43 protein-coding genes are annotated in these 47,059 nt (G+C 60.6%); 21 read left to right on the forward strand and 22 right to left on the reverse strand.

What is annotated here, in order from left to right; all coding sequences use genetic code 11:
- The 11 genes from L8K08_RS29545 to L8K08_RS29595 form a co-directional block, all read right to left on the reverse strand.
- Nucleotides 1-1,228: multifunctional CCA addition/repair protein (locus L8K08_RS29545; RefSeq protein ID WP_242201924.1), on the reverse strand; the 1,228-nt coding region annotated here is incomplete at its 3' end.
- A gap of 63 nt (nt 1,229-1,291) precedes the next feature.
- A complete protein-coding gene (locus L8K08_RS29550) occupies nt 1,292-2,857 on the reverse strand; it encodes a SpoVR family protein (RefSeq protein WP_106575525.1) in 1,566 nt (521 codons plus the stop codon).
- Nucleotides 2,854-4,125, reverse strand: a complete 1,272-nt coding sequence (locus tag L8K08_RS29555; RefSeq protein WP_106575524.1) for a YeaH/YhbH family protein — start codon at nt 4,123-4,125, stop codon at nt 2,854-2,856. The genes L8K08_RS29550 and L8K08_RS29555 overlap by 4 nt, the downstream gene beginning before the upstream one ends.
- 113 nt (nt 4,126-4,238) lie before the next feature.
- Nucleotides 4,239-6,161: a PrkA family serine protein kinase gene (locus tag L8K08_RS29560; RefSeq protein ID WP_003194732.1), complete on the reverse strand. Its 1,923-nt coding sequence runs from the start codon at nt 6,159-6,161 to the stop codon at nt 4,239-4,241.
- Nucleotides 6,162-6,446: 285 nt separating this feature from the next.
- Nucleotides 6,447-6,776: a thiosulfate sulfurtransferase GlpE gene (gene glpE, locus L8K08_RS29565; protein ID WP_106575523.1), complete on the reverse strand. Its 330-nt coding sequence runs from the start codon at nt 6,774-6,776 to the stop codon at nt 6,447-6,449.
- Between the two features lie 9 nt (nt 6,777-6,785).
- A complete protein-coding gene (locus L8K08_RS29570) occupies nt 6,786-7,634 on the reverse strand; it encodes a symmetrical bis(5'-nucleosyl)-tetraphosphatase (protein WP_145157460.1) in 849 nt (282 codons plus the stop codon).
- The gene (gene apaG, locus L8K08_RS29575; RefSeq protein WP_106575521.1) at nt 7,634-8,014 is read right to left on the reverse strand and encodes a Co2+/Mg2+ efflux protein ApaG; all 381 of its coding nucleotides are present in this window, start codon (nt 8,012-8,014) and stop codon (nt 7,634-7,636) included. Before apaG ends, L8K08_RS29570 begins: the two co-directional genes overlap by 1 nt.
- Before the next feature lie 231 nt (nt 8,015-8,245).
- Nucleotides 8,246-9,058: a 16S rRNA (adenine(1518)-N(6)/adenine(1519)-N(6))-dimethyltransferase RsmA gene (gene rsmA / locus L8K08_RS29580; protein WP_197626593.1), complete on the reverse strand. Its 813-nt coding sequence runs from the start codon at nt 9,056-9,058 to the stop codon at nt 8,246-8,248.
- Nucleotides 9,055-10,044 carry a 4-hydroxythreonine-4-phosphate dehydrogenase PdxA gene (pdxA, locus tag L8K08_RS29585; protein WP_242201925.1) on the reverse strand — a complete coding sequence of 330 codons (990 nt, stop codon included), beginning with the start codon at nt 10,042-10,044 and terminating at the stop codon, nt 9,055-9,057. Before pdxA ends, rsmA begins: the two co-directional genes overlap by 4 nt.
- Nucleotides 10,041-11,381, reverse strand: coding sequence for a peptidylprolyl isomerase (locus tag L8K08_RS29590; RefSeq protein WP_119737679.1), 1,341 nt, complete (start codon nt 11,379-11,381; stop codon nt 10,041-10,043). Before L8K08_RS29590 ends, pdxA begins: the two co-directional genes overlap by 4 nt.
- Nucleotides 11,356-14,166: an LPS-assembly protein LptD gene (locus tag L8K08_RS29595; RefSeq protein ID WP_242201926.1), complete on the reverse strand. Its 2,811-nt coding sequence runs from the start codon at nt 14,164-14,166 to the stop codon at nt 11,356-11,358. Before L8K08_RS29595 ends, L8K08_RS29590 begins: the two co-directional genes overlap by 26 nt.
- Before the next feature lie 130 nt (nt 14,167-14,296).
- On the opposite strand from L8K08_RS29595, the gene L8K08_RS29600 reads away from it, so the two are divergent.
- From L8K08_RS29600 to L8K08_RS29610, 3 genes are read left to right on the forward strand one after another with little or no spacing between them, the layout of a single operon-like run.
- Nucleotides 14,297-15,322, forward strand: a complete 1,026-nt coding sequence (locus tag L8K08_RS29600; protein WP_242201927.1) for a phosphotransferase — start codon at nt 14,297-14,299, stop codon at nt 15,320-15,322.
- Entirely contained in the window at nt 15,319-15,993 is a 675-nt protein-coding gene (murU, locus tag L8K08_RS29605; protein ID WP_242201928.1) for an N-acetylmuramate alpha-1-phosphate uridylyltransferase MurU, read from the forward strand. The genes L8K08_RS29600 and murU overlap by 4 nt, the downstream gene beginning before the upstream one ends.
- Before the next feature lies 1 nt (nt 15,994).
- Nucleotides 15,995-16,762, forward strand: a complete 768-nt coding sequence (locus L8K08_RS29610) for a TerB family tellurite resistance protein (protein WP_242201929.1) — start codon at nt 15,995-15,997, stop codon at nt 16,760-16,762.
- A 56-nt stretch (nt 16,763-16,818) separates the two neighbouring features.
- Here the strand turns inward: L8K08_RS29610 and L8K08_RS29615 are convergent, their stop codons facing one another.
- Entirely contained in the window at nt 16,819-17,793 is a 975-nt protein-coding gene (locus L8K08_RS29615) for an alpha/beta hydrolase family protein (protein ID WP_242201930.1), read from the reverse strand.
- A gap of 77 nt (nt 17,794-17,870) precedes the next feature.
- Between L8K08_RS29615 and L8K08_RS29620 the strand changes: the two genes are divergently transcribed.
- The 10 genes from L8K08_RS29620 (at nt 17,871) to trpE (ending at nt 29,706) form a co-directional block, all read left to right on the forward strand.
- The gene (locus tag L8K08_RS29620) at nt 17,871-19,865 is read left to right on the forward strand and encodes a transporter substrate-binding domain-containing protein (protein ID WP_242201931.1); all 1,995 of its coding nucleotides are present in this window, start codon (nt 17,871-17,873) and stop codon (nt 19,863-19,865) included.
- Nucleotides 19,866-19,883: 18 nt separating this feature from the next.
- The gene (locus tag L8K08_RS29625) at nt 19,884-20,513 is read left to right on the forward strand and encodes a response regulator transcription factor (RefSeq protein WP_106575511.1); all 630 of its coding nucleotides are present in this window, start codon (nt 19,884-19,886) and stop codon (nt 20,511-20,513) included.
- Nucleotides 20,514-20,743: 230 nt separating this feature from the next.
- Nucleotides 20,744-21,856, forward strand: coding sequence for an ABC transporter ATP-binding protein (locus L8K08_RS29630; RefSeq protein ID WP_242201932.1), 1,113 nt, complete (start codon nt 20,744-20,746; stop codon nt 21,854-21,856).
- A 43-nt stretch (nt 21,857-21,899) separates the two neighbouring features.
- The gene (locus L8K08_RS29635) at nt 21,900-22,940 is read left to right on the forward strand and encodes an ABC transporter substrate-binding protein (protein ID WP_106575509.1); all 1,041 of its coding nucleotides are present in this window, start codon (nt 21,900-21,902) and stop codon (nt 22,938-22,940) included.
- A gap of 213 nt (nt 22,941-23,153) precedes the next feature.
- Complete coding sequence (locus tag L8K08_RS29640; RefSeq protein ID WP_242201933.1) at nt 23,154-24,401, forward strand: ABC transporter permease; 1,248 nt, start codon at nt 23,154-23,156, stop codon at nt 24,399-24,401.
- 12 nt (nt 24,402-24,413) lie between these two features.
- Complete coding sequence (locus L8K08_RS29645; RefSeq protein ID WP_028618151.1) at nt 24,414-25,238, forward strand: ABC transporter permease; 825 nt, start codon at nt 24,414-24,416, stop codon at nt 25,236-25,238.
- 195 nt (nt 25,239-25,433) lie between these two features.
- Nucleotides 25,434-26,582: an iron-containing alcohol dehydrogenase gene (locus L8K08_RS29650; RefSeq protein WP_242201934.1), complete on the forward strand. Its 1,149-nt coding sequence runs from the start codon at nt 25,434-25,436 to the stop codon at nt 26,580-26,582.
- Nucleotides 26,583-26,666: 84 nt separating this feature from the next.
- Nucleotides 26,667-27,341 carry a ribulose-phosphate 3-epimerase gene (gene rpe, locus L8K08_RS29655; protein ID WP_032895049.1) on the forward strand — a complete coding sequence of 225 codons (675 nt, stop codon included), beginning with the start codon at nt 26,667-26,669 and terminating at the stop codon, nt 27,339-27,341.
- A complete protein-coding gene (locus L8K08_RS29660; RefSeq protein WP_145157430.1) occupies nt 27,338-28,156 on the forward strand; it encodes a phosphoglycolate phosphatase in 819 nt (272 codons plus the stop codon). Before rpe ends, L8K08_RS29660 begins: the two co-directional genes overlap by 4 nt.
- Before the next feature lie 68 nt (nt 28,157-28,224).
- Complete coding sequence (trpE, locus tag L8K08_RS29665) at nt 28,225-29,706, forward strand: anthranilate synthase component I (RefSeq protein ID WP_145157428.1); 1,482 nt, start codon at nt 28,225-28,227, stop codon at nt 29,704-29,706.
- 134 nt (nt 29,707-29,840) lie between these two features.
- Here the strand turns inward: trpE and estP are convergent, their stop codons facing one another.
- On the reverse strand, nt 29,841-31,763 hold the full coding sequence (estP, locus tag L8K08_RS29670; RefSeq protein ID WP_242201935.1) for an esterase EstP: 1,923 nt from the start codon (nt 31,761-31,763) through the stop codon (nt 29,841-29,843).
- A gap of 421 nt (nt 31,764-32,184) precedes the next feature.
- On the opposite strand from estP, the gene L8K08_RS29675 reads away from it, so the two are divergent.
- From L8K08_RS29675 to L8K08_RS29690, 4 genes are all read left to right on the forward strand, one after another.
- Nucleotides 32,185-32,778 (forward strand): aminodeoxychorismate/anthranilate synthase component II, encoded by a 594-nt coding sequence (locus L8K08_RS29675; protein ID WP_145157424.1) that lies wholly within the window; start codon nt 32,185-32,187, stop codon nt 32,776-32,778.
- Nucleotides 32,779-32,787: 9 nt separating this feature from the next.
- Nucleotides 32,788-33,837, forward strand: a complete 1,050-nt coding sequence (gene trpD, locus L8K08_RS29680) for an anthranilate phosphoribosyltransferase (protein WP_242201936.1) — start codon at nt 32,788-32,790, stop codon at nt 33,835-33,837.
- Nucleotides 33,834-34,670, forward strand: coding sequence for an indole-3-glycerol phosphate synthase TrpC (trpC, locus tag L8K08_RS29685; protein WP_145157423.1), 837 nt, complete (start codon nt 33,834-33,836; stop codon nt 34,668-34,670). Before trpD ends, trpC begins: the two co-directional genes overlap by 4 nt.
- 157 nt (nt 34,671-34,827) lie before the next feature.
- Entirely contained in the window at nt 34,828-35,523 is a 696-nt protein-coding gene (locus L8K08_RS29690; protein WP_242201937.1) for a lipoate--protein ligase family protein, read from the forward strand.
- Here L8K08_RS29690 and crp read toward each other — a convergent pair.
- Complete coding sequence (gene crp / locus L8K08_RS29695) at nt 35,520-36,164, reverse strand: cAMP-activated global transcriptional regulator CRP (protein WP_106575498.1); 645 nt, start codon at nt 36,162-36,164, stop codon at nt 35,520-35,522. The two genes, L8K08_RS29690 and crp, sit on opposite strands and share 4 nt — an antisense overlap.
- A gap of 250 nt (nt 36,165-36,414) precedes the next feature.
- Here crp and L8K08_RS29700 point away from each other — a divergent pair, with 250 nt between their 5' ends.
- Nucleotides 36,415-36,837, forward strand: a complete 423-nt coding sequence (locus L8K08_RS29700) for an OsmC family protein (RefSeq protein WP_005792019.1) — start codon at nt 36,415-36,417, stop codon at nt 36,835-36,837.
- A gap of 66 nt (nt 36,838-36,903) precedes the next feature.
- Here the strand turns inward: L8K08_RS29700 and coq7 are convergent, their stop codons facing one another.
- From coq7 to hemJ, 6 genes are all read right to left on the reverse strand, one after another.
- The gene (coq7, locus tag L8K08_RS29705; RefSeq protein ID WP_145157417.1) at nt 36,904-37,551 is read right to left on the reverse strand and encodes a 2-polyprenyl-3-methyl-6-methoxy-1,4-benzoquinone monooxygenase; all 648 of its coding nucleotides are present in this window, start codon (nt 37,549-37,551) and stop codon (nt 36,904-36,906) included.
- 117 nt (nt 37,552-37,668) lie between these two features.
- The gene (locus L8K08_RS29710) at nt 37,669-38,007 is read right to left on the reverse strand and encodes a histidine triad nucleotide-binding protein (protein ID WP_106575496.1); all 339 of its coding nucleotides are present in this window, start codon (nt 38,005-38,007) and stop codon (nt 37,669-37,671) included.
- Between the two features lie 45 nt (nt 38,008-38,052).
- Nucleotides 38,053-38,841, reverse strand: a complete 789-nt coding sequence (locus L8K08_RS29715; protein WP_242201938.1) for an SDR family oxidoreductase — start codon at nt 38,839-38,841, stop codon at nt 38,053-38,055.
- A 62-nt stretch (nt 38,842-38,903) separates the two neighbouring features.
- Nucleotides 38,904-39,869 carry a DUF805 domain-containing protein gene (locus L8K08_RS29720; protein WP_242201939.1) on the reverse strand — a complete coding sequence of 322 codons (966 nt, stop codon included), beginning with the start codon at nt 39,867-39,869 and terminating at the stop codon, nt 38,904-38,906.
- Nucleotides 39,870-39,940: 71 nt separating this feature from the next.
- The gene (locus tag L8K08_RS29725; protein WP_169367715.1) at nt 39,941-40,903 is read right to left on the reverse strand and encodes a nitronate monooxygenase family protein; all 963 of its coding nucleotides are present in this window, start codon (nt 40,901-40,903) and stop codon (nt 39,941-39,943) included.
- Between the two features lie 24 nt (nt 40,904-40,927).
- The gene (gene hemJ, locus L8K08_RS29730) at nt 40,928-41,356 is read right to left on the reverse strand and encodes a protoporphyrinogen oxidase HemJ (RefSeq protein ID WP_242201940.1); all 429 of its coding nucleotides are present in this window, start codon (nt 41,354-41,356) and stop codon (nt 40,928-40,930) included.
- Nucleotides 41,357-41,492: 136 nt separating this feature from the next.
- On the opposite strand from hemJ, the gene argC reads away from it, so the two are divergent.
- Nucleotides 41,493-42,527, forward strand: coding sequence for an N-acetyl-gamma-glutamyl-phosphate reductase (gene argC / locus L8K08_RS29735; protein ID WP_145157408.1), 1,035 nt, complete (start codon nt 41,493-41,495; stop codon nt 42,525-42,527).
- Between the two features lie 165 nt (nt 42,528-42,692).
- Nucleotides 42,693-43,043: an iron-sulfur cluster insertion protein ErpA gene (gene erpA / locus L8K08_RS29740; RefSeq protein WP_003176443.1), complete on the forward strand. Its 351-nt coding sequence runs from the start codon at nt 42,693-42,695 to the stop codon at nt 43,041-43,043.
- A 65-nt stretch (nt 43,044-43,108) separates the two neighbouring features.
- On the opposite strand, the gene L8K08_RS29745 is transcribed toward erpA, so the two are convergent.
- Together L8K08_RS29745 and L8K08_RS29750 are read right to left on the reverse strand one after the other, a co-directional pair.
- Nucleotides 43,109-44,200: an anhydro-N-acetylmuramic acid kinase gene (locus tag L8K08_RS29745; RefSeq protein WP_242201941.1), complete on the reverse strand. Its 1,092-nt coding sequence runs from the start codon at nt 44,198-44,200 to the stop codon at nt 43,109-43,111.
- 3 nt (nt 44,201-44,203) lie between these two features.
- A complete protein-coding gene (locus L8K08_RS29750; RefSeq protein ID WP_242201942.1) occupies nt 44,204-45,616 on the reverse strand; it encodes a peptidoglycan DD-metalloendopeptidase family protein in 1,413 nt (470 codons plus the stop codon).
- Nucleotides 45,617-45,825: 209 nt separating this feature from the next.
- Between L8K08_RS29750 and tyrS the strand changes: the two genes are divergently transcribed.
- Complete coding sequence (gene tyrS, locus L8K08_RS29755; protein ID WP_242201943.1) at nt 45,826-47,025, forward strand: tyrosine--tRNA ligase; 1,200 nt, start codon at nt 45,826-45,828, stop codon at nt 47,023-47,025.
- Nucleotides 47,026-47,059: the final 34 nt, after the last annotated feature.

Here is a 47,059-nt window from a genome sequence, read left to right on the forward strand (position 1 = left end):
AAGCGTTGTGGTGTTCCTTGTAGGCTTTCAGCGCCTTGAGCCGCTCGCGCTTGAGCGCCTCGCCCAGCTCGGGGCCTTTGAAGCCTTTCTCCAGCAACGGCGCCACCGCTACTTCGCGCGCAACCTTGGCCGCGCCGCGTAAATAATCCGCCTGTGGATAACTTCGTTGCTCAAGGCCTTTGCGGCCGCGTGCATCCATTTCACAGCTCACCACAAATTCCTCAAAGCGCTGCGGCCGGCGATACACATCAAAACTCTGCAGCAGCTCCAGCAATGTCGAGGCTTTCAGTTCCAGGGCGCGGTGGCCATGGGTGTGATATTGGCCCACCAGCAGCGCCAGCTCCTGGCAATCCCTTGACACCTTGAAGCGTTCGTTGACCGCCTTGATCAGCGTCAAGCCTGTCTTTTCATGAGCAATATGCTGCGGCAACTTATCCACAGCCGTCATTCCCTTGCCCACGTCATGCAGCAGGCAGGCCCAGCGTACGGTGAGGGGTTGTTTGTGCAGGGCGGCCTGTTGCAGCACGCTCAAGGTGTGCAGGCCGGTGTCGATCTCGGGGTGATGGGCCTCCGGCTGCGGCACGCCGAACAGCGCGTCCACTTCCGGCATCAAGGTTTTCAGCGCATGGCAGTCGCGCAGCACCTGGATGAACACCTGAGGTTGATCTTCCATCAAGGCCCGGGAGATTTCCTTCCAGCTTCGCTCGGGCGTCAGGGCTTCCAACTCGCCGGACTCACTGAGTTGGCGCATCAGTCCGAGCGTCTCGGGCGCTACCGTGAAACCCAGGGAGGCATAACGCGCGGCGAAGCGCGCAACACGCAGTACACGCAAGGGATCTTCGGCGAACGCCGGGGAAACATGACGCAGAATGCGCGCCTGCAGGTCGCGCTGGCCGTGGTAAGGATCGGTCAGGTTGCCGTCGCCGTCCTCGGCCATCGCGTTGATGGTCAGGTCGCGACGCATCAGGTCTTCTTCCAGCGTGACCTCGGGGCTGGCATGAAACACAAAGCCACCATAACCCCGGCCGCTCTTGCGCTCGGTGCGGGCCAGGGCGTACTCGTCGCCGTTTTTAGGGTCCAGGAACACCGGGAAGTCAGCACCCACCGGCTTGTAGCCCTTGGCGAGCATTTCTTCAGTGGTTGCGCCGACGACCACGCGGTCGATGTCGGTGACCTCGATGCCGAGCAAACGATCACGCACCGCGCCGCCAACTGTGTAGATTTTCATGAAAAAGCCTCCATTAGCGGCACAGGATACCGCCTGTGCCTGACCAATGGAGGCTTTGCTGTGTCAGAGATGAACGACGGCGAGGTCCAGGCGGCCGTAGTCGTTGTCGCTGTGATCACTGCGCGGTGGCACATGGTGAGTCTTCATCACCTGGTCGCCCTGCAGGGTTTCCAGATGAATATCGAAGCCCCACAACCGATGCAGGTGCTTGAGCACTTCCTCAGTGGATTCGCCCAAGGGTTTGCGGTCGTGCTGCTGGTGACGCAGGGTCAACGAGCGGTCGCCGCGCACATCGATGCTGTAGATCTGCACGTTAGGCTCGCGGTTGCCCAGGTTGTATTGCGCCGCCAATGTCTCGCGGATGGTGCGGTAGCCGGGCTCGTCGTGAATTGCCGGCACCAGCAGGTCGTCCTTGAGGTCGTCATCCATGATGCTGAACAGTTTGAGGTCGCGAATCACCTGGGGTGAAAGGTACTGCAGGATGAAGCTCTCGTCCTTGAAGCTGCTCATGGCGAATTTGATGGTCGACAACCAATCGCTGCCGGCGATTTCCGGGAACCAGCGGCGATCCTCTTCGGTGGGGTGTTCGCACATGCGCCGGATGTCGCGGTACATGGCAAAGCCCAGCGCGTAGGGGTTGATGCCGCTGTAGTACGGGCTGTCGAAGCCGGGTTGGAACACCACGCTGGTATGGGAAGTGAGGAACTCCATCATAAAGCCGTCGGTGACCAGGCCTTCGTCGTACAGGTCATTCATCAAGGTGTAGTGCCAGAACGTCGCCCAGCCTTCGTTCATCACTTGGGTTTGGCGCTGTGGATAAAAATACTGGGCGATCTTGCGCACGATACGTACGATTTCGCGCTGCCATGGCTCCAGCAGTGGCGCGTGTTTTTCCAGGAAATACAGGATGTTTTCCTGAGGTTCGGCGGGGAAGCGTGCATTGTCTTTATCGCTGTTTTTCCCGGTTTTCTTCGGAATGGTGCGCCACAGGTCGTTGATCTGCTTCTGCAGGTGCTCCTCGCGCTCCTTCTGGCGCAGGCGCTCTTCCTCGGCGGAAATCGGGTACGGGCGTTTGTAGCGGTCAACGCCGTAGTTCATCAGCGCATGGCAGGAGTCGAGCAGGTCCTCAACCGCGTCGATGCCGTGGCGTTCCTCGCATTGCATGATGTACTGCTTGGCGAACACCAGGTAATCGATGATCGAACTGGCATCGGTCCAGGTGCGGAACAGGTAGTTGCCCTTGAAAAAGCTGTTGTGCCCGTAGCACGCGTGGGCGACCACCAACGCCTGCATGCAGATGGTGTTTTCTTCCATCAGGTAGGCGATGCACGGGTCGGAGTTGATGACGATCTCGTAGGCCAGGCCCATCTGGCCGCGTGTGTAGGACTTCTCCGTACTCAGGAAGTGTTTGCCATAGGACCAATGGTGATAACCCAACGGCATGCCGACCGAGGCGTAGGCATCCATCATCTGTTCGGCGGTGATCACTTCGATCTGGTTGGGGTAGGTGTCCAGGGCATAACCTGCCGCGATGCGGCTGATTTCCCGGTCATAGGCCTGGATCAGTTCAAAGGTCCACTCGGAGCCGGTGGAAATGGGTTGGCGCTTATGCTCTTTTTTGGCGGTCATGTCACTAACCTGCGCTGGAAGAGTTCACGGAAGACCGGGTAGATATCGCCGGCCGAGACCAGTTGCTGTTGGGCGAAAGTGTCGGCAAAGGCTTCACCGATACGCTCATATTCGAACCACAGGGCCTGGTGCTCACGGGGGGTAATTTCGACGTACGTGTAGTACTGCACAAACGGCATGATCTGGTTGATCAGGATATCGCGGCAGATCGGCGAGTCGTCGTTCCAGTTGTCGCCGTCGGACGCCTGAGCTGCGTAGATATTCCATTCATTGGCCGGGTAACGCTCGGCCATGATCTCCTGCATCAGTTTCAACGCACTGGATACGATGGTGCCGCCGGTCTCCCGCGAGTAGAAAAACTCCTCTTCGTCGACTTCCCGGGCGCTGGTGTGATGGCGGATGAACACCACGTCGATCTTGTCGTAGTTCCGCTTCAGAAACAGATACAGCAGGATGAAAAAGCGCTTGGCGATGTCTTTGGTCGCCTGGGTCATCGAGCCGGACACGTCCATCAGGCAAAACATCACGGCCTTGGAGCTGGGGTTGGGTTGTTTGACCAGCAGGTTGTATTTCAAGTCGAAGGTGTCGAGAAACGGCACGCGGTGAATCCGCGCACTGAGCTTCTCGATTTCGGCCTCGATTGCCTGGATATCGCCGAAGTTGTCTGGCTCTTCGCGTTTTAAGCGCGCCAACTCTTCCTTCGCCTGTTTCAATTTGGCGCGGCTGCTGCCTGACAGCGCGATACGCCGAGCGTGGGCCGAGCGTAGCGTGCGGATGATGTTGATCCTGGATGGGTTGCCTTCGTTGCTGATGCCGGCGCGAACGGTCTTGAAGGTGTCGGTGCCGGTCAGGTTGCGTTTGACCAGATTGGGCAGCTCCAGGTCTTCGAACATGAACTCCAGGAATTCCTCCTGGGTGATCTGGAACACAAACTCGTCCATGCCTTCGCCGGAGTTGCCCGCTTTACCTGGGCCTTTACCGCCGCCGCCACCTTGGGGGCGCTGGATATGTTCGCCGGTGGTGAACTCCTTGTTGCCCGGGTGCACGACGGTCTGTTTGCCGCCGCGACCGTGGTGCAGCACCGGTTCGTCAATGTCGCGTCCAGGAATACTGATTTGCTCGCCATGCTCCATGTCGGTGATGGAGCGGCGGCTGACGGCCTCTTCAACGGCCTTTTTGATGTGGTCACGGTAACGCCGCAGGAAACGCTGGCGGTTTACCGTGCTCTTGTTCTTGCCATTGAGGCGTCGGTCGATCACATAGCTCATGGGGAGCCCTCCGGGCAGCTTCACGTTACAAGCTTCAAGCCGCGAGCTGGAAGCTTAGAGACAAGCGGTCAGCTGCCAGGCCAAAGGCCCGGCAGTACACGCCCGTCGCTGCCTTACTGTGATTTACGAACCCGCAGGTACCACTCGGAGAGCAGCCGTACCTGTTTGTCGGTGTAGCCACGCTCGACCATTCGAGTGACGAAGTCGTTGTGTTTTTGCTGGTCCTCCTTGCTGGCCTTGGCGTTGAAGCTGATGACCGGCAGCAGATCCTCGGTGTTCGAGAACATTTTCTTCTCGATGACCACCCGCAGCTTCTCGTAGCTGAGCCAGGTTGGGTTCTTGCCGTTGTTGTTGGCGCGGGCGCGCAGCACGAAGTTGACGATTTCGTTGCGGAAATCCTTCGGATTGCTGATGCCGGCGGGTTTTTCGATCTTCTCCAGCTCCTCGTTGAGGGCCACACGGTTGAGGATTTCGCCGGTTTCCGGATCGCGGTATTCCTGGTCCTGAATCCAGAAGTCCGCATACAGCACGTAACGGTCGAAGATGTTCTGGCCGTACTCGCTGTAGGACTCCAGGTAAGCGGTCTGGATTTCCTTGCCGATGAACTCGATGTAGCGAGGCGCCAGGTATTCCTTGAGGAAGCGCAGGTAGCGCTCGCGGGTTTCAGCCTGGAACTGTTCCTGTTCGATCTGCTGTTCCAGCACATACAGCAGGTGCACCGGGTTGGCGGCGATTTCGTGCGGGTCGAAGTTGAAGACCTTGGACAGGATCTTGAACGCGAAACGAGTGGAAAGGCCGTTCATGCCTTCATCCACGCCCGCGGTGTCGCGGTATTCCTGGATCGACTTGGCCTTGGGATCGGTGTCCTTGAGGTTTTCGCCGTCGTAGACACGCATCTTCGAGTAGATATTCGAGTTCTCGGGTTCCTTGAGGCGCGACAGCACGGTGAACTGGGCGAGCATCTTCAAGGTATCGGGCGCGCAATGCGCCTTGGCCAGCGAGCTGTTGAACAACAGCTTGTCGTAGATCTTGATCTCATCGCTGACGCGCAGGCAGTAGGGCACCTTGACGATGTAGATCCGGTCGATGAAGGCTTCGTTGTTCTTGTTGTTGCGGAAGGTGTGCCATTCCGACTCGTTGGAGTGGGCCAGCAGGATCCCGGTGAACGGAATCGCGCCCAGGCCTTCGGTACTGTTGTAGTTGCCTTCCTGGGTGGCGGTCAGCAGTGGGTGCAGCACCTTGATCGGCGCTTTGAACATCTCCACGAATTCCATCAGGCCCTGGTTGGCCCGGCACAGCGCGCCCGAGTAGCTGTAGGCGTCGGCGTCGTTCTGCGGGAATTCCTCGAGTTTGCGGATATCGACCTTACCCACCAGCGCCGAGATGTCCTGGTTGTTCTCATCGCCCGGTTCGGTTTTTGCCACGCCGATCTGGTTGAGGATCGACGGGTAGAGTTTCACCACGCGGAACTGGCTGATATCACCGCCAAACTCGGCCAGGCGCTTGGTGGCCCAGGGCGACATGATGGTGTTGAGGTAGCGCCGTGGAATGCCGAAGTCTTCTTCGAGGATCGCGCCATCTTCCGTGGCGTTGAACAGGCCCAAAGGCGACTCGAACACCGGCGAGCCCTTGATCGCGTAGAAGGGCACCTTCTCGATCAGCTGTTTGAGCTTTTCAGCCAGAGACGATTTACCGCCGCCGACGGGGCCGAGCAGGTAGAGGATTTGTTTCTTCTCTTCCAGGCCTTGGGCGGCGTGGCGGAAGTAGGAGACGATCTGGTCGATGCATTCTTCCATGCCGTGGAAGTCTTCAAAGGCCGGATAGCGGCGGATCACCTTGTTGGAAAATATTCGCGACAGGCGCGAATTATTCGCGGTTTCCACCAGCTCCGGCTCACCAATCGCCAATAGCAGACGTTCGGCGGCAGACGCGTAGGTACTGCGGTCCTGTTTGCACAGCTCGAGATACTCTTGCAGCGTGAGTTCTTCCTGCTGTGTGGACGCGAAGCGTTGTTGGAAGTGGCTAAAGATACTCATGACGTCGTCACCTCGCTCGATACGTGGAGCCGACGCCGGGTCAATCAGTCGATGCTGGCAGTCATTGGTGATCAACCAATGGCCGTTTTCCCCCCAAACACCCTGAAACGCTACCGTTGACCCGCACGCCGGTGTACCGGCTCTCCCCTGATTCGGATGGCCTGCGCTTAAGGATAGTTCGGAATCCGGGAGGTCAAGGCGGGATACGTAATTAGTTTGGCTGCGCCGTTCGTCAGAAACGGCGCGAGCCCAAGCGTCACGCGGGGTAGCGGGGTGTGAAAAAAATTATTGCGAATCGCCTGAGGCAATTTCTGCAGGATAGGTCGCACGCCACAGCTCAAAGCCGCCGTCCAGGCTATACACGTCAGAGAAGCCCTGGCTGATCAGGTAGGCGGCCGCGCTCTGGCTGGAGTTGCCGTGGTAACAGGCGACGATCACCGGCGCGTCGAGGTCGGCGGCACGGATGAAGTCGGCAATGTTGGTGTTATCCAAATGTTGCGCACCGCTGATATGCGCGGCGGCATACGTCGGCTGATCGCGGATGTCGACCACCACCGCGCCTTGCTCGCGCAGCGCCTGGGCTTGTTCGGGAGGGATACGTTTGAATTCGCTCATGGCGGGCTCCTATGGCTTGGCGGCCGGCTGTGTCACAGAAAGGGGGGATTCGCACTGGCAGCTCAGGCGCTCGCCGGTGTCGATGTTCATCAGGGTCATGGCGCCGCCCCACACGCAGCCGGTGTCGAGGGCGAACACGCCGGGTTCATCACATTTGCCTTCAAGGGCCGCCCAGTGGCCGAAGATGATCTTCGTGTCACGGGTCTTGCGCTCCTTGTGGGCGAACCAGGGTTTGTAGCCGGGCAGGGCGGTGTCGGCGCCTTCCTTGCTCTTGAGGTCCAGCTTGCCTTCGGCGGTGCAGAAGCGCATGCGGGTGAAGTAGTTGGTGATCACGCGCAGGCGGGCCACGCCGGTAAGGTCGTTGTCCCACTTGACCGGCTCATTGCCGTACATGCCGTCGAGAAAGGCGGTGTAAAGGTTGTCATCGGTCAGGGCGCTCTCGACTTCGGCGGCGCACTTAAGGGCTTTTTTCACCGTCCACTGGGGCGGGATACCCGCATGAACCAAAGCCATGTTGCGGCCTTCGTCGTAATGCATAAGCTTTTGCCGACGCAGCCACTCCAGCAGCTCGGTGCGATCCGGCGCTTCGAGGATCTCGCGCAGCGTGTCGCCCTTTTTCAAACGCTCGATGTTATTGCCGGCCGCCAGCAGGTGCAGGTCGTGGTTGCCCAGTACGCATACCAGGGAATCACGCAGGCTATATAAGTAGCGCAGGGTTTGCAGGGATTCGGGCCCGCGATTGACCAGGTCACCCACCAACCACAGGCGGTCGCTCGCCGGGTTGAACGCAACTCGCTCCAGCAGGCACTTGAGGGGTTCCAGGCAGCCTTGCAGGTCGCCGACCGCGTACGTCGTCATCAGTGCAGGGCTCCCGGCACGGCGAGGCGGAAGGGCGCGATGACAGCGTCGAACAGTTTGCCGTCAGTGGCTTTCATCTGATAAGTGCCCTGCATGGTGCCGACTTTGGAGGTCATCACCGTGCCACTGCTATACGTATGGCTGGCGCCAATGTCGATCAACGGCTGCTGGCCAACCACGCCGGCGCCGCGCACTTCCTCGACCTGGCCGTCACCGTCGGTGATCACCCAATGGCGCGACAGCAGCTTGGCCGGCACCTGCCCGTTGTTCTTCACCGTGATGGTGTAGGCAAAGGCGAAACGGTTGTGTTCGGGTTGCGATTGGTCCGCCAGGAAGCGGGTGACGACGCTGACGTCGATCTGGTAGCGAGGATCGGACATGCAAGAGGCCTTAAAAGCAAAAGCGGAGGACAGCAGGTGCGGATCAGTCTAGGCCATGAGGAGGGCACTAGGCCAGACATGTGTCGGGCAGCCGGCAAGCGTTATCGGTATAACGCTGAGCAAATGTGGGAGCGGGCTTGCCCGCGAATGCGCAGTGTCAGTCACTGAATGTGTAACTGATGCACCGCCATCGCGGGCAAGCCCGCTCCCACATTTGTATCGAGTTACAGCTTATTCCGCGGTCGGCGCAGGCTGGATCGCAAGCTGATCAGCCAGGCGCACAAACGCGGCCAGGTCCAGTTGCTCGGGGCGCAGGCTGCCATCGACGCCGGCGGCTTCGATTTCGGCGTTGCTGAGCAGTGCCTTGAGCGTGTTGCGCAGGGTCTTGCGGCGTTGGTTGAACGCTTCGCGCACGACGCGCTCCAGCAGTTTGTGATCCTTGGCCGGGTGCGGCAGCACGGCGTGAGGTACCAGGCGCACAATGGCCGAGTCGACCTTCGGCGGCGGGTTGAACGCGCCAGGGCCGACATTGAACAGGTGCTCAACGCGGCAATGGTACTGAACCATGATCGACAGACGGCCCCAATCACCACCGCCAGGGCCGGCCGCCAAACGCTCAACCACTTCTTTTTGCAGCATGAAGTGCATGTCGCGGATGATCCCTGCGTTGTTCAGCAGGTGAAAAATCAGCGGCGTGGAGATGTTGTACGGCAGGTTGCCCACTACCCGCAGGCTGTTGGGCGCGGCATTAAGGCTGTTGAAGTCGAACTTCAGCGCGTCGCCCTGGTGCAGATTGAAATTGGGTTTGTCAGCAAACTGCTGGTTGAGGATCGGGATCAAGTCCTTGTCCAGCTCCACCACGTCCAGTTGCCCGCCACTGGCCAACAGGCCTTGGGTCAAGGCGCCCTGGCCCGGGCCGATTTCCAGCAGGCGGTCTTCCGGCTTGGCGTGGATGGAGCGCAGGATGCGGTCGATTACGCCAGCGTCGTGCAGGAAGTTTTGCCCGAAGCGCTTGCGCGCCCGGTGTTGGTAATGCTCAGTCATATACGGGTCTCGGCCATCTGATAGGCGGTTTCCAGGGCCACGTGCAGGCTGCCGGTATCGATCTTGCCGCTGCCCGCCAGGTCCAGGGCAGTGCCATGGTCGACGGAGGTACGGATGATCGGCAGGCCCAGTGTCACGTTGACTGCGGCGCCGAAGCCTTTGTATTTCAGCACGGGCAGCCCCTGGTCATGGTACATCGCCAGCACTGCGTCGCAGTGCTCCAGATACTTGGGGGTAAACAGAGTGTCTGCAGGCAGCGGGCCACGCAGGTCCATGCCTTCTTGGCGCAGACGCTCTAATGTCGGTTCGATGATGTCGATTTCTTCATGGCCCAAATGGCCGCCTTCACCGGCGTGCGGGTTGAGCCCGCAGACCAGGATGCGCGGTTGGGCAATGCCGAATTTCTGTTGCAGGTCGGCGTGCAGGATGCGCGTGACGCGCTCCAGGCGCTCGGCGGTGATCGCATCGGCGATATCACGCAACGGCAAATGCGTCGTCACCAGTGCAACGCGCAGGCCGCGTGTGGCCAGCATCATCACCACTTGAGCGGTATGGGTCAGCTCGGCGAGGAATTCGGTGTGGCCGGAAAAGGCGATACCGGATTCGTTGATCACGCCTTTGTGTACCGGCGCGGTGATCATGCCGGCGAAGTCGCCGTCGATGCAGCCTTGACCGGCGCGCGTCAGGGTTTCCAGTACAAAGGCCGCATTGGCCTTGTTCAGTTGCCCGGCAACCACCTTGGCTGCAAGCGGCGTGTCCCAAACGTACAGGCTGCCCGCAGGTGCCGGCAGGTCGGGCCAGTTGCCCGGCGACACGTCCAGCAGATTGACGGCCACACCCAGTTGCGCGGCCCGCTCAAGGAGCAGGTCGCGGCTGGTAATGGCAATCAGGGGGTGTGGCTGAGAGTGCGAGGCGAGCAGCAGGCACAGGTCAGGACCAATGCCGGCCGGCTCGCCGGGTGTTACCGCGAAACGCTGGGGTTTCACTGTGCTGCCTGGTCGGTGCCTGTTTGCTCGGCGCCTGGCAGCTTGTTTTCCACGTAGGCTTCGTCACGGATCTGACGCAACCAGGTTTGCAGCTCTTCATCGTATTTGCGGTTACGCAACACGGTCAGTGCTTGCTGCTCGCGGGCCTGCGTGGTGTTGTCAGTGGCGCGACGGCCAAGGACTTCCAGTACATGCCAGCCATATTGGGTCTTGAACGGCTTGGACAGAACGCCTTGCGGGGTCTTGGCCATCACGTCCTGGAACTCAGGCACCAGCGCTTTCGGGTCGATCCAGTTCAGGTCGCCACCGTTGAGGGCCGAACCCGGGTCTTCCGAGAAGCTCTTGGCCAATGTGGCGAAGTCTTCACCGCCTTCGATGCGGTCATAGATCTTCTGGGCCAGTTCCTTGGTTTGCGCTTCGGTGCGGATTTCGCTTGGTTTGACCAGGATGTGACGAACATGAACTTCGTCTTTCAGCGAGGTCTCGCCGCCGCGCTTGCCGAGCAACTTGAGGATGATAAAGCCGCCTGGCGTACGTGCTGGCTGGGTAATGTCACCCACGTTCATCGCACTCAGCTCACGGTCGAACGGAGGTGGCAGTTGAGCAGCTTTACGCCAGCCCATGTCACCACCGTCCAGAGCGTTGTCACTGCCGGACACGGCAATTGCCGTCTGGGCAAAGTCAGCACCGGCTTTCAGGCGGTCATAAACAGCCTGGGTTTTTGCGGCGGCAGCATTGAGCTGTTCGGCGTTGGCGCTGTCTGGCGTCGGGATCAGGATGTTGGCCAGGTGCAGTTCTTCGGAGAGCTGCATCTTGCCCAAGTCCGATGCCAGGAAGTTTTTCACTTCCTGCTCGGACACCTGCACCCGCTCGGCCACACGGCGCTGACGCACACGGCTGATGATCATTTCACGGCGGATCTGGTCACGGGCGTCCTCATAGGACAAACCGTCGTGAGCCAGCGCCGCGCGGAATTGGTCAACGCTCATGTTGTTGCGTTGAGCGATAGTACCGACCGCCTGGTTCAGCTCTTCGTCCGAAATACGGATGCCGGAACGATCGCCGATCTGCAGTTGCAGGTTTTCGACAATCAGGCGCTCCAGAACCTGCGGGTCCAGCACGCTGGTAGGCGGTACGCCGCCGCCACGCTTGGCGATGGTTTGCTGAACTTCCTTGACCCGTTGGTCGAGTTGGCTCTGCATGATCACGTCGTTATCGACGATGGCCACAACCTTGTCCAGCGGTTGGACCGCAGCGTGTGCCGAAGCGGTCCCCAGGAACAGTGCGCCCAGCACGAGTGGGCGCAGACAATCAGAAAGCTTGATCTTCACGTTCACGATAACCTTGAATGCCTTTGTCGAGGAAGCTCTCTACCTTGGCGCCGGTCAGGCCGCCGAGTCCTTTAAGGACGATCTGGAAGAAGAGCCCGTGGTCACCCTTTTCGTTCAGCGGGGCGATCTGGCTGTATTCGTCGTTGGAAACCCAGTAACGGTTGATGACGCGCAGTTTCCAGCAGCAGTTGTCGTACTCGAAACCACCAAAGGCTTCCAGGGTACGGTTGCGTGCATAGTCATACTGCCAACGGGTGATCAGGTTCCACTGAGGAATGATCGGCCACATCATCGAGAAATCGTGTTGCTGGATTTTGTAGTAATCCTTGATGAAGTTCTGATCGCCTGGCTGGCCGTAATCGCCACCAAACTGCCATTTGCCGGTCAGTTGGTTGTAGACCACTTGGTCGTTGCGGTAGCGGTAACCGACGTTGATGATCTTGTTCGGGTTGTCTTCTGGCTGATAGTGAAGCATCGCGCTGCCGGAACGAGCGCTGTGCTCCTCGGTATCCCAGTTGTAGTCGGCGGTTGCGCGCCAGTCGCGGTTGTAGCGGTATTCGTATTCCAGGGCAATAGGGGAAACGTCAGACTGTGCATCTGCACGGTCGGACGCAAGGATGCCTGGAAGTTGAACCTGGCGATCCTTGAAGTACACCGCCTGGCCCACGGACACGCGCTGACGCTCGAAACCGTTGTCTTCGATCCAGCGACTGGTTAAGCCCAGCGACAGCTTGTTCTCGTCGCCGATCCGGTCGGAGCCGCTGAAGCGGTTATCGCGAAACAGCGAGGCGTAGCTGAACGAGTATTCACTGGTGTCAAATACCGGAATATCGCTCTGGTCCTTGTTAGGCACATAGAGATAGTAGGCACGTGGTTCCAGGGTCTGGCGATAGTCTTTGCCGAACCAGTTCGTGTTGCGGTCGAAGTACAGGCCGCTGTCGATACTGGCAATCGGGATTGCACGGTCTTGTGAGCTTTTGAAGACGCCGCCTGCATAAGGGCTCGCCGCAGTTGAGTTTGCTTGCGCAATAGCGATGTCGTTCTTGCCCGTGCTATCAAGGTCAAGATCGTACTTGGTGTAGACATACTTGAGCTTCGGCGTAATAAAGCCGTAGGTCCAGTTCATCGGGTATTCAACAGCCGGCGCAACGTTCAGACGAGTACCGTTTGCACGGGTCAGGCCGGTGACGTAGGTATCCAGACGTGGCGAGACGAAGCCGTTCTCGTCGGTAAAGTTTCCGCTATCGAGGCTGCGTTCGAATCGAACAGCTTCAGTCTCGTAGGTAAAGTTCAGCCCGGCCGGGTGGTACGGCAGAGACCCGTTGAAGGTGATCTGCGGCAACCGGTTATACGGGGTGATCTGAGAGATCGTCGCCAGCTGGTAGGCCTGAAGGTTCAGGCGCGCCTGGAAATCGTCGCCGCGATAAGCCACGGAACCCTGCTGGTTGACGTAGTCTCGCGGCTGAACGCCTTCTTGGTAGGTCTTCAGATCCTGGAAGAAGTAAGGGTCGCTGATGTTGGTGTAGTCGACCTGCGTCGCTACACGTGAATCCAGACCGCCCTTGTGCTGCCAGTTGACCATGTAACGGTCTTTTTCGTAGTCGCTCTGACCTTTACGCTCGTCGCTGTCGTCATTCAGGTACGCGCCGCCGAACTGACCTTCGCTGGACTTGGTGAGGTAGCGGAATTCGCCTTCCACCATCATGCCGCGCTTGGTCATGTACTGCGGGTACAACGTGGCGTCGTAGTTCGGTGCCAGGTTGAAGTAGTACGGCGTAACCAGGGTAAAGCCGGTTTCGCTGCCGGTGCTGAAGCTCGGCGGCAGGAAGCCGGATTGACGACGGTCGTCGATCGGGAAGTAGATATACGGTGTGTACAGGATCGGGATGTTCTTGACCCGCAACGTCGCGTTCGTCGCCGTACCGAAACCGGTGGCCGGGTTCAACGTGATGTTGTTGCCTTTGAGCTGCCAGGCGTTGCTGTCCGGCTCGCAGGTGGTGTACGTACCGTCCTTGAGACGGATGATCGCGTTCTCGGCACGCTTGGCGTACAGCGCGTTACCGCGGATACGCGACTTGTGCAGCACGTATTCGGCGTTGTCGATCTGGGCGGCGCCGGTGTCGAGCTGGACCTGGGCATGGTCGCCCACGATCAGGGCGCCGTTGTCGCGCAGACGCACGTCGCCGTTCAGCTCGCCACGGTTTTCGGCCTGATACAGGCTGGCTTCCTGAGCCTCCAGCTGCATGCTGCCCTGACGCATGACGACGTCACCGGCCAGGGTCGCGACCTGTTGTTCCTGCTCGTAACGCGAGGCCTTGGCGCCGATGAAGGTCGGCGCATCGCTCTTGTTCGTCTTGTCGTTCATACCAGGACGAACCGGTTCGATGTACGCGCCGGAGCAATAAGGACCGGTTTCAGCCAGTTGGGCTGCGGTCAGCTTCTCGCGAGGCACCCAGTCCAGGTGGCTGTAGTCGGCGCTGCGCGAACGCAGGCCACGGCCCTTGGCTTCGGTGACCAGAGCGGTCTTCGGTTCGGCCTCGGCGCTTCCGCCAGCATTGGCTTGCGCCGTGCTGCCGGCCGAGCTGACGGCTGCGCCGTCATGCACCGGGCGTGGTGGCAACGGGGCTGCGGCGGTTTTTGGCGCGCAATCCCAGGCACCCGAAGCAGAGACTGAGCAGTCATACTGTTCCGCGGCGACCACGAATGAGGTGGCGAAAGGTTGCATGGCCAGCAGACTGCCGGTTACCAGCAACGGAAATTTTCTACGAAACGCGGGGGATTTCAATGCCATCTTATTAGTCCGGGCTTCCTGCGTGCCATCTGCCCGCGGTGTGGGCCGCACGCCTCTCGATGGTCTGAAAAAGATGCGTGATAATAAAGCATGACCCGCTTGACGGCTAGCGCCGTCGGAGACCCTTGTAATGCCCGAGCAAGATCTACGTTTACAACAGCTGAAAGTCTGGCTGGATGAGCAGTTGCCGATCCTTTTCAACGCTCAGGACTGGGGGGCCGTACCCCCGGCCACATTGACCGCGGCCAGCAGCGACGCGAGTTTCAGGCGTTACTTCCGGTGGGAAGGCGGTGGGCAAAGTTTCGTCGTTATGGACGCGCCACCCCCCCAGGAAAACTGCAAACCTTTCGTCGATATCGCTGATTTGCTGGCGAAATCAGGAATAAATGTGCCAAAAATTTATGCAGAAGATTTGCCGCGCGGCTTTCTTTTGCTCAATGACCTGGGCAAAAAAACCTATCTGGACGTGATTGACGAGCAAAACGCCGATCAATTGTTCACCGATGCCATCGACGCGTTGCTGGCTTTTCAGCAATTGCCGATGGACGCGCCGCTGCCCAGCTATGACGTCGCCTTGTTGCGCCGAGAGCTGGAACTGTTTCCGGAATGGTACGTTCGCCGGCACTTGGGTATCGAGTTGGATACCCAGCAACAGGCCTTGTGGCAGCGCGTCAGCGATCATTTGATCGACAGCGCCCTGGCCCAGCCTAAAGTGCTGGTGCATCGCGACTATATGCCGCGCAACCTGATGATCAGCGAACCGAACCCCGGTGTGCTGGATTTCCAGGACGCCGTCTACGGCCCGGTCACCTACGACATCACGTGCCTGTTCAAGGATGCCTTCCTCAGTTGGCCGAAAGCGCGCGTACGCGCGTGGCAACGGGGCTATTGGGAACGTGCCGGGCAACTGGGCATTCCCGTGCAGGCCGATTTCGAAGAATTCCAGCGTGCCAGTGACTTGATGGGCGTGCAGCGTCACCTCAAGGTGATCGGTATTTTCGCGCGTATCTGCCATCGCGACGGCAAGCCACGCTACCTGGCGGACGTGCCGCGCTTCTTTGCTTATATAGAAGCGGTGCTGGCAGACCGTCCTGAGCTGGCCGAGTTGGGCGAACTGCTCGCCAGCCTGCGCCAACCTGTCGAGGCGAGCGTATGAAAGCCATGATCCTGGCGGCCGGCAAGGGTGAGCGCATGCGCCCACTGACCTTGCACACGCCCAAACCCCTGGTGCAGGCGGGCGGCAAGCGGCTGATCGAGTATCACCTTGAGGCGCTGGCCAAGGCCGGCTTCAGCGAAATCGTGATCAACCATGCCTGGCTCGGCCAGCAGATCGAAAGCTACCTGGGCGATGGTGCGCAGTTTGGCCTGCGCATCCAGTATTCGGCCGAAGGCGAGCCGCTGGAAACCGGCGGCGGGATTTTCCAGGCATTGCCGTTGCTGGGGGACGAGCCCTTCCTGGTGGTCAATGGCGATATCTGGACCGACTACGACTTCACCCAATTGCGCCGGCCACTACAGGGCCTGGCGCATCTGGTGATGGTGGATAACCCGGCGCATCACCCCACCGGCGGCGATTTCTACCTGGATCAAGGGTTGCTTCATGATGCGGCGCCCGGTGCCGATAACCTGACCTTCAGTGGCATTTCAGTGCTCGACCCTCAATTGTTCGCGGGTTGCAGTGCCGGTGCCTTCAAGCTGGCGCCGCTGCTGCGGGCGGCCATGGTCAAAGGTCTGGTAACGGGGGAACACATGACGGGACGCTGGATTGATGTCGGCACGCTGGAGCGTCTGGCGCAGGTTGAAACCTTGCTGACTGCGGGGCAATAAGATGTTGTGGCCAGGGACACTGATCGGTGCCGGGGCTGGCTTTGCCATTGCCAGTATTCCGGGGGCCTTGTTGGGGGCATTGCTGGGGCAGGCGCTGGATCGCCGCCTTCAGCTGCACAGTTGGGCGCAACTGCGCGAGCGGCTGGGCGGGCGCCCGGCGTTGCGCAATGACGAACTGCTGTTCGTGCTGTTGGGGCGCCTGGCCAAGAGCAATGGCCGCGTGGTGGATGGGCATATCCAGCAGGCGCGCCAGGAGATGCGTGCGCTGGACATGACCGAGTCGGCCCAGCGCCGGGCGATCAGCGCGTTCAATCGGGGCAAGTCCGGTTCCGACCGGGTGCGCAATTACCTGCGCGTGCTCAAGGCCCAGCCCCATGCAGCAGAGGGTTTACTGCGCGCCTGTTGGCGCATGGCCTGGGCGGACGGCAAGGCGGATAACGCCGAGCGCGACTTGATCGACCTGTGGGGCAAATGGCTCGGCTGGACGCCGCAACAGTTGCAGGCGCTGGCTGCCGACTACGTGCAGGAGCGCAAGCCGTTGGCCAATCGCGCGGGCGCTTATCAGGACGCGATGCGAATTTTGGGGGTCACGTCCACCAGCGAGCCGAGTGTGATCAAACGCGCCTATCGCCGCCTGCTCAGTCGCCACCACCCGGACAAGATTGCCGGCACTGGCGCCAGCGCCGCCCAGGTGCGCGAAGCGACCGAGCGAACCCGTGAGCTGCATAACGCCTATGCGTTGATTCGCGAGCGCCGGGATTTTCGCTAGCCAGCACAAATCCTGAGTTGCCAACTCCCACAGTTGGTTGGGTTATCAGATCAAGGTTACTCAGCAACGGCCTGCGGGCTCAACCACCCGCGGATCCGCCGATACAACTGCTCCTGCTCAGCCGAACTGTTGCCGGGCAAGGTCTTGAGTGACACCTGTTTATAGCCGTCATTCTTCCCGCGCTTGGCGGCCTGGACGCGTGCCAGTGCGTTTTTGCGCGCCTGGGCGTCGTCCTGATAGAAAACATCCGCCGTCGGCACCTTCAGCGCCGGGGCCAGTTGTTGCAGGTCTGGCTGCCTGGCCGCCGGCGTCTTGCCTGCCACCATCACCAACTTTTGCACCTGGGCCGGTTGTTTCTCGCTCAGGTAACGCGCCGCCCACCAGGCGCCCGTGCCATGGCCAAGCAGTACCACGCTGCGCGCGCTCTGGGTCTGGGCAAAGGCAACGGCGGCATCGATACGGTCGAAGATGCGTTTGGCGTCGGTCTTGTCTTGTTCATCGGCGCCCGGCACTACCGCAGGATCAGTGCCTTCGGCTTCGGCGCTGGCGGCTTGTTCGATGGGTTTGGCCGCGGTGCTGCCGTCTTTGCTGCTGGTATCGACGGCGGCCTTGGGCGATTCCAGGACGCGCGGCGGCAAGGTGTCGACGTTCACGTCCGGCAGTGACAGGCTCAGCGTGCCCCAGTTGGCGTCGGGTAATTTGCGCCGCAACGGTGCGATTGCTTGCGGCCAGTCGGCGCTTTCCCCGGCGCCCGGCACGATAATCACCACGCCTTCGGGCTCGGCGCTGTTGGCCGGCTTCCACAGGGCCAGGAATGAATCGCTGCCGGCCTGCAATTGTTGCTGTTCCTGTTGCGGCACTTGACGTTCCAGGGCGCTGGCTTCTTCCTGGCTGCGCTCGGGCAGGGGTTGGCGTTCAACCGGTTTTTCGGCGGCGGGTGCAGGCGCGTCGGCGGCCTGAACAGAAAAGGCGCTGGTAAATAGCAGCGACAGGCACAATGCTGGCAGTGCCGAACGGTGGATAAAGGGCATCGTTAATTCCCGGCCAGAAGTGATTCCAGCAGCCTAATGGGTTGGTCAGTATTTGTCAGTGATGTGAGACGTGGATCATGGGTTTTCGCTGTCTGCTGGTTATCGGCGGTTTGTGCTTTGCCTTGATGGCGAACGCTGCGCCCGCGCCTGCCATACCGCAGGCGCCGCTCAATGCGCAGCAGCGTGAGTGGCTGGCCCAGCATCCGGAGCTGCGCGTGGGCCTGGTATTGCAGGCGCCGTACGCGCAATACGATCGGCGCCTGCAGCGCTTGTCCGGGGCCAATGTCGAGTTGATGCAGTGGCTGGCCAAGGCGCTGAACATCGAGCTGACCTGGCGCAACTTCCCCAGCCAGGAGCAATTGGACGCTGCGGTGCGCGACGGCGAGGTGGATATCGCCCCTGGCCTTCAGCAAACACCGGCCGGCTTGCGCCTCTGGTTATTCAGCGACCCTTACATGCGCGTGCCCCAGCATATCGTCGGCATCCGCGAAGGCGGCGGCGCGGTGGAGCTGGAAAAACTCGACGAGCGTTCTCGCGTTGCCGTACGCATGCCCAGCACGCTGGCCGATTACCTGCGCAGCAACTATCCCAACCTCAACCTGCAAGGCGTGCCCATGGAGCGCCAGGCCCTGCAATTGCTGGTGAGCCAGCAGGCGCGTTATGCCGTGGTGGATGAGGCGCAATTGAGCCGTTTGTCCGGTGAGGCCGAGTTTGCCGGGCTGACGGTGGTCGGCGATATCGGCCTGCCGCAATTGCTGCGCGTGGCCACCCGCCGCGAATGGCCGGAACTGGCCGGCATCATGCAAAGCGCGTTGCGCGCGATACCGGCCCGCGACCTCGACCAATTGCACAGCCGCTGGCTGCAACCTAAATACCCGCAGCTGACGCAATCGCCGGGTCTGTGGCAAAACCTCAGCCTGCTGTTGGCGATGTTCTTGCTCGCCAGCCTCTCAGTGGTGTTCTGGCAACGCCGTCACCAGCGCGTGCTCGAACACAACCTGCTGGCTGCCCGTGAAGAGAGCGCCGCACGCGCTGCCGGCGCCGAAGCCTTGCGGCTGACGCAGTTCTCCATTGATCAAAGCACCGTTGGCATCCTGTGGGTCAATTGGGACAGCCACGTGCGTTACGCCAACCGCGCCGCCGAAACCATGTTGGGCTATGGGCCTGGCGCGCTGATCGAGCGACCGCTGATCGATTTCGACCCGACCCTGAACATGGACCGCTGGCTCAATGTGTGGAAGCGCGCGCGTGCCAGCGAGGAAGGCCCGCAAACCTTCGCGACCGATTGCGTGCGCGCCGACGGCAGCATCCTGCCGGCCGACGTGTCGTTGAGTTTCCTGCGCTTTGCCGATGCCGAATACCTGGTGGTCTACCTGAATGACGTCACCGAGCGCCGCCGTTATGTGGCCGCCTTGCAGCAAAGCGAAACACAACTGCGCGAGCTGTCGGCCCACCTGGAAACCGTGCGCGAAGAAGAAAAGGCGCGTATCGCCCGTGAGGTGCACGACGAACTCGGGCAGATGCTCACGGTACTCAAGCTGGAAACCTCGATGTGCGAGCTGGCCTATGCCCAACTGGACCCAGGCTTGAACGAGCGCTTGAACAGCATGAAGCGCCTGATCGCCCAGCTGTTTCAGCTTGTGCGCGATGTGGCGACCGCGCTGCGCCCGCCGATTCTTGACGCCGGCATCGCCTCGGCCATCGAATGGCAAGCCCGGCGCTTCGAGGCCCGCACCCACATCCCCTGCCTGGTACAAGTCCCGGAAAACCTGCCGGCCCTGAGCGATGCCAAGGCCATCGGCCTGTTCCGCATCCTGCAGGAGGCGCTGACCAATGTGATGCGCCATGCCCAGGCGCATACTGTCGAGCTGACCTTGAGCGTGGAGGGCGCAGACCTGCGGCTGACCATCAGCGATGACGGCGTCGGGTTCGTCGAAACCCAGGGCCGCCCGGTGTCCTTTGGCGTCGTCGGCATGCGCGAGCGCGTATTGATGATGGGCGGGCAACTGAGCCTGCACAGCGAACCGGGGGAGGGCACCACCTTGAGTGTCACGGTGCCGTTGGATGCATAACCACAAGAGGAAGCCCCTGTGATTCGCGTATTGGTAGCCGAAGACCACACCATTGTCCGTGAAGGCATCAAGCAATTGATCGGCCTGGCCAAAGACCTGCTGGTGGTCGGCGAGGCCAGCAACGGCGAGCAATTGCTGGAGACCTTGCGCCATGTCGCGTGCGAGGTGGTGTTGCTGGATATCTCGATGCCCGGCGTGAACGGCCTGGAAGCGATCGCGCGCATCCGCGCGTTGCACAATCCGCCGGCGATTCTGGTGCTGTCGATGCACGATGAAGCACAGATGGCCGCTCGCGCCTTGAAAGTCGGCGCGGCCGGGTACGCCACCAAGGACAGTGATCCGGCGCTGCTGCTGACGGCGATTCGCAAGGTCGCGGCGGGCGGGCGTTACATCGACCCGGACCTGGCCGACCGCATGGTCTTTGAGGTCGGCCTTACCGACGCGCGGCCGCTGCATTCGCTGCTGTCGGAGCGTGAGTTCTCGGTGTTCGAGCGCCTGGCCCAGGGTGCCAACGTCAATGACATCGCCCAGCAACTGGCGCTGAGCAGCAAGACCATCAGCACGCATAAGGCGCGTTTGATGCAAAAGCTCAACATCACCTCGCTGGCCGAGCTGGTGAAATACGCCATGGAGCACAAACTTCTGTAAGCACCGGCAAACCGGCTCCAACAGGGGCGCGTGTCTGTTTACGACATGGGCTTTGCCGGCAGGCGCTGATGATTGCCGCTGCACTGTTCTGTGCCCGCCATCCGTGTAGGGCAATCCCTACCCCGAACCTTCCATCCTGCTGATGCAAATCTCTCCTGGCCCCCGATTTCCGGGGCCTCGCGCCTGGACTACGCTTGTGCCACAGCCGTCCAAAACAAAAAGGTGTGGGTATGAGCGAGGTGGATTCAAATGATGTGCTGGTCAGCTTTCGTGGCGTGCAGAAGAGCTACGACGGCGAGAACCTGATCGTCAAAGACCTCAACCTGGAGATTCGCAAGGGCGAGTTCCTCACCCTGCTCGGGCCGTCCGGTTCGGGCAAGACCACCAGCCTGATGATGCTCGCCGGTTTCGAGACGCCCACCGCCGGGGAAATCCTGCTGGCCGGGCGCGCCATCAACCACGTGCCGCCGCACAAACGCGACATCGGCATGGTGTTCCAGAACTACGCGTTGTTCCCGCACATGACCGTCGCCGAGAACCTGGCGTTCCCGCTGTCGGTGCGTGGCCTGAGCAAGACCGACGTCAGCGAGCGGGTCAAACGCGTGCTGAGCATGGTTCAGCTCGATGCCTTCGCCCAGCGTTACCCGGCGCAACTCTCCGGCGGCCAGCAACAGCGCGTGGCCTTGGCGCGAGCGCTGGTGTTCGAACCCCAGCTGGTGCTGATGGACGAACCCCTCGGCGCCCTCGACAAGCAACTGCGCGAACACATGCAGATGGAGATCAAGCACCTGCACCAGCGCCTGGGCGTCACCGTGGTGTATGTGACCCACGACCAGGGCGAAGCGCTGACCATGTCCGACCGCGTGGCGGTGTTCCACCAGGGCGAGGTCCAGCAGATTGCCGCGCCGCGCACCTTGTACGAAGAGCCGAAAAACACTTTCGTGGCCAACTTCATTGGCGAGAACAACCGCCTCAATGGCCGCCTGCACAGCCACACAGGCGAGCGTTGCGTAGTGGAGCTGGCGCGCGGTGAAAAGGTCGAGGCGCTGGCGGTGAATGTCGGCCAGCTCGGCGGTCCGGTGACGTTATCGGTACGCCCGGAGCGCGTCAGCCTCAATGGCTCCAGCGAGTCCTGCGTGAACCGCTTCTCCGGGCGCGTGGCGGAATTTATCTACCTGGGCGACCACGTGCGCGTGCGCCTGGAAGTCTGCGGCAAGACCGACTTTTTTGTGAAACAACCGATTGCCGAGCTGGACCCAGCCCTGGCGGTCGGCGACGTGGTACCGATTGGCTGGCAAGTCGAGCACGTTCGCGCACTCGACCCACTTCTAGAGGCGAATTAATCGCCCCATGGCTTCACCAACCCTGCACGTGGAGAGAACAACAATGTTGAGATCCCTTAAATATTCCGCCCTGGTCATCGGCTTGATGGGCGCGACACAGGCCATGGCAGGCCCGGACCTGACAGTCGTGTCCTTTGGTGGCGCGAACAAGGCGGCCCAGGTCAAAGCCTTTTACGCACCGTGGGAAAGCGCGGGCAACGGCAAGATCGTCGCCGGTGAGTACAACGGCGAAATGGCCAAGGTCAAAGCCATGGTCGACACCAAGAGCGTGTCCTGGGACCTGGTGGAAGTGGAATCGCCGGAACTGTCCCGTGGCTGCGACGAAGACATGTTCGAGCCGCTTGACCCGAAACTGTTCGGCAATAGCGCCGACTACGTGAAGGGCGCGATCCAGCCGTGCGGTGTGGGCTTCTTTGTGTGGTCCACGGTGCTGGCCTACAACGCCGACAAACTGGCCACGGCACCGACCAGTTGGGCGGATTTCTGGGACACCAAGAAATTCCCGGGCAAACGCGGCCTGCGCAAGGGCGCCAAGTACACCCTGGAATTCGCCTTGATGGCAGACGGCGTGGCGCCCAAAGACGTTTACAAAGTGCTGGCCGGTAAAGACGGCCAGGACCGCGCGTTCAAAAAGCTCGACGAGCTCAAGCCGTCGATCCAGTGGTGGGAAGCCGGCGCACAGCCGCCGCAGTACCTCGCCTCGGGTGACGTGGTGATGAGCTCGGCCTACAACGGCCGCATTGCTGCCGTGCAAAAAGAAAGCAACCTCAAAGTGGTGTGGAACGGCGGCATCTACGACTTCGATGCCTGGGCCATTCCCAAGGGCCTGGCCAAGGACCGCGCCGAAGCGGCGAAGAAGTTCATCGCCTTCTCGGTACAGCCGCAGCAGCAGAAGACCTACTCGGAAAACATCGCCTACGGCCCGGCCAACACCCAGGCCGTGCCGTTGCTGGCCAAGGATGTGCTGAAGGACATGCCGACCACGCCGGAAAACATCGCCAACCAGGTGCAGATCGACGTGAGCTTCTGGGCGGATAACGGCGAGCAGCTCGAGCAGCGCTTCAATTCGTGGGCGGCCAAGTAACGGCCTTCAGTCGAGCCTGTTCCCTGTGGCGAGCGGGCTTGTGCCGCGTTGGGCCGCGCAGCGGCCCCATTGAATTCACCGAGTTCGTTCAGCCAGAACGCGGCGGTTGGTTTGGGGCTGCTCTGCAGCCCAACGCGGGGCAAGCCCGCTCGCCACAGCGTAGGCCCAGGCCACATAGGTTTGTGGTCATTTTTCAGTATTCCGGAGTCAGCCATGGCCATCGCCGTTCCCTCCAACGAGGTCAACAGCCCCACCCTCAAGCAGCGCCTGGCGCGTGCCGAGCGGCTCAACCGCTGGAAGGCCCAGGCCTTGATTGCGCCGCTGGTGCTGTTTTTGCTGCTGGTGTTTCTGGTGCCGATTGTTGCGCTGCTCTACAAAAGCGTCGGCAACCCGGAAGTGGTGGGCGGTTTGCCGCGTACCGTGGTGGCGGTCAAGACCTGGGACGGTCGTGGCCTGCCAGGTGAGCCGGTCTACCAGGCGCTCAGCGAAGACCTGGGCGAAGCGCGCAAAAACCAGACCTTGGGCGATCTGTCCAAACGCTTGAACATGGAACTGGCCGGCTACCGTAGCCTGCTGACCAAAACCGCGCGGGCGCTGCCGTTTACCGAAGCGCCCGGCTCCTATAAAGAAGCGCTGGAAAGCCTCGACGAACGCTGGGGCGACCCGGCGTACTGGCAGGCGATCCGGCGCAACACCAGCAGCCTCACGCCTTACTACCTGCTGGCGGCGGTCGATCACCGCATCGACGACCTCGGCGAAGTGGCCCCGGCCACGCCTGATCAGGCGATCTATCTGGATATCTTTGCCCGCACGTTCTGGATGGGCCTGGTGATCACCTTCGTCTGCCTGCTGCTGGCGTATCCATTGGCCTACCTGCTGGCCAACCTGCCGGCCCGCAAAAGCAACCTGCTGATGATCCTGGTGCTGCTGCCGTTCTGGACCTCGATTCTGGTGCGGGTGGCGGCGTGGATCGTGTTGCTGCAGTCCGGCGGCCTGATCAACAGCGCATTGATGGGCATGGGCCTGATCGATCAGCCCTTGGAGTTGGTGTTCAACCGCACCGGGGTGTACATCTCGATGGTGCACATCCTGTTGCCGTTCATGATTCTGCCGATCTACAGCGTGATGAAAGGCATCTCGCCCACCTACATGCGCGCGGCGATTTCCCTGGGTTGCCACCCGTTCGCCAGCTTCTGGCGCGTGTACTTCCCGCAGACCTACGCCGGGGTGGGCGCCGGCTGCCTGCTGGTGTTCATCCTGGCGATTGGTTACTACATCACCCCGGCGCTGCTCGGCAGCCCGAACGACCAGATGGTCAGCTACTTCGTCGCGTTCTACACCAACACCAGCATCAACTGGGGCATGGCCACGGCCTTGGGCGGCTTGCTGCTGCTGGCGACGGTGGTGCTGTACCTGATCTATAACCGGTTGGTGGGCGCCAGTCGCCTGCGCCTGAGCTGAGGAGACCTTGCGATGCTGAGCCCTTATATGTCACCGGTGGAGCGGGTGTGGTTCTACAGTTTGCGGATCCTGTGCGGCTTGATCCTGCTGTTTTTGATTTTGCCGGTACTGGTGATTATCCCGCTGTCGTTCAACAGCGGCAGTTTCCTGGTGTACCCGCTGCAAGGCTTCTCGCTGCACTGGTATCAGGATTTCTTCGCCTCGGCCGAATGGATGCGCGCGCTGAAGAACAGCATCATCGTCGCCCCGGCCGCCACGGTGTTGGCCATGGTTTTCGGCACCCTGGCGGCGATTGGCCTGACGCGCGGCAACTTCCCCGGCAAGGCGCTGGTGATGGCCCTGGTGATTTCGCCGATGGTGGTGCCGGTGGTGATTATCGGTGTGGCCAGTTACTTGTTCTTTGCGCCGTTGGGGCTGGGCAACAGCTTCTTCTCGTTGATCGTGGTGCACGCGGTGCTGGGTGTGCCGTTTGTGATCATCACCGTGTCGGCGACGTTGCAGGGCTTCAACCATAACCTGGTGCGGGCGGCAGCCAGCCTGGGCGCTTCGCCGCTGACCGCGTTCCGCCGGGTGACCTTGCCGCTGATCGCGCCGGGGGTGATATCGGGGGCGCTGTTTGCCTTTTCCACCTCGTTTGATGAAGTGGTGGTGACGCTGTTTCTCGCCGGCCCCGAGCAAGCCACCCTGCCTCGGCAGATGTTCAGCGGCATTCGCGAAAACCTCAGCCCGACGATTGCGGCGGCGGCCACGCTGCTGATTGCCTTCTCGGTGCTGTTGTTGCTGACGCTTGAATGGCTGCGCGGCCGCAGCGAGAAACTGCGCACCGCCCAGGTCTAACTGTGCAACCCGATCAAATGCGGGAGCTGGCTTGCCTGCGATAGCATCACCTCGGTTTGCCTGTGACACCGAGTCGCCCGCATCGCAGGCGAGCCAGCTCCCACATTGATCGTGCCATTCAGTGGGTGAATAGTTCACAACCGAAAATCCCCAGCTACTCTTGTGCCAGCCCATCATTAATAAGAGGCCGCGCACATGAGTACTTCCTCATTCAAGATCGCCCACAAACTGCTGACCGGCGCCGGCGCCATCGAACAGCTGGCTTTTGAACTCACGCGCCTGGATGTGGATAACCCGCTGATTGTCACCGACGCCGCGCTGGTCAAATCCGGCACCGTGGCGCTGGCGCTTGAACACTTGGGCGAGCGTACCTATGAAATTTTCGACCGCGTGCTGCCCGACCCGGAGATCGCCATCGTCGAAGACTGCATGCGCGTGTACCGCGAAGGCGGGCATGACGGCTTGATCGGCGTGGGCGGCGGCAGTGCCATCGACATTGCCAAGAGCGTCGCGGCCTACGCCGGTTACCACGGCGCGCTGGCGGATTTGTTCGGCGTCGACCAGGTGCCGCGCAAGGGCCCGCCGCTGATTGCCATTCCGACCACGGCCGGCACCGGCTCGGAGGTGACCAATGTGGCGATCCTCTCCGACAAGGCTGCACAGCTGAAAAAGGGCATCGTCAGCGATTACCTGCTGCCGGACGTCGCGCTGATCAGCCCGCAAATGACCCTCACGTGCCCGCGCAGTGTCACCGCTGCCAGTGGCGTGGATGCGTTGGTGCATGCCATCGAATCCTACCTGTCGCTGAATGCCTCGCCGATCACCGACGCCCTGGCGATTGGCGCGATCAAGCTGATCGCCAACGCGCTGCCCAAAGCCTACGCCAACCCGGCCAATCTGCAGGCCCGCGACGACATGGCCACCGCCAGCCTGATGGCCGGCATGGCGTTCGGCAATGCCGGCGTCGGCGCGGTGCATGCCTTGGCGTACCCGCTGGGCGGGCGTTTCAATATCGCCCACGGCGTGAGCAACGCGCTGTTGCTGCCCTACGTGATGCACTGGAACAAGCTGGCGTGTGTGGAGCGCATGCAGGACATTGCCCAGGCCATGGGCGTGAATGTCAGCGGCTTGAGTGTCAACGACGCCGCCGACCAGGCCGTCGAGGCGATGACGCGACTGTGCGCCGCAGTGGAGATCCCGGCAGGCCTGCGCAGCTTCGGGGTGCCCGAGGACGCGATCCCGGCCATGGCCACGGAAGCGGCGGGCATTGAACGCCTGATGCGCAACAACCCGCGCAAGCTCAGCGCGGCGGATATCGAGAAAATCTACCGGGCGGCTTACTAACCATTGAGTTAGGTCACGGTGCGCGCAGCAAAGCATGAGGTATACAATGCGCGCCATCGTGATTTAGCTCAAAAAAGGTGCGTCATGCAGCCCTTCGTTATCGCTCCATCGATTCTCTCCGCCGATTTCGCCCGCCTGGGTGAAGAAGTGGACAAGGTGTTGGCCGCCGGCGCCGACTTCGTGCACTTCGATGTCATGGACAATCACTACGTGCCCAACCTGACCATCGGCCCGATGGTCTGCGCGGCGCTGCGCAAGTACGGCATCACCGCGCCCATCGATGCGCACCTGATGGTCAGCCCAGTGGACCGTATTGTCGGTGACTTCATCGAGGCCGGCGCGACCTACATCACCTTCCACCCGGAAGCCACGCTGCACGTCGATCGCACCCTGCAACTGATCCGCGAAGGCGGCTGCAAGGCAGGCCTGGTGTTCAACCCGGCCACTCCGCTGAGCGTGCTTGAGTACGTGATGGACAAGGTCGACATGGTCTTGCTGATGAGCGTCAACCCAGGCTTTGGCGGGCAGAAATTCATCCCCGGCACCCTGAACAAACTGCGCGAAGCCCGTGCGCTGATCGATGCGTCGGGCCGTGACATCCGCCTGGAAATCGACGGTGGGGTCAACGTCAACAATATCCGCGAAATCGCCGCCGCCGGCGCCGACACCTTTGTGGCCGGCTCGGCGATCTTCAATGCCCCGGACTACCAGGCCGTCATCGACCAGATGCGTGCCGAGCTGGCGCTGGCGCGTCCATGAGCGGCTTTGAGCAGCTGTTCCCCGGCAAACTGCCACGGCTGGTGATGTTCGATCTGGACGGTACGTTGATCGATTCGGTGCCTGACCTGGCAGCGGCGGTGGACCAGATGCTGCTCAAGCTGGGGCGCAAGCCTGCAGGGATCGAGTCGGTACGCATGTGGGTCGGCAACGGCGCGCAGATGCTGGTGCGCCGGGCCTTGGCCAACAACATCGATGCCGAAGGTGTCGATGAAGTGGAGGCCGAACACGCCCTGGAATTGTTCAACGCGGCCTATGAAAACGGCCACGAGCTGACCGTGGTTTACCCCGGCGTACGCGACACGCTCAAGTGGCTGCACAAGCAGGGCGTGGAAATGGCCCTGATCACCAACAAGCCGGAGCGTTTTGTCGCGCCGCTGCTGGATCACATGAAGATTGGCCGTTACTTCCGCTGGATCATCGGTGGCGATACGTTGCCGCAGAAGAAACCCGACCCGGCGGCGCTGTTCTTCGTGATGAAAATGGCCAATATCCCGGCCTCCCAGTCGTTGTTTGTCGGTGACTCGCGCAGTGATGTGCTGGCCGCCAAAGCCGCGGGCGTACAGTGTGTGGCGCTCAGTTATGGCTATAACCATGGCCGACCGATTGCCGAAGAAGCGCCGGCGCTGGTGATTGATGACCTGCGGCTGCTAATCCCCGGTTGCTTGGGAGCGGGCGCTGAGATAACGTTGCCCGACATCGAACCAACCCCTTCTGGAAACGCCATCGTGGTGGTCACTCGCAAACTCTGGATGAAAGTCATCAAGGCCCTGGCCCGCTGGCGTTGGCGCGCCTGACTGATCCTGGCCGCGCTGCGGCACGTTTGCACACCTGACCGTTTGAACCTCAAGCCACGAGGCACCTCATGATCCGCGAAGAATTCCTGCGTTTGGCCGCTGCCGGCTATAACCGTATCCCGTTGGCCTGCGAAACCCTGGCCGACTTCGATACGCCGCTGTCGATCTACTTGAAACTGGCCGACGAGCCCAACTCCTACCTGCTGGAATCGGTACAGGGCGGCGAGAAGTGGGGCCGTTACTCGATCATCGGCCTGCCGTGCCGCACCGTGCTGCGGGTGCACGACCATCATGTGAGCATCACGCTCGATGGCGTCGAGATCGAAAACCACGACGTTGAAGACCCGCTCGCCTTCGTCGAAGCCTTCAAGGCGCGCTACAACGTGCCGACCATCGCTGGTTTGCCGCGCTTCAACGGCGGCCTGGTGGGCTACTTCGGCTACGACTGCGTGCGCTACGTGGAAAAACGCCTGGGCAAATGCCCGAACCCGGACCCGCTGGGCGTGCCGGACATTCTGCTGATGGTCTCCGACGCGGTGGTGGTGTTCGACAACCTCGCCGGCAAAATGCACGCGATTGTGCTGGCGGACCCTTCCCAGGCCGACGCCTTCGAGCAAGGCCAGGCCAGCCTTGAAGCGCTGCTGGAAAAACTGCGCCAGCCAATCACCCCGCGCCGTGGCCTGGACCTCAGCCGTCCACCGGCTGCCGACCCGGTGTTCCGCTCCAGCTTTACTCAGGATGACTACGAGCGCGCGGTGGATACCATCAAGGAATACATCCTCGCCGGTGACTGCATGCAGGTGGTGCCGTCGCAACGCATGTCCATCGACTTCAAGGCCGCACCGATCGACCTGTACCGCGCGCTGCGTTGCTTCAACCCGACGCCGTACATGTACTTCTTCAACTTCGGCGACTTCCACGTGGTGGGCAGTTCGCCGGAAGTGCTGGTGCGCGTCGAAGACAACCTGATCACCGTGCGCCCGATTGCCGGCACACGCCCACGCGGCGCGACCGAAGAGGCCGACCTGGCGCTGGAAGAAGACCTGCTGAGCGACGACAAGGAAATCGCCGAGCACTTGATGCTCATCGACCTGGGCCGCAATGACACTGGCCGCGTCTCGGAAATCGGCTCGGTGAAGCTCACCGAGAAGATGGTCATCGAGCGCTATTCCAACGTGATGCACATTGTCTCCAACGTGACCGGCGAGCTGAAAGAAGGCTTGACCGCCATGGACGCGCTGCGCGCGATTCTGCCGGCGGGCACCTTGTCGGGCGCGCCGAAGATTCGTGCGATGGAAATCATCGACGAACTGGAGCCAGTCAAGCGTGGTGTGTACGGTGGCGCCGTGGGGTATTTTGCCTGGAACGGCAACATGGACACCGCGATTGCGATCCGTACGGCGGTGATCAAGGACGGTGAGCTGCACGTGCAGGCCGGTGGCGGAATTGTGGCTGACTCGGTGCCGGCGCTGGAATGGGAAGAAACCCTGAACAAGCGCCGCGCGATGTTCCGTGCGGTGGCGCTGGCCGAGCAAACCCCGCAAAACTGAAGCCAGATGTAGATCCAACTGTGGGAGCTGGCTTGCCTGCGATAGCATCACCTGGGTGTACCTGATACACCGGGGTGTCTGCATCGCAGGCAAGTCAGCTCCCACAGTTGTTTTGTGATGTGCTCTAGACCGTTTTAGAAATCCAGGCTCACCCCCACGCTCACCCCTTGTTGGGTCAAATTGTCATCCTTCCTCACGTTATACGCCGCCCGTAACGCCAGCTCCTGAGTCAGTTTGTGGCTGACGCCGAGGCTTAAGCGATCCGAATTGCTGCGCGGCGTGTAGCCGTCCAGCTTGAAATCGATCCCTGGAACGCTATTGAGCGACATCTTCACCTTCTGGGTATCGTTTTCGAATTCATGCTCGTGGGCTACTTCGCCAAACACCTGGGTTTGCGGCGTGACACGATAGCTGCCCTGCAGGCCGACGCCCAGGCGCTTGGAGTCGCGTTGTTGATCGTCAAAGGTCAGTGCGGTGGAGCGGCTGTCCTTTTCCGAATAGCCATCGACCTCGACCCGCGCATAGTCGGCGCTGACGAACGGCGACAGGTGCCAGTCGCTGCCGGCGCCGGCAATGTCGTAACCCACTCGGCCGCTGAGGGCCCAGAGCCAGCCGTCGGTGTCGCTTTTTTCCGAGCCTTCGCTGACGCCCAGGGCGAACTTGCGCTTGAGGCTGTCGAAGTCCAGTTTGCCGCCGGTCAACGCGGCATCGGCCCACCAATGGTTTTGCTGGTATTGGGCGAAGGCGGTGCCCATGTAGCTGTTGAGCTTGTAGTCCGAATCGCTGGCGCCGGCTTCAAGCGTCTGCCGATACAGGCCGGCTGCCACGCCTACGCGCCAGTTTTCGTCGAGCCGGTAGCTGCCCCCGACATTCAGGTTATAGCCACTGCCGTCGCCGCTGGCCGAGCTGTTTTGATCATCGAAGTTCAGGCGCTGGCCGCCACCGGTCACGATGGCGCGCCATTGGCCCACGGCTTGCCAGTTGCCGTTGTCCGCCTGCCATTGGTTGCGCAGTTCGTCCTGGTGGGCGCGCAACGTGCCTTGGGCCATCTCCGGCAGCAAGGTCAGTTCCCACGGCGCCGCAAGCAGTGAATAGGCGTAGTCGGCGATCAAGCGTTGCCCGGCGATGGTGGGGTGGACCGAGTCGTTGTAGATCAGCTTGGTCGGGTCCGGGTTGGTGCCGCCGATGCCGTAGGTCGGGTTGGCGGTGCAACTGTTGCCACTGAAGCAGGTGCCGGTGAGGTTTTGTCCGGTGGCCAGGCCAAAGCGGGCCGGGCTGGCGAAGGCTTCATTGAGCAGCAGCGGAATATTCAGCGGGATGATCTGCGCATCGATCTGAGACAGGCGCTGCACCAGTGACTGGTTGAAGAGGTTGCTCAGGGCCGAACTCGACGCCTGCAGCGGCGTGCCGTTGATGGCCGGAGTCAGGCCCAGGTCGGGCAGCATCCACACCATGATGTAGCGCGCGCCGGCTTGTTGCAGGGCTTGGGCGCTGTCGGCCAGGCGCCCGCCGGCGGCAACGGCCTGGCCTGGGCTGAGGACGCGGCCTTGCAGGAAGTCATTGCCGCCACCGGACAGGAAATACAGCGCGTTGGGGTCGGCCCGCCCGCCGTTTGCCGGGAGATAACCCTGGCGACTGCGAAGCACCGTACCGCCACCCGGGTTACCAGGCGGAATCGCCGCGTTGGAGACCGAGGTAATGGAATCCAGGATGTTGTCGGTACGGTAGCCGCCGACTGCCCAGTTGTTGCCGTCGGGCAAGCCTTGCGCCGCGCGAACCGGCGAGGTGGAGGCATTCAAGTCGTTTGGCGCGACGCCCAGCCGGGAGCCGAGCAAGGTCGACGAAACCAGGCCGTAATCGCCCTGGAAGGTCGGCCCGGTGCGGTTGGTAAAGCGTAATGTGGCGCCATTCGAGCCATCGGGGAACTGACCGGCATCGGCCAGGCTGTCGCCGAAAACGACCATGGTTGAATACGGTGAGGAGGCTGCGAACGCCTGCGCGCAGGCCAGTGATAAGAGGCAGCCGGCAAGTGGTGCGAAAAACGGAGGTCTGAACATGCAAAATTCCATTTAGTTGTTTTTGTATCGGAAGCGAAACACTAGCAATGTAGTGAGGGTTTTCTGTGAAGAAAACAGTTTTTTCCTATAAAGATTTCGTCGTGATTACCCCGTATTCGCGGCTCCATATTGCACCGCTGGCGAGGCTACGTTACTGTGCCTGAACGTATGAACGAGACCCTCCCCGTGTTGATCATCAGCAAACTCTTGATGCGAGTAGTCAAGGCACACGCCCGTTGGCGTTGGCGCGCCTGACATTTTTCTCTGCCGGCTTGGCCGGACCTGTACCGATTTGCCTTCTTCACCCGTTGTTTGACGCCCCTTGCCGGCTCACCCTGGCAACCGGAACGTGCGTCTGGCAGCGGGTCACTCCTGGAAGGCGGTCATTCGAAATCAGTGAATTCAAGAGGTTTGAACCCACATGTTGCTGATGATTGATAACTACGACTCCTTTACCTACAACGTTGTGCAGTACCTGGGCGAGCTCGGTGCCGAGGTCAAGGTCGTGCGCAATGATGAACTGACGGTCGCCGAAATCGCCGCGCTGAACCCGGAGCGCATCGTGGTTTCGCCAGGCCCCTGCACGCCGACCGAAGCCGGTGTGTCCCTGGAAGCAATCAAGTATTTCGCCGGCAAGTTGCCGATCCTGGGCGTGTGCCTGGGCCACCAGTCCATTGGCCAGGCCTTTGGCGGTGATGTGGTTCGCGCGCGCCAGGTAATGCACGGCAAAACCAGCCCGGTGTTCCATAAAGACCTGGGCGTATTCCACGGCCTGAACCTGCCGGTGACGGTCACCCGTTACCACTCGCTGGTGGTCAAGCGTGAGACCCTCCCCGAGTGCCTGGAGCTGACCGCCTGGACCCAACTGGACGACGGTTCGGTCGATGAGATCATGGGCCTGCGCCACAAGACACTGAATATCGAAGGGGTGCAATTTCACCCCGAGTCGATCCTGACCGAGCAGGGCTACGAGCTGTTCGCTAACTTTCTCAAGCAGAGCGGCGGCACGCGCTAAGGACTTTTCATGGATATCAAGACTGCCCTGAGCCGTATCGTCGGCCATCTGGACCTGAGCACCGCTGAAATGAGCGATGTGATGCGCGAGATCATGACCGGCCAATGCACCGACGCGCAGATCGGCGCGTTCATGATGGCGATGCGCATGAAGAGCGAAAGCATCGACGAAATCGTCGGCGCCGTGTCGGTGATGCGTGAGCTGGCCGACAAGGTCGAACTCAAGACCCTCGACGGCGTGGTCGACGTGGTCGGCACCGGCGGTGACGGTGCGAATATCTTCAACGTATCGACGGCTTCCTCCTTTGTGGTCGCGGCGGCCGGTTGCACCGTGGCCAAGCACGGTAACCGCGCGGTCTCTGGCAAGAGCGGCAGCGCCGACTTGCTGGAAGCGGCCGGGATCTACCTGAACCTGACGCCGGTACAAGTGGCGCGCTGCATCGACAGCGTCGGCATTGGCTTCATGTTTGCCCAATCCCACCACGGTGCGATGAAACACGCGGCCGGCCCGCGCAAGGACCTTGGCCTGCGCACCCTGTTCAACATGCTCGGCCCGCTTACGAATCCGGCCGGTGTGAAACATCAGGTGGTGGGTGTGTTCAGTCAGGCGCTGTGCCGCCCGTTGGCCGAGGTGTTGCAACGCCTGGGCAGCAAGCACGTGCTGGTGGTGCATTCCAAAGACGGTTTGGACGAGTTCAGCCTGGCCGCCCCGACCTTTGTGGCGGAACTGAAGAACGACCAAGTGACCGAGTACTGGGTCGAGCCCGAAGACCTCGGCATGAAAAGCCAGAGCCTGCATGGCCTGGCGGTAGAAAGCCCGGCCGCCTCGCTTGAACTGATTCGGGATGCCCTGGGGCGTCGTAAAACAGCAAACGGCCAGAAAGCTGCCGAAATGATCGTGCTCAATGCCGGCGCGGCACTGTACGCCGCCGATCACGCCTACAGTCTCAAAGAGGGCGTGGCCCTCGCACATGATGCATTGCACACCGGGCTCGCTCGCGAGAAGCTCGAAGAACTGGGTGCCTTTACTGCGGTGTTCAAGATGGAGAATGAAGGATGAGTGTGCCGACCGTTCTGGAAAAAATCCTGGCCCGCAAGGCGGAAGAAGTCGCCGAGCGTCGCGCCCGCGTCAGCCTGGCCGAGTTGGAAGCTCAAGCGAAGATCGCCGATGCGCCGCGTGGTTTTGCCAACGCCCTGATAAAGCAGGCCAAGGACAAGCAGCCCGCGGTCATTGCCGAGATCAAAAAAGCCTCACCCAGCAAGGGCGTGATCCGCGAGCTCTTTAATCCTGAAGACATTGCCAAGAGCTACGAGAAGGGCGGCGCAACCTGCCTGTCGGTACTGACCGATATCGACTTCTTCCAGGGTTGCGACCTGTTCCTGCAACAGGCCCGCGCGGCGTGCAAGTTGCCGGTGATCCGCAAGGATTTCATGGTTGACCCCTACCAGATCGTCGAGGCCCGTGCCTTGGGCGCCGACTGCGTGCTGCTGATCGTCTCTGCACTGGATGACGTGAAGATGGCTGAGTTGGCGGCCGTGGCCAAAAGCGTTGGCCTGGATGTGCTGGTGGAAGTCCACGACGGCAATGAGCTGGAACGTGCACTGAAAACCCTCGATACGCCGTTGGTGGGGGTCAATAACCGTAACCTGCACACCTTCGAAGTTAGCCTCGAAAACACGCTGGACTTGCTGCCGCGTATCCCGCGTGACCGTCTGGTGATCACCGAGAGTGGCATCCTCAACCGCGCCGATGTGGAGCTGATGGAAATCAGCGGGGTGTACTCGTTCCTGGTGGGCGAGACCTTCATGCGCGCCGAGAACCCGGGGGCGGAACTGCAGCGTTTGTTCTTCCCGGAGCGTGGTGTGGCGGTTAGCGGCTCCACATTAGACTGATTTGGAATGCGGTCAAAAATGTGGGAGCGGGCTTGTGTGGGAGCTGGCTTGCCTGCGATAGCATCACCTGGGTGTAACTGATACACCGAGGTGCCTGTCTCGCAGGCAAGCCAGCTCCCACATTAGTTTTGTGTCTATCCAGAGAAGTAGGTGTTTGATGATTCAACCCCTATCGATGACCGTAGAAGCAGGCCTCGCGGCCGAACAAGACCTGTTGGCGGCCGTTTGCGCTGGCGAGCGAGCGTTCGGGCTGCTGTTCTGGCAGCCCTGCGATCAAGCACTGGTCATGCCGCGCCGCTTGAGCCGCTTGCCCGCTTTTGAAGCCGCGAGCCGCGTATCAGCCGATGCCGGTTGGCCGGTGTTGCTGCGTGAAACCGGCGGTGAGCCGGTGCCGCAGTCTGGCGCTACCGTCAATATCGCCCTGGTTTACGCGCCGCCGCGCAGCGAAGGTGATCAAGGGCGCATCGAAACCGGTTATCAGCGCTTGTGCCAGCCGATCTGCGACTTATTGATTGAGTTGGGCGGTGACGCGTCTGTCGGTGAAGTCGACGGAGCGTTTTGCGACGGTCGTTACAACGTCAACCTCAACGGTCGCAAGATGGTGGGCACCGCCCAGCGTTGGCGACAGAGCGGCGGCCGCCCGGTGGGGTTGGTGCACGGCGCCCTGTTGCTGGATGACGATCGCGAAGAATTGATTGCCGCGGTCAACCGTTTCAATGAAGCCTGCGGCCTCGACCAGCGCGTACGTGCCGACAGCCATATCGCGCTGCATGAAGCCTTTCCCGCGCCGGATGCGATCAGCCGGCTGGATGCCTTGTACCGTCAAATGCTGGCCGGCTTTCTGCCGGGTTAACGCGTGCCGAACACCACCATCGTCTTGCCTTTGACGTGCACCAGGTTGCGCTCTTCCAGGTCCTTGAGTACGCGACCGACCATTTCCCGTGAGCAGCCGACAATGCGTCCGATTTCCTGGCGCGTGACTTTGATCTGCATGCCGTCCGGATGGGTCATGGCATCCGGTTGCTTGCACAGCTCCAGCAGGCAGCGGGCCACGCGGCCGGTGACGTCAAAGAACGCCAGGTCACCGACCTTGCGCGTGGTGTCGCGCAGGCGCTGGGCAATCTGGCCGCTCAGGGCGTAAAGGATGTCGGGATCATGCTGGGCCAATTCGCGGAATTTCGCGTAACTGATTTCGGCAACGTCGCATTCAATCTTGGCGCGCACCCAGGCGCTGCGCTCTTGCTCTTTGCCGGCTTGTTCGAACAGCCCCAACTCCCCGAAGAAATCGCCGGTATTGAGGTAGGCGATAATCATCTCGCGACCGTCTTCATCCTCGATGAGGATGGTGACCGAGCCTTTGATGATGAAGAACAGTGTTTCGGAACGTTCGCCCGCGCAGATGATGTTGTGCTTGGCCGGATAACGCCGGCGCTGGCAGTGCATCAGCAGCTTGTCGAGATTCTTGATCTTGGGTGTGGGAGTAAGAGCAACCATGGTTGTATCCCGGAAAGACTGCACGGTGTGGTTGGATTTATTTTTTTATCCAGCGATGTCGGCATTGATACACGCTGTACAAAGGATGGCAATGCGCCATTGAATTGGCGCCAGCTTACCAGACACATTCTGCCTCGATTAAGGAATTTACCGAGCAAACGCTGTCATTGATCGCTTTGCAGGCAGGACGCTGCGGTTCCAAGGCCCTGTGCTAAGCTAGCGACCCTTTTTTAGCAGTGGAGTCTGGGCGATGAAGGCACGCATCCAATGGGCGGGCGAAGCCATGTTCCTCGGTGAGTCGGGCAGTGGCCATGTGGTGGTCATGGATGGCCCGCCGGAAGCCGGCGGCCGTAACCTGGGCGTACGTCCGATGGAAATGCTCCTGCTGGGTGTCGGCGGTTGCAGCAATTTCGACGTGGTCAGCATCCTGAAGAAATCCCGTCAGGCCGTGGAAAGCTGTGAAGCCTTCCTGGAAGCCGAGCGCGCCACTGAAGACCCGAAGGTGTTCACCAAGATCCACATGCATTTCGTGGTGAAGGGCCGGGCGCTGAAAGAAGCCCAGGTCAAGCGTGCCATCGAGCTGTCGGCCGAGAAGTATTGCTCGGCGTCGATCATGCTGGGCGCGGCCGGTGTGGCAATCACTCATGATTATGAAATCATCGAGTTGGGTTGATCGCCAAGCGGCAAAAGAAAAGGGCGCCTGTGTGGCGCCCTTTTTTGTGGGTCAAATTCAATGCACTTAGATGCGATAGGTGCTCTTGGTCATAACTTTGGCCAACAAGCTCATGCCAAACCGCACCGGTGCCGGGAAGCGGAAACCACCCGCATCCAGTGCGCTTTCTGCGTGGTGTTCTTCATCGATGCGCATCTGCTCGAGGATGGCCCGGGACTTTTCATCCTCGGCCGGCAGCTGTTCCAGGTGTTCATCCAAATGCTTGCACACCTGATGTTCCGTCGCTGCGACAAAGCCAAGGCTGACCTTGTCACTGATCAGGCCGGCAGCGGCGCCGATACCAAACGACAAACCATAAAACAGTGGGTTCAGCACGCTGGTATGGCTGCCCAACTGACGAATGCGCTGCTCACACCAGGCCAGGTGGTCGATTTCTTCCTCGGCGGCATGTTCCATCGCCGCACGCACCTGCGGCAGCTTGGCGGTCAGCGCCTGGCCTTGGTACAGCGCCTGGGCACAGACTTCGCCGGTATGGTTGATGCGCATCAGGCCGACGACGTGGCGGGTGTCGCTCTCGCTCATCTGCGAATCCGGCTGCACGATTGCGGGCGATGGGCGGTACGGTTGGCCGCTGAACGGCAACAGCGTGCGCATGGCCATGTCGGCTTGCAGCAACAGACGGTCAATCGGCGAGTAGTGACGTTGGGTAGTCATGCTGACCTCCGGGAAGAATCTCGGCGGCCAGTTTACCGCAAGAGAGGGCGAAGCGTTTGCGCTGAGTCAAGGGCATGAAGTCGCAGCCCTGGGCCGCGACCTCTGCAGGAATGCTGATCAGCCCGGTGGCCAGTTCATCTGGCGCTGCCCCAGCACGTGCATATGAATGTGATAAACGGTCTGCCCGCCTTCTTCATTGCAGTTCATCACCACGCGAAAGCCTTTCTCGCAGCCCTGTTCCACAGCCAGACGCTGAGCGGTAAACAGAATATGGCCGGCCAGGGCTTTATCGTCTTCGGTGAGGTCATTGAGGGTGCGGATCGGCTTTTTTGGAATGACCAGAAAATGCACGGGCGCCATCGGGGCAATGTCGTGGAAAGCGAGGACCTGGTCATCTTCATAGATGATCTTCGCCGGTATTTCCCTGTTGATGATCTTGGTGAACAGAGTATCCACAGCTGTTTCTCCATTGTGAAAGTGCAGGGGAGTGTACCCAGGCCGTCAACGTGGGCAATAGGCCTTGTTGATGGCGCCGGCAATCTTGCTGGTCAGCCAGCGGGGGCTCAGGCGTGGGCTGAACGCCAGCCAACGGTTACGCCGCCCGGGAATGATGATGGCTTTGTTTCTTTCCAAGGCCCGCACGGTATAGAGCGCGACTTCTTCCGGGCTCATCAGTTGTTGGCTGCGGTCGAGTTTGGCGGTGTCCATTTGCGCGGTACCAAAAAAGGCTGTGCGCGTAGGGCCAGGGCACAGCACCGAGACCTTGATGCCACAGGTCTTCAATTCTTCGCGCAGCCCTTCGGAGAAGTGCAGCACATACGCCTTGCTGGCGTAATAGCTGCTCATCCAGGGGCCCGGCTGAAACGCGGCGACCGAAGCAACATTAAGAATCTGCCCGCCGCCATGCAGCGCCATGGCATTGCCCAGGGCATGGCACATACGGGTCAGGGCCAGGATGTTGACTTCGATCAGGTCTTGTTCGGTCATCCAGTCCTGGGCCAGGAACGGTCCGCTGGTGCCGATGCCGGCGCAGTTGACCAGCAGATCGATCTGCCGCTCGCCCTCTTCAAGCTCCAGCAGGAACCCGGACAAGCGCAGCGGTTCGCCCAGATCGCAGGCGCGAAACAACACCTCGACGCCGAAGCGTTGAGTCAATTCGATTGCAATGCTTTCCAACTGATCACGCTGGCGGGCCACCAGAATCAAGCTGCGGCCGCGACGGGCCAATGCTTCGGCCAAGGCCAGGCCAATGCCGCTGGAGGCACCGGTGATCAGAGCGTAACGGGTCATGCCTTTCTCCATCGCAACGCCGCCGGGCCTGTGACAGAGGCATCACAGGCGCCGGGCGTTTCTCACTGTTCTGGAGAGTCTACAGGTTCGGCTGCGTCGTCAGCACTTTGCGCGGCGTCTTCTTCATCAACGATGACGCTTTGATCGGTGTCGTCATCGGCATTGATGGAGCTGCTTTCGTAGCTATTGCTCATGTTGGCTTCGAGTTGATTCAGGTAGCCGTTCATGCCCAGTGTGACCAGGATGGCGAGCATCACCGGAATGAACGCCAGCCACAAGGTCGCCAGCACCTTCACCGCAGTGGAGTTGCGTGGTGGCGGAGGGCCGTATTGGTTGGCACCTGGATTACCGGGCAGCACCAGCAGCAACAGCGGGAAAATGCTGTTCACAAATGGCACCAGGTTCAGGAAATACAGCCAGCCAGACCAGCCCAGATCGTGCAGGCGTTGCACGCCGATTTGCACGCTGACCCAGACCAGCGCAACAAACAACGCGAAACCCAGCAGCGCGCCGAGAATAGCGCCGGCTGTTGGCGAAGCGGTGGCCACGGCGAAACTGGCGGTGCTGATGATGCCCGCGGCGACCAGCATGGCGAGGGTCAATACCAGCGTCCAGGCCAGGTAGCGCAGGCGACCGATACGCCCGTGAATGGTGAAAACCTTGAGCGTTGCGAATGCCTCGGAGTTATCCCCCACGGCTGCACGGGGTGGCGCGTAAGGCGAGGCGGCGGCGCGCGAAAAATCAGCGGCGCTGGTCTGCGTTTCGTGGGTTTCGGCAAGGCTGAATGCCACGGGTTGTTCATCTTCGATGCGGGCATCAACACCGGCGTTTTTCAGCGCCGTCAGGTAGGTCTCGGCATCGGCGCGCGACAGGTCACGCTTGAGCGCAACCGGGCGTCCGGTAAAGAGCTTTTCGATCGACTCGACATCGCTCTTGAACAGCTCGGCCAGGTTGAGTTTGGCCGTGGTGCTTTCGACACCCGGGAGCAAGGCTCCGTCAAACACGATCTTGAAACGGTTGTCGCTCATGCGGGCATCCTTGTCACTGGTAAAGGAGGGGAGTTGCCGGCCCGCTTCAATCGGCAGGCCTGGCGAGTGTATCAGCGTGGCCAGCGCAGTTGTGTCGCCTGTTCGCGGGCCTTGCGGTATTCGGCATCCAGGCGGGCAATCAGTTCATCGACGCCGGGCAGATCATCAATCTCACCGACGCCCTGGCCCGCAGACCACACCGTTTTCCATGCCTTGGCCTCGTCGCTCAACGGCTTGAGCTTGGAGCCGAAGTTGACTTCGCCTTTGCCCTGTAAGGCTGCGAGGTCGAAACCGGCGTTTTCCAGGCTCTGGCGCATAAAGCTGGCGGGCACGCCGGACACTGCGGGAGTGTGCACGATGTCGGCCGCACGCGATGTGAGCAGCATCTCTTTATACGCATCCGGGGCATGGCTTTCAGTGGTGCCGATAAAGCGTGTACCGAAGTAAGCGAGGTCTGCGCCTAACAGCTGGGCGGCGAGGATCTCGTGGCCATGGTTGAGGCAGCCTGCCAACAGCAGGGTTTTGTCGAAGAACTGTCGAATCTCGGCGATCAGCGCGAACGGACTCCAGGTGCCGGCATGGCCGCCGGCGCCTGCAGCCACCGCGATCAGGCCGTCGACACCAGCCTCTGCGGCTTTCTCGGCGTGGCGCCGCGTGGTGACATCGTGAAACACCAGACCGCCGTAGCTGTGCACGGCATCGACCAGTTCTTTCACCGCACCCAGGCTGGTGATGACGATCGGCACTTTGTGCGCCACACAGATCGCCAGATCGGCCTCCAGGCGAGGGTTGCTGTTGTGCACGATCAGGTTGACGGCATACGGCGCGGGGTTATCCAGCTGCGCCAGGCCTGCTTCGATTTCTTCCAGCCAGGCCTTGAAGCCGCTGCTTTCACGTTGGTTCAGTGCCGGGAAACTCCCGACCACGCCATTGCGACAGCAGGCCAGTACCAGTTGCGGGTTGGAAATCAGGAACATCGGCGCGGCCACCACGGGCAGGCGCAGACGTTGTTCAAGCAAAGCGGGCAGCGACATTGGAGGTACCCCGAGTGATTGAAGTTAGAACGGTTTGACCACGACCAAAATTACGATAGCCAGCAATATCAGAACCGGTACTTCATTGAACCAGCGATAAAAGACATGGCTGCGGGTGTTTTCGCCACGGGCAAAGCGTTTTACCTGTGCGCCGCACATATGGTGGTAACCGATGAGCAGCACCACCAGAGTCAGTTTGGCGTGGATCCACGCACCGGATTGAAAGATCGCAGGGTTGAGGTAGATCAGCCAGCCGCCGAATATCAGGGTAGCGATCATCGCCGGGCCCATGATGCCGCGGTAGAGCTTGCGCTCCATGATGCTGAAGCGTTCCTTGCTGACGGTGTCTTCACTTTGGGCGTGATAGACGAACAGGCGTGGCAGGTAGAACAGCCCGGCAAACCAGCAGACGATGGCGACGATGTGGAAGGCTTTGATCCATAGATAGAGCATTTCTAGTTATTCCCAGGTTCACGGTAACTGAAGATAGTAGTGGCTCATGCGCCCGTACGTCACGTTGACGGTTGTCGCAGGACGATGTGGCCCCTATTATCGACGGCTTTCCAGTGGGTTCGTTGAGGGCAGGTTTATGGTCAAGGTCGGTATCGTCGGCGGCACGGGTTACACCGGTGTCGAATTGCTGCGTCTGTTGGCTCAGCATCCGCAAGCTGAGGTGGTGGTTATCACTTCTCGATCCGAGGCCGGGCTGGCCGTGGCCGATATGTACCCCAACCTGCGAGGCCACTACGACGGCCTGGCGTTCAGCGTGCCGGACATCAAGACCCTTGGCGCCTGTGACGTGGTGTTTTTCGCGACGCCTCATGGGGTGGCGCATGCACTGGCCGGTGAACTGCTGGCGGCGGGCACCAAGGTCATCGACCTGTCGGCCGATTTCCGGCTGCAGGATGCTGACGAATGGGCCAAGTGGTACGGCCAGCCGCACGGCGCGCCTCAATTGCTGGAAGAGGCGGTATACGGCCTGCCTGAAGTCAATCGCGAGCAGATCAAGCAAGCACGCCTGATCGCGGTGCCGGGTTGCTATCCGACTGCCACGCAGTTGGGTTTCCTGCCATTGCTCGAAGCCGGGCTGGCGGACACTTCGCGCCTGATCGCAGACTGCAAGTCGGGTGTGAGCGGCGCAGGTCGCGGGGCAGCTGTAGGTTCGCTGTACTCCGAAACGTCGGAAAGCATGAAGGCCTATGCGGTAAAAGGGCACCGCCACCTGCCGGAAATTCGTCAAGGGCTGCGGCGTGCTGCGGGCAAGGATGTCGGTCTGACGTTCGTGCCGCACCTGACGCCGATGATTCGTGGCATTCACTCCACGCTGTACGCAACCGTGGTCGATCGTTCGGTAGATCTGCAGGCGCTGTTTGAAAAGCGTTATGCCAACGAACCGTTCGTCGATGTAATGCCAGCTGGCAGCCATCCGGAAACCCGCAGCGTGCGCGGTGCCAACGTCTGCCGCATCGCCGTGCACCGTCCGCAGGATGGCGACCTGGTGGTGGTGTTGTCGGTCATCGACAATCTGGTCAAGGGCGCCTCGGGCCAGGCGGTGCAGAACCTCAACATCCTGTTTGGCCTGGATGAGAAGCTGGGCCTGTCCCACGCGGGCATGCTGCCGTAAGGCTTGACTGCTGGTGTGCAAAAGGCCCGTTGATCGGGCCTTTTGTGTTTTTAATGGCGGCAACGCAGATTGATATACCGTAACAATAGTTGACCGCTTTTCTAGGAGAAGCGGATAATGCCCGCCATTACGCATATGGCGGCGGTACGCCGGGAGATTATCAGCATGAGCGTTGAGTCCTTCACCCCCACGGCTTTGCAATTCACCCACGGTGCTGCGCACAAGGTGAAGAGCCTGGTCGATGAAGAGGGTAATGATCGCTTGAAGCTGCGCGTATTTGTTACGGGCGGCGGTTGTTCAGGGTTTCAGTACGGATTTACCTTCGATGAAGATGTGGCCGATGATGACACTATCGTCGAGCGCGAAGGAGTCAGCCTGGTCGTAGACCCGATGAGCTTCCAATACCTGGCAGGTGCCGAGGTGGATTATCAGGAAGGTCTGGAAGGTTCGCGTTTCGTGATCAAGAACCCGAATGCCACCACGACGTGTGGGTGCGGGTCTTCGTTCTCGATCTGATCCACTGCAGATAAAAAAACGCCGCTTGGCTTTGAAAGGCCAAGCGGCGTTTTGCTGTCTGGGAGTTAGGCCGGGTAAATCGCGCCCAGTACCCGCAGCCCACGTGCGCCGGTGACGCTGGGGCGGTTGGCGGCAATGCCTTCAAGGCAGCAATGGGCCAGCCAGGCGAAGGCCATGGCTTCGACCCAGTCGGGATCGACGCCATAAGTGGCGGTGCTGCTGACTTGGGTGGACGGCAGCAGCGTCGCCAGACGGTTCATCAGTGTGGCGTTATGCGCGCCGCCCCCACAGACCAGTAGCGTTTCAGTCTCGGACTGTGCAGTTTGCAAGGATTCAACGATGGTCAGCGCCGTCAGTTCAAGCAGGGTTGCCTGTACGTCCTGAGGCTTAAACGCGGGCAGTGTGCCAAGGTGGTGCTGCAGCCAGCTTAGGTTGAAGACTTCGCGTCCGGTACTTTTCGGGCCTTGGGTGAGGAAGAAGGGGTCGCTGAGTAGGCGGCTGAGCAACTGAGGCTCAACCTTGCCACTGGCGGCCCACTGGCCGTCACGGTCAAAGTGCTCGCCGCGCTGTTGGTGAATCCAGGCATCCAACAAGACGTTTCCGGGGCCGCAATCGAAGCCGGCTACCGGTTTGCCGGTCTCGATCAGGCTGAGGTTGCTGAACCCGCCAACGTTTAATACGGCACGGTTGCCGGTACGCTCACCGAACAACGCCTCATGAAAGGCCGGCACGAGCGGCGCGCCCTGGCCGCCGGCGGCGACGTCGCGGCTGCGGAAGTCGCTGACCACGGTGATGGCTGTCAGCTCGGTGAGCAGCGCAGGGTTACCGATCTGCACAGTAAAGCCGCGGGCCGGCTCGTGGCGGATCGTCTGCCCGTGGCTGCCAATGGCGCGAATGTCTTCGGGCTTGAGGTTCTGCTGTTGCAGCAAGGCATGGATGCCTTGGGCGGCGAGCGTTACCCAGTGTTGCTGGGCAATCGCTGAACGGGCGATCTCATCCGGGCCGCTGGCGCACAGGCTTAGCAGCTCGGCGCGCAGGGTCTCGGGCATCGGGATGTAGTGCGTGGCGATCAAGTTGATCGCCGGGTCTTGTTCGATCAGGGCGATATCCAGGCCATCAAGGCTGGTCCCGGACATCACACCTATATAGCGCGGCATACCTTAGCGCTTCGCCGAGGCCAGCAGGGTAGAGCGCTCCTGGTCCATGCGGGCCATCAACGGCTGGCTTTGCTGCAGGAAGCGTGCGCGCTCGGCTTTGGCGATCGGGTCGGCCATTGGCAGCTTCTGGCCCAATGGATCGACGTGAACGCCGTTCACCTGGAATTCATAGTGCAAGTGCGGGCCAGTGGACAGGCCTGTGGTGCCGATGTAGCCGATCACCTGGCCTTGCTTGACGTTGCTGCCTGTGGATACGCCTTTGGCGAACCCTTGCATGTGGCCATACAGCGTGCGGTAGGTGTTGCCGTGCTGGATGATCACGGTATTGCCGTAGCCACCGCGACGCCCAGCCAGCAGCACCTTGCCATCGCCGGCTGCTTTGATCGGCGTGCCACGCGGGGCGGCATAGTCGACGCCTTTGTGAGCGCGGATCTTGTTGAGGATCGGGTGTTTGCGGCCCATGGAGAAACGCGAGCTGATGCGGGCGAAGTCTACCGGCGTACGGATGAAGGCCTTGCGCATGCTGTTGCCATCAGCGGTGTAGTAGCTGGTATTGCCTTGTTTGTTGGTATAGCGAACGGCGGTGTAGGTCTTGCCACGGTTGGTGAAACGCGCCGAAAGGATGGCGCCGGTGCCAACCACTTTGCCGTTGGCGACTTTCTGCTCGTAGATCACGTCGAATTCATCGCCTTGGCGAATGTCCTGAGCGAAGTCGATGTCGTAGCCAAACACACTGGCCATGTCCATGGTCATGCTGTGGGACAAGCCCGCGCGGGCGGCCGATTGCGACAGCGAACTGTTGATCACGCCATGTATGTAGGCCGAGCGCATCACCGGTTTGGTGGTGATGCGGTTGAAGGCAAAGCCTTTGGCGCCTTTGGTCAGCGTGATGCTTTCGAGGTCGCTGACATTGCTGTGCAGGTTGTTCAGCTGGCCGTTGGGTGCCAACTCGAACTGGAGCTTCTGCCCGTGCTTGAGCTGTGTGAATTGCTTGGCTTGTTTATCGCTGGCCAGCACCTCATTAACAGTAGAAGCGGGCAGGCCCACTTTCTCGAACAGCGTCGAGAGAGTGTCGCCTTTGGCCACGATCACTTCGCGGTGCAGGGGATTCTTGGCCGCGACGGCCGCAGGCGGCTCTTGAGTGGCTTGTTGAGTGTCTTCGGGAGTGCTTTCTATCTGCGCAAAGGGTGATTCAGTGGGTGCATTTGTGGCTTGTTGCGCGTCGGCAGCGTCTTGATCTTGTGTCAGTTGTTCAACTGGACTTTCCAGGTCAAGGCTCAGGGATGTTCGTTTGGCTTCTACGTCACTGGAAGGGAATACCAGGAGTGCCAGGCTGAGAAGAGCGGCGATACCACTTGCGGCGAGCAGGTGGGTCTTCGGGTAAAGCGGCGGCGCTTTAGACGGTTCTGTGGTCATAAGTAATTTTGACTTTGAAGATGAAATGGAAAAGATGAATGACATGATGAAGATGAAATAACTGTATAAAATATAACCAAATCATCTGTGGCGCAAGCTTGCGAATGCTGGGCTTGCTGAACGGTGTCCGTGCGCAGGGCAAAACTTGTAATTAGTCCCTGATCTTGTATGGTTGGTTCCCTTTTGAATCTGAGCCTTGCGGGTCTGTTATGAAGTCGGTTGAAGAGCAGCTAGCGCTGATAAAACGTGGTGCGGAAGAACTGTTGGTCGAGGCCGAGCTGATCGAAAAGCTCAAGCGTGGCCAACCCCTGCGTATTAAGGCTGGCTTCGATCCAACGGCGCCGGATCTGCACCTGGGCCACACCGTGCTTATTAATAAGCTGCGTCAGTTCCAGGAGCTGGGGCATCAAGTCATCTTCCTTATAGGTGACTTCACCGGGATGATCGGTGATCCAAGCGGCAAGAGCGCGACGCGCCCGCCGCTGACCCGTGAGCAGGTTCTCGACAATGCCGAGACCTACAAGACTCAGGTGTTCAAGATTCTTGATCCGGCCAAGACCGAAGTGGCCTTCAACTCCACCTGGATGGACCAGATGGGGCCGGCTGACTTTATCCGCCTGACATCCCAGTACACCGTGGCACGCATGCTTGAGCGCGATGACTTCGACAAGCGCTACTCCACTAATCAGCCGATCGCGATTCACGAGTTCCTGTACCCGCTGGTTCAAGGGTATGACTCGGTGGCGTTGCGCGCGGACATTGAGTTGGGGGGTACCGATCAGAAGTTCAACCTGCTGATGGGGCGTGAGCTGCAACGTGCGTATGGGCAAGAGGCGCAGTGCATTCTGACCATGCCGTTGCTGGAGGGGTTGGATGGCGTCAAGAAGATGTCCAAGTCCTTGGGTAACTATGTAGGTATCCAGGAAGCGCCGGGTGTGATGTACGGCAAGCTGGTTTCGATTCCGGATGCGTTGATGTGGCGTTACTTCGAGCTGTTGAGTTTCCGCTCGATGGACGAGATCAATGCGCTGCGTGCTGACGTCGAGGCGGGTGCCAATCCGCGTGACGTGAAGATCAAGTTGGCCGAAGAGATTGTGGCGCGCTTTCATGGTGAAGAGGCTGCGGCAAGTGCTCACCGTGCGGCAGGCAATCGCATGAAGGATGGCGAGTTACCGGATGATCTGCCGGAGATCGAGCTGACTGCTGCTGAAGCGATGCCGATCGCTGCTGTCCTTAATAAGGCTGGCCTGGTGAAGAACTCGGCCGTTGCGCGTGACCTGCTGGGTTCCGGCGGCGTGCGTATAGATGGTGAGGTTGTTGATCGCACCTTTATATACGAGCTGGGCGCTACCCACGTTTGCCAGGCAGGTAAGAAGGCATTTGCGCGTATTACGCTTAAATCCGAATAAACCTGAAATTAAGTGTTGACGGCGTTTTATATCT

Source organism: Pseudomonas sp. TREG-RG-20F-10-E-6-01, assembly GCF_022662455.1.
In the GTDB taxonomy this organism is placed as follows: domain Bacteria; phylum Pseudomonadota; class Gammaproteobacteria; order Pseudomonadales; family Pseudomonadaceae; genus Aquipseudomonas.

Bases quoted from the DNA above. Each gene is read 5' to 3' on its own strand.
- rsmA (WP_197626593.1), bottom strand. From the start codon at position 9,058: ATGACTGAGCATTACCAACACCGGGCGCGCAAGCGCTTCGGGCAAAAC.
- L8K08_RS29560 (WP_003194732.1), bottom strand. From the start codon at position 6,161: ATGAGTATCTTTAGCCACTTCCAACAACGCTTCGCGTCCACACAGCAG.
- trpE (WP_145157428.1), top strand. From the start codon at position 28,225: ATGATCCGCGAAGAATTCCTGCGTTTGGCCGCTGCCGGCTATAACCGT.
- L8K08_RS29675 (WP_145157424.1), top strand. From the start codon at position 32,185: ATGTTGCTGATGATTGATAACTACGACTCCTTTACCTACAACGTTGTG.
- L8K08_RS29650 (WP_242201934.1), top strand. From the start codon at position 25,434: ATGAGTACTTCCTCATTCAAGATCGCCCACAAACTGCTGACCGGCGCC.
- L8K08_RS29645 (WP_028618151.1), top strand. From the start codon at position 24,414: ATGCTGAGCCCTTATATGTCACCGGTGGAGCGGGTGTGGTTCTACAGT.
- L8K08_RS29555 (WP_106575524.1), bottom strand. From the start codon at position 4,125: ATGAGCTATGTGATCGACCGACGCCTCAATGGCAAGAACAAGAGCACG.
- tyrS (WP_242201943.1), top strand. From the start codon at position 45,826: ATGAAGTCGGTTGAAGAGCAGCTAGCGCTGATAAAACGTGGTGCGGAA.
- erpA (WP_003176443.1), top strand. From the start codon at position 42,693: ATGAGCGTTGAGTCCTTCACCCCCACGGCTTTGCAATTCACCCACGGT.
- L8K08_RS29725 (WP_169367715.1), bottom strand. From the start codon at position 40,903: ATGTCGCTGCCCGCTTTGCTTGAACAACGTCTGCGCCTGCCCGTGGTG.
- coq7 (WP_145157417.1), bottom strand. From the start codon at position 37,551: ATGACTACCCAACGTCACTACTCGCCGATTGACCGTCTGTTGCTGCAA.
- L8K08_RS29660 (WP_145157430.1), top strand. From the start codon at position 27,338: ATGAGCGGCTTTGAGCAGCTGTTCCCCGGCAAACTGCCACGGCTGGTG.
- L8K08_RS29615 (WP_242201930.1), bottom strand. From the start codon at position 17,793: ATGCCCTTTATCCACCGTTCGGCACTGCCAGCATTGTGCCTGTCGCTG.
- L8K08_RS29600 (WP_242201927.1), top strand. From the start codon at position 14,297: ATGCCCGAGCAAGATCTACGTTTACAACAGCTGAAAGTCTGGCTGGAT.
- L8K08_RS29720 (WP_242201939.1), bottom strand. From the start codon at position 39,869: ATGAGCGACAACCGTTTCAAGATCGTGTTTGACGGAGCCTTGCTCCCG.
- L8K08_RS29700 (WP_005792019.1), top strand. From the start codon at position 36,415: ATGAAGGCACGCATCCAATGGGCGGGCGAAGCCATGTTCCTCGGTGAG.
- argC (WP_145157408.1), top strand. From the start codon at position 41,493: ATGGTCAAGGTCGGTATCGTCGGCGGCACGGGTTACACCGGTGTCGAA.
- L8K08_RS29750 (WP_242201942.1), bottom strand. From the start codon at position 45,616: ATGACCACAGAACCGTCTAAAGCGCCGCCGCTTTACCCGAAGACCCAC.
- L8K08_RS29595 (WP_242201926.1), bottom strand. From the start codon at position 14,166: ATGGCATTGAAATCCCCCGCGTTTCGTAGAAAATTTCCGTTGCTGGTA.
- L8K08_RS29620 (WP_242201931.1), top strand. From the start codon at position 17,871: ATGGGTTTTCGCTGTCTGCTGGTTATCGGCGGTTTGTGCTTTGCCTTG.
- rpe (WP_032895049.1), top strand. From the start codon at position 26,667: ATGCAGCCCTTCGTTATCGCTCCATCGATTCTCTCCGCCGATTTCGCC.
- apaG (WP_106575521.1), bottom strand. From the start codon at position 8,014: ATGTCCGATCCTCGCTACCAGATCGACGTCAGCGTCGTCACCCGCTTC.
- L8K08_RS29630 (WP_242201932.1), top strand. From the start codon at position 20,744: ATGAGCGAGGTGGATTCAAATGATGTGCTGGTCAGCTTTCGTGGCGTG.
- L8K08_RS29690 (WP_242201937.1), top strand. From the start codon at position 34,828: ATGATTCAACCCCTATCGATGACCGTAGAAGCAGGCCTCGCGGCCGAA.
- hemJ (WP_242201940.1), bottom strand. From the start codon at position 41,356: ATGCTCTATCTATGGATCAAAGCCTTCCACATCGTCGCCATCGTCTGC.
- L8K08_RS29715 (WP_242201938.1), bottom strand. From the start codon at position 38,841: ATGACCCGTTACGCTCTGATCACCGGTGCCTCCAGCGGCATTGGCCTG.
- L8K08_RS29610 (WP_242201929.1), top strand. From the start codon at position 15,995: ATGTTGTGGCCAGGGACACTGATCGGTGCCGGGGCTGGCTTTGCCATT.
- trpC (WP_145157423.1), top strand. From the start codon at position 33,834: ATGAGTGTGCCGACCGTTCTGGAAAAAATCCTGGCCCGCAAGGCGGAA.
- L8K08_RS29635 (WP_106575509.1), top strand. From the start codon at position 21,900: ATGTTGAGATCCCTTAAATATTCCGCCCTGGTCATCGGCTTGATGGGC.
- trpD (WP_242201936.1), top strand. From the start codon at position 32,788: ATGGATATCAAGACTGCCCTGAGCCGTATCGTCGGCCATCTGGACCTG.
- L8K08_RS29550 (WP_106575525.1), bottom strand. From the start codon at position 2,857: ATGACCGCCAAAAAAGAGCATAAGCGCCAACCCATTTCCACCGGCTCC.
- crp (WP_106575498.1), bottom strand. From the start codon at position 36,164: ATGGTTGCTCTTACTCCCACACCCAAGATCAAGAATCTCGACAAGCTG.
- L8K08_RS29570 (WP_145157460.1), bottom strand. From the start codon at position 7,634: ATGACGACGTACGCGGTCGGCGACCTGCAAGGCTGCCTGGAACCCCTC.
- glpE (WP_106575523.1), bottom strand. From the start codon at position 6,776: ATGAGCGAATTCAAACGTATCCCTCCCGAACAAGCCCAGGCGCTGCGC.
- estP (WP_242201935.1), bottom strand. From the start codon at position 31,763: ATGTTCAGACCTCCGTTTTTCGCACCACTTGCCGGCTGCCTCTTATCA.
- L8K08_RS29640 (WP_242201933.1), top strand. From the start codon at position 23,154: ATGGCCATCGCCGTTCCCTCCAACGAGGTCAACAGCCCCACCCTCAAG.
- L8K08_RS29745 (WP_242201941.1), bottom strand. From the start codon at position 44,200: ATGCCGCGCTATATAGGTGTGATGTCCGGGACCAGCCTTGATGGCCTG.
- murU (WP_242201928.1), top strand. From the start codon at position 15,319: ATGAAAGCCATGATCCTGGCGGCCGGCAAGGGTGAGCGCATGCGCCCA.